The organism is Caballeronia sordidicola (assembly GCF_000729995.1).
GTDB classification, from domain to species: domain Bacteria; phylum Pseudomonadota; class Gammaproteobacteria; order Burkholderiales; family Burkholderiaceae; genus Caballeronia; species Caballeronia sordidicola_A.
The window spans coordinates 57,672-115,342 of record NZ_JNFG01000002.1 but is presented as its reverse complement, the minus strand read 5'-3'; the positions used below and the strand labels follow the sequence as shown (position 1 = coordinate 115,342).

Annotated in this window: 53 protein-coding genes (2 of these 53 cut by a window edge); 17 read left to right on the top strand and 36 right to left on the bottom strand. The window is 59.8% G+C overall.

All coding sequences use genetic code 11. The annotated features are described in order from the left end of the window. The 4 genes in view from FH08_RS0101480 to FH08_RS0101465 are tightly spaced (at most 15 nt apart) and all read right to left on the bottom strand, a layout consistent with a single transcriptional unit that may run on beyond the window. Positions 1-36: the 5' portion of an enoyl-CoA hydratase family protein gene (locus tag FH08_RS0101480; RefSeq protein WP_031356610.1), read on the bottom strand. The gene continues 813 nt to the left of window position 1, outside the view; the window shows 36 of its 849 coding nt (coding positions 1-36); its start codon is at positions 34-36; the stop codon falls past the left edge of the window. Positions 37-51: 15 nt separating this feature from the next. Then, positions 52-588: a MarR family winged helix-turn-helix transcriptional regulator gene (locus tag FH08_RS0101475; protein WP_031356609.1), complete on the bottom strand. Its 537-nt coding sequence runs from the start codon at positions 586-588 to the stop codon at positions 52-54. Continuing rightward, on the bottom strand, positions 585-1,367 hold the full coding sequence (locus FH08_RS0101470; protein ID WP_031356608.1) for an SDR family NAD(P)-dependent oxidoreductase: 783 nt from the start codon (positions 1,365-1,367) through the stop codon (positions 585-587). Before FH08_RS0101470 ends, FH08_RS0101475 begins: the two co-directional genes overlap by 4 nt. After that, positions 1,364-3,694: a bifunctional salicylyl-CoA 5-hydroxylase/oxidoreductase gene (locus FH08_RS0101465; protein ID WP_051887625.1), complete on the bottom strand. Its 2,331-nt coding sequence runs from the start codon at positions 3,692-3,694 to the stop codon at positions 1,364-1,366. The genes FH08_RS0101470 and FH08_RS0101465 overlap by 4 nt, the downstream gene beginning before the upstream one ends. 2,071 nt (positions 3,695-5,765) lie before the next feature. Between FH08_RS0101465 and FH08_RS0101450 the strand changes: the two genes are divergently transcribed. Further along, entirely contained in the window at positions 5,766-5,951 is a 186-nt protein-coding gene (locus tag FH08_RS0101450; protein WP_031356604.1) for a hypothetical protein, read from the top strand. A gap of 143 nt (positions 5,952-6,094) precedes the next feature. On the opposite strand, the gene FH08_RS0101445 is transcribed toward FH08_RS0101450, so the two are convergent. Beyond that, complete coding sequence (locus FH08_RS0101445) at positions 6,095-7,204, bottom strand: alkene reductase (RefSeq protein WP_031356603.1); 1,110 nt, start codon at positions 7,202-7,204, stop codon at positions 6,095-6,097. 151 nt (positions 7,205-7,355) lie between these two features. Here FH08_RS0101445 and FH08_RS0101440 point away from each other — a divergent pair, with 151 nt between their 5' ends. Further along, positions 7,356-8,240: a LysR substrate-binding domain-containing protein gene (locus FH08_RS0101440; protein ID WP_031356602.1), complete on the top strand. Its 885-nt coding sequence runs from the start codon at positions 7,356-7,358 to the stop codon at positions 8,238-8,240. A 183-nt stretch (positions 8,241-8,423) separates the two neighbouring features. Beyond that, on the top strand, positions 8,424-9,560 hold the full coding sequence (locus FH08_RS0101435) for a Gfo/Idh/MocA family protein (protein ID WP_235210258.1): 1,137 nt from the start codon (positions 8,424-8,426) through the stop codon (positions 9,558-9,560). A 169-nt stretch (positions 9,561-9,729) separates the two neighbouring features. Here FH08_RS0101435 and FH08_RS0101425 read toward each other — a convergent pair whose 3' ends face one another. Next, the gene (locus FH08_RS0101425) at positions 9,730-10,485 is read right to left on the bottom strand and encodes an SDR family oxidoreductase (protein ID WP_031356600.1); all 756 of its coding nucleotides are present in this window, start codon (positions 10,483-10,485) and stop codon (positions 9,730-9,732) included. 447 nt (positions 10,486-10,932) lie between these two features. On the opposite strand from FH08_RS0101425, the gene FH08_RS0101420 reads away from it, so the two are divergent. Then, positions 10,933-11,880 (top strand): GlxA family transcriptional regulator, encoded by a 948-nt coding sequence (locus FH08_RS0101420; protein WP_031356599.1) that lies wholly within the window; start codon positions 10,933-10,935, stop codon positions 11,878-11,880. A 90-nt stretch (positions 11,881-11,970) separates the two neighbouring features. On the opposite strand, the gene FH08_RS0101415 is transcribed toward FH08_RS0101420, so the two are convergent. Then, entirely contained in the window at positions 11,971-12,651 is a 681-nt protein-coding gene (locus FH08_RS0101415; RefSeq protein ID WP_031356598.1) for an alpha/beta hydrolase, read from the bottom strand. A 162-nt stretch (positions 12,652-12,813) separates the two neighbouring features. Beyond that, entirely contained in the window at positions 12,814-14,094 is a 1,281-nt protein-coding gene (locus tag FH08_RS0101410) for an MFS transporter (protein WP_031356597.1), read from the bottom strand. Positions 14,095-14,248: 154 nt separating this feature from the next. On the opposite strand from FH08_RS0101410, the gene FH08_RS53970 reads away from it, so the two are divergent. Both FH08_RS53970 and FH08_RS0101400 read left to right on the top strand, forming a co-directional pair. Further along, positions 14,249-14,383, top strand: coding sequence for a hypothetical protein (locus FH08_RS53970; protein ID WP_268810813.1), 135 nt, complete (start codon positions 14,249-14,251; stop codon positions 14,381-14,383). A gap of 97 nt (positions 14,384-14,480) precedes the next feature. Beyond that, positions 14,481-15,398 carry a LysR family transcriptional regulator gene (locus FH08_RS0101400; protein ID WP_031356596.1) on the top strand — a complete coding sequence of 306 codons (918 nt, stop codon included), beginning with the start codon at positions 14,481-14,483 and terminating at the stop codon, positions 15,396-15,398. 155 nt (positions 15,399-15,553) lie between these two features. Here FH08_RS0101400 and FH08_RS0101395 read toward each other — a convergent pair whose 3' ends face one another. Next, positions 15,554-15,751: a hypothetical protein gene (locus tag FH08_RS0101395; protein ID WP_031356595.1), complete on the bottom strand. Its 198-nt coding sequence runs from the start codon at positions 15,749-15,751 to the stop codon at positions 15,554-15,556. An 8-nt stretch (positions 15,752-15,759) separates the two neighbouring features. Between FH08_RS0101395 and FH08_RS0101390 the strand changes: the two genes are divergently transcribed. Both FH08_RS0101390 and FH08_RS0101385 read left to right on the top strand, forming a co-directional pair. Then, positions 15,760-17,577 (top strand): IlvD/Edd family dehydratase, encoded by a 1,818-nt coding sequence (locus tag FH08_RS0101390; protein ID WP_051887622.1) that lies wholly within the window; start codon positions 15,760-15,762, stop codon positions 17,575-17,577. Positions 17,578-17,631: 54 nt separating this feature from the next. Further along, positions 17,632-18,810: a fumarylacetoacetate hydrolase family protein gene (locus FH08_RS0101385; RefSeq protein ID WP_031356593.1), complete on the top strand. Its 1,179-nt coding sequence runs from the start codon at positions 17,632-17,634 to the stop codon at positions 18,808-18,810. 105 nt (positions 18,811-18,915) lie between these two features. Here FH08_RS0101385 and FH08_RS0101380 read toward each other — a convergent pair whose 3' ends face one another. Continuing rightward, positions 18,916-19,209: an HU family DNA-binding protein gene (locus FH08_RS0101380; RefSeq protein ID WP_256983027.1), complete on the bottom strand. Its 294-nt coding sequence runs from the start codon at positions 19,207-19,209 to the stop codon at positions 18,916-18,918. Between the two features lie 352 nt (positions 19,210-19,561). Here FH08_RS0101380 and FH08_RS0101375 point away from each other — a divergent pair, with 352 nt between their 5' ends. The 4 genes from FH08_RS0101375 to FH08_RS0101355 all read left to right on the top strand — a co-directional run bounded on the left by FH08_RS0101375 (position 19,562) and on the right by FH08_RS0101355 (position 23,901). Beyond that, positions 19,562-20,941 (top strand): LLM class flavin-dependent oxidoreductase, encoded by a 1,380-nt coding sequence (locus tag FH08_RS0101375; RefSeq protein ID WP_031356591.1) that lies wholly within the window; start codon positions 19,562-19,564, stop codon positions 20,939-20,941. A 307-nt stretch (positions 20,942-21,248) separates the two neighbouring features. Beyond that, complete coding sequence (locus tag FH08_RS0101365; RefSeq protein WP_031356590.1) at positions 21,249-21,596, top strand: type II toxin-antitoxin system prevent-host-death family antitoxin; 348 nt, start codon at positions 21,249-21,251, stop codon at positions 21,594-21,596. Positions 21,597-21,682: 86 nt separating this feature from the next. Further along, the gene (locus tag FH08_RS0101360) at positions 21,683-22,255 is read left to right on the top strand and encodes a hypothetical protein (RefSeq protein ID WP_235210257.1); all 573 of its coding nucleotides are present in this window, start codon (positions 21,683-21,685) and stop codon (positions 22,253-22,255) included. A gap of 239 nt (positions 22,256-22,494) precedes the next feature. Next, positions 22,495-23,901: an FAD/NAD(P)-binding protein gene (locus FH08_RS0101355; RefSeq protein WP_031356588.1), complete on the top strand. Its 1,407-nt coding sequence runs from the start codon at positions 22,495-22,497 to the stop codon at positions 23,899-23,901. A 33-nt stretch (positions 23,902-23,934) separates the two neighbouring features. Here FH08_RS0101355 and FH08_RS0101350 read toward each other — a convergent pair whose 3' ends face one another. Together FH08_RS0101350 and FH08_RS0101340 are read right to left on the bottom strand one after the other, a co-directional pair. Continuing rightward, entirely contained in the window at positions 23,935-24,723 is a 789-nt protein-coding gene (locus FH08_RS0101350; protein WP_200878697.1) for a protein-L-isoaspartate O-methyltransferase family protein, read from the bottom strand. A 540-nt stretch (positions 24,724-25,263) separates the two neighbouring features. Continuing rightward, on the bottom strand, positions 25,264-25,653 hold the full coding sequence (locus FH08_RS0101340; RefSeq protein ID WP_031356586.1) for a surface-adhesin E family protein: 390 nt from the start codon (positions 25,651-25,653) through the stop codon (positions 25,264-25,266). Positions 25,654-26,564: 911 nt separating this feature from the next. On the opposite strand from FH08_RS0101340, the gene FH08_RS0101330 reads away from it, so the two are divergent. Next, positions 26,565-26,768 (top strand): cold-shock protein, encoded by a 204-nt coding sequence (locus FH08_RS0101330; RefSeq protein WP_031356584.1) that lies wholly within the window; start codon positions 26,565-26,567, stop codon positions 26,766-26,768. Between the two features lie 155 nt (positions 26,769-26,923). Here the strand turns inward: FH08_RS0101330 and FH08_RS0101325 are convergent, their stop codons facing one another. Further along, the gene (locus FH08_RS0101325; protein ID WP_081889321.1) at positions 26,924-28,222 is read right to left on the bottom strand and encodes an acyl-CoA dehydrogenase family protein; all 1,299 of its coding nucleotides are present in this window, start codon (positions 28,220-28,222) and stop codon (positions 26,924-26,926) included. A gap of 267 nt (positions 28,223-28,489) precedes the next feature. On the opposite strand from FH08_RS0101325, the gene FH08_RS0101320 reads away from it, so the two are divergent. Continuing rightward, on the top strand, positions 28,490-29,842 hold the full coding sequence (locus FH08_RS0101320) for an LLM class flavin-dependent oxidoreductase (protein ID WP_031356582.1): 1,353 nt from the start codon (positions 28,490-28,492) through the stop codon (positions 29,840-29,842). A gap of 75 nt (positions 29,843-29,917) precedes the next feature. Beyond that, entirely contained in the window at positions 29,918-31,282 is a 1,365-nt protein-coding gene (locus FH08_RS0101315) for an LLM class flavin-dependent oxidoreductase (protein WP_031356581.1), read from the top strand. Positions 31,283-31,328: 46 nt separating this feature from the next. On the opposite strand, the gene FH08_RS0101310 is transcribed toward FH08_RS0101315, so the two are convergent. Genes FH08_RS0101310 through FH08_RS0101295 form a run of 4 tightly spaced genes read right to left on the bottom strand, consistent with a single transcriptional unit; the run spans position 31,329 to position 36,571 of the window. Beyond that, the gene (locus tag FH08_RS0101310; RefSeq protein WP_235210256.1) at positions 31,329-33,101 is read right to left on the bottom strand and encodes a dipeptide ABC transporter ATP-binding protein; all 1,773 of its coding nucleotides are present in this window, start codon (positions 33,099-33,101) and stop codon (positions 31,329-31,331) included. Between the two features lie 8 nt (positions 33,102-33,109). Then, entirely contained in the window at positions 33,110-33,979 is an 870-nt protein-coding gene (locus FH08_RS0101305; RefSeq protein WP_031356579.1) for an ABC transporter permease, read from the bottom strand. Beyond that, positions 33,976-34,905, bottom strand: coding sequence for an ABC transporter permease (locus FH08_RS0101300; RefSeq protein ID WP_031356578.1), 930 nt, complete (start codon positions 34,903-34,905; stop codon positions 33,976-33,978). The genes FH08_RS0101305 and FH08_RS0101300 overlap by 4 nt, the downstream gene beginning before the upstream one ends. 1 nt (position 34,906) lies before the next feature. Beyond that, positions 34,907-36,571 carry an ABC transporter substrate-binding protein gene (locus FH08_RS0101295; RefSeq protein ID WP_031356577.1) on the bottom strand — a complete coding sequence of 555 codons (1,665 nt, stop codon included), beginning with the start codon at positions 36,569-36,571 and terminating at the stop codon, positions 34,907-34,909. A gap of 284 nt (positions 36,572-36,855) precedes the next feature. On the opposite strand from FH08_RS0101295, the gene FH08_RS0101290 reads away from it, so the two are divergent. Further along, positions 36,856-39,222: a DNA polymerase II gene (locus FH08_RS0101290; RefSeq protein ID WP_031356576.1), complete on the top strand. Its 2,367-nt coding sequence runs from the start codon at positions 36,856-36,858 to the stop codon at positions 39,220-39,222. Between the two features lie 200 nt (positions 39,223-39,422). Here the strand turns inward: FH08_RS0101290 and FH08_RS0101285 are convergent, their stop codons facing one another. The 7 genes from FH08_RS0101285 to FH08_RS0101255 all read right to left on the bottom strand — a co-directional run bounded on the left by FH08_RS0101285 (position 39,423) and on the right by FH08_RS0101255 (position 45,396). Then, positions 39,423-39,731 (bottom strand): HigA family addiction module antitoxin, encoded by a 309-nt coding sequence (locus tag FH08_RS0101285; protein WP_031356575.1) that lies wholly within the window; start codon positions 39,729-39,731, stop codon positions 39,423-39,425. Positions 39,732-39,808: 77 nt separating this feature from the next. Further along, a complete protein-coding gene (locus tag FH08_RS0101280; RefSeq protein WP_031356574.1) occupies positions 39,809-40,087 on the bottom strand; it encodes a type II toxin-antitoxin system RelE/ParE family toxin in 279 nt (92 codons plus the stop codon). Between the two features lie 40 nt (positions 40,088-40,127). Next, positions 40,128-41,492 carry an amidase gene (locus tag FH08_RS0101275; RefSeq protein WP_031356573.1) on the bottom strand — a complete coding sequence of 455 codons (1,365 nt, stop codon included), beginning with the start codon at positions 41,490-41,492 and terminating at the stop codon, positions 40,128-40,130. Positions 41,493-41,511: 19 nt separating this feature from the next. Further along, entirely contained in the window at positions 41,512-42,213 is a 702-nt protein-coding gene (locus FH08_RS0101270) for a DUF2848 domain-containing protein (protein ID WP_031356572.1), read from the bottom strand. 60 nt (positions 42,214-42,273) lie between these two features. Then, positions 42,274-43,581 (bottom strand): MFS transporter, encoded by a 1,308-nt coding sequence (locus FH08_RS0101265; RefSeq protein ID WP_031356571.1) that lies wholly within the window; start codon positions 43,579-43,581, stop codon positions 42,274-42,276. 37 nt (positions 43,582-43,618) lie between these two features. After that, entirely contained in the window at positions 43,619-44,251 is a 633-nt protein-coding gene (locus FH08_RS0101260) for a DUF4286 family protein (RefSeq protein ID WP_031356570.1), read from the bottom strand. 101 nt (positions 44,252-44,352) lie between these two features. Continuing rightward, positions 44,353-45,396, bottom strand: coding sequence for a LysR family transcriptional regulator (locus FH08_RS0101255; RefSeq protein WP_031356569.1), 1,044 nt, complete (start codon positions 45,394-45,396; stop codon positions 44,353-44,355). A 622-nt stretch (positions 45,397-46,018) separates the two neighbouring features. Between FH08_RS0101255 and FH08_RS0101250 the strand changes: the two genes are divergently transcribed. Next, complete coding sequence (locus tag FH08_RS0101250; protein ID WP_031356568.1) at positions 46,019-46,582, top strand: YSC84-related protein; 564 nt, start codon at positions 46,019-46,021, stop codon at positions 46,580-46,582. 227 nt (positions 46,583-46,809) lie between these two features. On the opposite strand, the gene FH08_RS0101245 is transcribed toward FH08_RS0101250, so the two are convergent. The 12 genes from FH08_RS0101245 to FH08_RS0101190 all read right to left on the bottom strand — a co-directional run. Further along, on the bottom strand, positions 46,810-47,151 hold the full coding sequence (locus FH08_RS0101245) for a winged helix-turn-helix transcriptional regulator (protein ID WP_031356567.1): 342 nt from the start codon (positions 47,149-47,151) through the stop codon (positions 46,810-46,812). Between the two features lie 43 nt (positions 47,152-47,194). Then, positions 47,195-47,485 (bottom strand): nucleotidyltransferase family protein, encoded by a 291-nt coding sequence (locus FH08_RS0101240; protein WP_031356566.1) that lies wholly within the window; start codon positions 47,483-47,485, stop codon positions 47,195-47,197. A 110-nt stretch (positions 47,486-47,595) separates the two neighbouring features. Further along, on the bottom strand, positions 47,596-47,823 hold the full coding sequence (locus FH08_RS0101235; RefSeq protein ID WP_031356565.1) for an AbrB/MazE/SpoVT family DNA-binding domain-containing protein: 228 nt from the start codon (positions 47,821-47,823) through the stop codon (positions 47,596-47,598). Positions 47,824-48,013: 190 nt separating this feature from the next. Next, positions 48,014-48,286, bottom strand: coding sequence for a plasmid mobilization protein (locus FH08_RS0101230; protein ID WP_031356564.1), 273 nt, complete (start codon positions 48,284-48,286; stop codon positions 48,014-48,016). A 150-nt stretch (positions 48,287-48,436) separates the two neighbouring features. Next, a complete protein-coding gene (locus FH08_RS0101225; protein WP_031356563.1) occupies positions 48,437-49,654 on the bottom strand; it encodes an ABC transporter substrate-binding protein in 1,218 nt (405 codons plus the stop codon). 102 nt (positions 49,655-49,756) lie between these two features. Continuing rightward, positions 49,757-50,485, bottom strand: coding sequence for an ABC transporter ATP-binding protein (locus tag FH08_RS0101220; protein WP_031356562.1), 729 nt, complete (start codon positions 50,483-50,485; stop codon positions 49,757-49,759). Then, positions 50,485-51,270, bottom strand: a complete 786-nt coding sequence (locus tag FH08_RS0101215; protein WP_031356561.1) for an ABC transporter ATP-binding protein — start codon at positions 51,268-51,270, stop codon at positions 50,485-50,487. Before FH08_RS0101215 ends, FH08_RS0101220 begins: the two co-directional genes overlap by 1 nt. Continuing rightward, positions 51,267-53,189 carry an ABC transporter permease gene (locus FH08_RS0101210; RefSeq protein WP_031356560.1) on the bottom strand — a complete coding sequence of 641 codons (1,923 nt, stop codon included), beginning with the start codon at positions 53,187-53,189 and terminating at the stop codon, positions 51,267-51,269. The genes FH08_RS0101215 and FH08_RS0101210 overlap by 4 nt, the downstream gene beginning before the upstream one ends. A gap of 399 nt (positions 53,190-53,588) precedes the next feature. Further along, positions 53,589-54,071 carry a MarR family winged helix-turn-helix transcriptional regulator gene (locus FH08_RS0101205; protein ID WP_031356559.1) on the bottom strand — a complete coding sequence of 161 codons (483 nt, stop codon included), beginning with the start codon at positions 54,069-54,071 and terminating at the stop codon, positions 53,589-53,591. Positions 54,072-54,169: 98 nt separating this feature from the next. Further along, entirely contained in the window at positions 54,170-56,938 is a 2,769-nt protein-coding gene (locus FH08_RS48090; RefSeq protein ID WP_235210255.1) for a cytochrome c, read from the bottom strand. A gap of 47 nt (positions 56,939-56,985) precedes the next feature. Next, positions 56,986-57,495 carry a (2Fe-2S)-binding protein gene (locus FH08_RS0101195; RefSeq protein WP_031356557.1) on the bottom strand — a complete coding sequence of 170 codons (510 nt, stop codon included), beginning with the start codon at positions 57,493-57,495 and terminating at the stop codon, positions 56,986-56,988. Positions 57,496-57,567: 72 nt separating this feature from the next. Next, positions 57,568-57,671, bottom strand: partial view of an FAD-dependent monooxygenase gene (locus FH08_RS0101190; protein WP_031356556.1) — the end only. Its footprint extends 1,057 nt past the window's final position; 104 of the gene's 1,161 nt are visible here — the last part of the coding sequence; its start codon lies off the right edge, out of view — the gene reads right to left on this strand; its stop codon occupies positions 57,568-57,570.

The window sequence follows — 57,671 nt, the reverse complement described above, 5'->3', positions numbered from 1 at the left end:
GTTACCGGCAAAAAGCGCGGTGGTGTTGTCGTTCATCGACTGTCTCCGTATCTATTCCGTACGCTCGCGCAAGTGCTGCTTCAACTTGCCCAGCTTCTGATGCATGCGCGCCTTGTCAGCCAGCGGCAATCCGCCGAACAATTCGACGACCCATTGTTCATGCGCACGCGCCATGCGATCGAACGATTCGCGGCCATGCGCGGTGAGGCGCACGGCAAACGAACGGCGGTCGCTTGGATCGGTGTCGCGCACGACAAAACCTTCCTTCTCCAACTGGTCCGTGAGACCCGTCACGTTGCCGCCGGTGACCATCAGGCGTCGCGACAGCTCGTTCATCTTCAGGCCTTCGGGATGCCGCTCGAGTTGCGCCATCAGGTCGAAGCGCGGCAGCGTGGTGTCGAATTCGGCGCGAAGGCGGCGTCGCAGCTCGGCCTGCACAAGATTGGTGGTGGTGAGCATGCGCAGCCACAAGCGCAGTCCCATGTGACTGTCGACGCCCGTGCTCATCTCCAGGTCGACGACGTTGCCGGCGGCCTTGGCTTTCTCGGGCGCGGCGGTTTTAACCGTGCGGGCAGCGGGCTTGTTCACATTACTTCTCCACCTGAAATAGAAATGGTCTGACCGGTGATCGATCGCGACTCCGGCAAGCACAGCCATAACGCGGAACTGGCGACTTCGTCCGGCGTCACGAAGCGACGTTGCGGATTAGTTCGCAGCAGTGCTTCGCGTGCCTCGTCCTCGCTGCGTCCGGTCTGTGCAACGATCTTTTCGATCGACTGATCAAGCAGACCGGTTTCGGTATAACCGGGACAAACGGCGTTGACGGTCACGCCACGCGTGGCAACTTCGAGTGCGAGCGACCGTGTCATGCCGATCACGCCATGCTTGGCGGCGCAATACGCGGCCACATAGGCGTAACCCACTTGTCCCGCAGTGCTTGCGACGTTGACAATGCGCCCGCTGCGGCGGTCGAGCATCGCAGGCACTACCTCTTGCGTGCAGAGGAACACGCCCGTCAGATTCACGTCGAGCATGCGTTTCCACAGCGCCAGATCGGTCTTTGCAAACGGTGCGGCTTCGGCCTGCCCCGCGTTATTAACGAGGATGTCGATGAAACCGTTCTCGCGCGCAGCAGCAAACGCCGCAGCGACGGAATCGGCACACGTGACATCCACGCTCTGCACATGCACGGTTCCGGCTTCGCTCAGGACTCCGGCCTGATACGCGAGCCGCGCCGCATCCCGGCCCATCAACGTGACCTGCGCGCCGGCTGTCACCAGCGCGTGCGCGATAGCGGCACCGATACCGCTACCTCCGCCTGTGACCACCGCGTGCTGGCCTTTAAGTGGATGCGGGAGGGTGTTCATGCTTCGCCCTCCGCACGCTGGGCACGCTCACGTTCATAGCCGCGCTCGAGCTGCGACTTCGCGGCATAGTATTGCTTCGGCCAGGCGATATCGGCATAACCAAGCTTCGCGGCTTGATCGAGCGTCCACGACGGATTGGCAAGATGCGGGCGCGCTACGGCGCACAGGTCGGCGCGCCCCGCTGCAATGATGCTGTTCACGTGGTCGGCTTCCGAAATCGCCCCGACCGCTATGGTCGCAATGCCTGCTTCATTGCGCACGCGATCCGAGAAAGGCGTCTGGAACATGCGGCCATAAACCGGCTTCTCTTCCTTGCTCACCTGTCCCGACGATACGTCGATCATGTCCGCGCCCGCTTCCTTGAACGCACGCGCAATCAGCACAGCGTCGTCGGGCGTGATGCCGCCATCCACCCAGTCGTGCGCCGAGATGCGCACGGAAATGGGTTTGTCCTTGGGCCACGCTGCGCGGATCGCATTGAATACTTCGATCGGAAAACGCAGACGGTTCGCGGACGAACCGCCGTATTCATCGTCACGCTGATTCGTGAGCGGAGAGAGAAAGCCGGACAACAGATACCCATGCGCGCAATGCAGTTCAAGCCAATCGAAACCGGCCTCCACGGCAAGCTCGGTCGAACGCACGAACTGCGCCTTGATCTCGCGGAGATCGTCGGCGGTTGCTTCTCGCGACCATTGACTGATGCCTTTCAAATACTGCTGCCGCGACGCCGATACGATCGGCCAGTTGCTTTCTTCGAGCGGCTTGTCGGTCCCCTCCCAACTCACCCTCGTTGATGCCTTTGCGCCAGCATGACCCAGCTGGATGCCGATCTTTGCATCGCTCTCACGATGCACGAAGTCGACAATGCGTCGCCACGCGTCACGTTGCGTGTCGTTATAGAGACCGGGGCATCCGGGCGTGATGCGGCCTTCTGGAGAGACGCAGGTCATCTCGGTCATCACCAATGCAGCACCACCCATGGCGCGGGCGCCGAGGTGCATCAGGTGGTAGTCACCCGCGACGCCATCGACAGCCGAGTACTGGGCCATGGGAGAGACCACCACGCGGTTCTTCAGCGTCACGCCGCGCACGGTGAATGGTGTAAACATCGGCGGGACGGAGCGCTTGCTGCTGTCTATATCAAGCCCCGAGCGCTGTGCGATCCAGTTTTCAAACTCGGCGAGATACGCGGCGTCGCGCGAGCGCAGGTTTTCATGGGAGATACGCTGCGATCGCGTGAGCAACGAATAAGCGAATTGCTCCGGTTCGAAAGATGCGTAACGGTCCACGTTTTCGAACCACTCGGTGGAGTTGCGCGCGGCGTTCTGGATGCGCAGGACATCGACACTGCGTACTTCCGTGTAGTGATCGAGCGCGGCCAGCAGATCGCCCGGATGCGCCGCGATGCTGTTTGTCAGTTCGATCGCGTCTTCAAGCGCGAGCTTGGTGCCGGAGCCAATCGAGAAGTGCGCCGTGTGCGCGGCATCGCCCATCAGGACGATTGGCGTGACGCTGCCATCGCTATTCGCGCGGTTATGCACCCACGTTTCGTTCACGATGCGCGGGAAGCGGATCCATTGCGAGGAGCCGCGCAAATGCTGCGCGTTCGACTTGAGCGCGTGGCCGTCGAGATACTTGGCGAAGAGCCGCTCGCAGAATGCAATACCGTCTTCCTTGCTCATTTCATCCAGGCCGGCTGCACGCCAGACCCGCTCGGGCGCTTCCACGATAAACGTGGACATGTGATCGTCGAAACGATACGCATGCGCCTGGAACCAGCCGAATTCGGTCTTCTCGAACGCGAACGTAAACGCGTCGAACAGCTTGTCCGTGCCGAGCCAGACAAAGCGGCAGTCGCGCAGATCAATATCGGGCTTGTAGGTGGCCGCGTACTTCGTGCGCACGACGCTGTTGGCGCCATCGCACGCGATGATGAGGTCGGCGTCGTAGGTTTCGTCGCTGGTGACTTGTGTTTCGAACACTAGCTTCACGCCGAGCGCTTCGGCTCGCTCCTGGAGGATATTCAACAGGCGCTTGCGGCCAATGCCGCAGAAACCGTGTCCGGACGAGCGCTGCGTGCGGCCGTTGATATGGATGTCAATGTCGTCCCAGTGATTGAACGCATCGAGAATGGCTGCCGCACTCGCCTCGTCCGCACGACGCAGGTTGCCGAGCGTCTGGTCGGAGAAAACCACGCCCCAGCCGAAGGTGTCATAGGGACGATTCCGCTCCACCACCGTCACGTCGTGAGCGGGATTTTGCTTCTTCATCAGCAAGCCAAAGTACAGACCCGCGGGGCCGCCACCAATACATACGATGCGCATAGTGCGCTCCAGGCTGGAGAGTCAGGTTTAATTTAGGCCTCGATAGTTTAGGTGTCAAGTAAATTTATAAAGAGACCGATCGTTCGGCGGAAGACTTTGAGCTGAAGGAATAAAGTCGGTCATGCGCTTTTCACAATGTGAACTGCAATGAGCCGGTACGCGTCTGAGCTACTGTGGGCGGGCAAGGGACTGGGCGCTGGCCTCGATACGGCCGGTAGGATAAGTAACGCTTGAGTCTGCCGGTTTGAGCCTGATTCTTTCCGGCGGCGCAACGCTGCTCGCAGATGAGTCACGGAACTTGACGATCGGTCTTGTTATCGCCGGCTGGCGTAACGGTGTGGGCGGTAGTGTCCCACTCGGCATTTGCCGACATTCGGGTATTGAGGTTGGTGAGATGGCTACAGGTCGCTTTCCTGACATTCGCGCATCGATAGCCACGAATGTCCGGTTTCACTGGATAGCGTCAACTACGATGGCGGCCACAGAAATTGTCGGGGGCCACTGTCGGATGACACAGAAAGTGAAAACTGTGCCAGGCAAGTGAAAAACTACTGACACGGTTAGTGAAATGATCCGGGCGGCCGACACGTTAGTGCGAAGACTCGGCCTTCCGTGACGGTCGCAAAGCGACCCCTATGCTCAGGTCGCAACTATGCGCAGATGGTCATCGCGAGCGATACCAGCCCCTTGAAGGGTGCGGTTGAGGCTGGCGACACCTTCGCATAGTTACAGCGTCCGCAGGAATCGAATCAACGCGTCGGGTGCCCGAAGTGCGTCCATCGGGCGAAATGCATGATGCAGCGCAGGTAGGTAGCGACCGTCTTTGCAGCGTACCGGCGTTGGCCCAAGTCCCGTTTAAACGCATCAACGTATGGCCCGATCGACCCGTCGGGGAAACGGTCCGTATCAGTGGGGTGGGAGCGGCGAACGTTGTTCATGGTGATCTCCGAAAGTGGAACCACCACTGCATCCATAGATGAAAACTATGTCCAGATCTTCAATCGTTCGCCTTGCCAACGCTTTGCCACGCTTGGATCGACGTCATCAGCGACCGACCATCTGCACATAGTTGCGACCTGGGCATAGGGGTCGTCAAGACTCGTTCGCCGTTCCAGGAAGCCGACGTTCGACTGCGCCGCGTCGCGAATGACAGCGAAGCGGCGAGCTGCAGCCGCCCGGCGGATGAAGGGCGAGCGTCGGCTTTGGCCGACGCGCCAGCATTCGTCGTGAGGCAGGGCTCGGCCATGTTCAGCCGGTCGCCCGCTCACTCGGCCAGACATTGAAAATTCGCTTTCATGCTGAAAGCTGCCGCTCGCTTTGCTCCGTGACCCCGGAAGAGGCTTACCACTGAACTTCGACTATGGGTTGTGTGCGCTTCCGTCGACAACAATTAGTCCAGGCGGCTCGGCGAGTATTCGCATCGCTGCTGCAGCGAGCGTCTTCGATGACCTGCATGAGTGCCTTGCAAGAGAACGGCTTCTGCAGATAGACATCGAAGTGCCCGGCAATGTCTCCCTGACTGACAGCGTCTCCCTCGTCATTGAAACGAGGGAAGCCGCGAGCGAATCGGCGTTTCCCACAGCGACCGTGCGATAGCACTGTTTTTATGTCGGGCAGGTTCTCGTCAGGGAAAGTGATTTCAAAAGCGCCGGTACAAAGAAGCCTGAGCGCAGCTTCGCCGTCGTAGGCCACACCAGCATGGTGGCCATAGCAGTCCAGCACGAAAGCGAGACTGTCCGCGACAGACTATTGTCGTCAGGCTTCGATCGGATCCTAAGCCTCGAGGACATCGTAAAACAAGGGATACCTAGGCGGACCGCATGTGTCGCGATCTAACCAACAGTGCCAGACGGAGAGTTGGATCCGACCCACCGGCCGCAACGCGCACCCCTGTCTACCAATTTGCACTGGTCACCAATAAAAATCCAATATTTTCAACTAGTTGCGTGATCGCTTATCGGGGCGCCAGCGTTTGGCACGCACATTGCATTAAGTCTCATCGAGGAGTGGCGACGCCCTCAAAACAAGCTCTGATATTCCTGACTGACTAATTGACCCTTGGAGAATCGAAATGAACGCGCTCGTAATCAAAGACCTCCCCGTAGCCGTCGAGATGGATCGCACTGCAATGACCGCCGTCAGCGGCGGCAGGTTGCCGCAGCAGATCCTGAACATCATCCAGGCCGTTGGCGACTATGCATCTGACGCTCCTACCCAGCACAGTTTTACTGGCAGTGGGGCTTCTGTGACGTACTAACGGAAACACGGTGATTTCGTGGCTCAAGGCCCCTCCAACGAGGGGCCTCTTTGCATTCGCTTACGTTGACTTTATCTGCGCTGCCCCGATACCGAGCGTTCCGCCTCAACTCGACGGGTTGTTGTGAGCGTGAGCGCTCCCGCTTACGCTGCGACCGCGTCCTTACGATAAAACGGATAGTCCGTATAACCGACGTCCGTACCGCCAAAGAAGCTCGGACGGTCATACGGATTCAAGGGCAACTGGAGGCGCAGGCGTTCGGGCAGGTCTGGATTGGCGATGAAGTCACGGCCAAATGCGACCAAATCAGCGTCGCCCGCCTGCACGATGGCTTTGGCCGTGTCGCTCTTGAAGCCGCCAGCGGCAATGATAATGCCCTTGTAGTGCTTGCGAATCAGTTGCGCGGCAACCGGGTTCTGATCCTTGCTGTCGTCATCCACATTGCCGAGCACACGCGGCTCGATCAGATGCAGGTAAGCCAGATTCAGCTTGGCCAATTCCTCTGCTACGTAAGCGAAGAGACCTTCCGGGTTGCTGTCGGACATGTCGCCCCAGGTGCCGCTCGGGCCAAGGCGCACGGCCACGCGTTCGCTGCCCCAGACCGAGATGACGGCTTGAGTCGCTTCGATCAGGAAACGGGCACGATTTTCGAACGAGCCGCCGTAGATGTCAGTGCGCTTGTTGCTGCCGTCCTGCAAGAACTGATCGAACAAGTAGCCGTTGGCGGCGTGCAATTCAACGCCGTCAAAACCGGCCTGCTTGCCGCGAATGGCTGCCGTGCGGAAGCTCTCGACCAGATCGGCAATCTCAGGGATCGTCAGCGCGCGGCTCGGCGTGTTCGGGACCCAGCCCGCTTCGGTGTAAGCGACGCCGCCATGCGGCACGGCAGAAGGCGCCACGGGCTCAGCGCCGCCCGGCTGCAATTGGCTATTGGACTGGCGGCCTGCGTGATAGAGCTGCAGGAAGATGCGGCCACCTTTGGCATGCACGGCTTCGGTCACCTGCTTCCAGCCCGCAATCTGACTGTCGTCGTACAGGCCGGGTGCACCCAGGTAACCGTTGCCGTTGGGCGCAGCGATGGTCGCTTCGCCGATCAGGAAGCCGCCTTCTGAAGCGCGTTGCGCGTAGTACTCGGCCATTAACGGACCGGGCTTGGCGCCTTCTTCGGCGCGCATGCGTGTAAGCGGTGCCAGTACTACGCGATGGGCAAATTCGTAGGGACCGACTTTGATGCTGGAATGAAGTTTGGACATGATTTCCTCAGGATTCAGTGGCTGATGAAGCTCGATCAACAGCGGGTTTTGACCTTGAGGAGAGTGTATGGACCGACCGGCAAAAGAAAAATGGGCTAAGGTTCCGAATATATCGGACACATATGTCTTCAATTGATCCCGGGATCCGGCAATGGATAGCCTCAGCGGTATTTCGATGTTTGTGCAGGTGGCGGAGACTCGCAGCTTCACTGAGGCGGGGCGGCTGCTCGGTGTATCGTCGTCGGCGGTCGGCAAGAGCATTGCGCGTATAGAGGATCGCCTGGGTGTGCGACTCTTTCACCGCAGCACGCGCAGCATCACGTTGACGGCCGAAGGCACCTTGTTCCTGGAACGGTGCCGGCGCATCCTGGGTGAGCTCGAAGCGGCGGAAGCCGAACTGTCCGGCGCTGTCGGCAGCCCTCGCGGCAGATTGCGGATCAGCACACCACAACTGTCCGGCCTGATCATGCCGGCGCTGGACGGCTTCATGACGCAATACCCGGATATCGAAATCGATGTCGATTTTTCCGATCGCATGGTGGATATCATCGAAGAAGGCTTCGATGCAGTCATTCGCACGGGCGAGCAGCTTGACTCAAGGCTGGTATCGCGGCGCCTCGGTTCCTGCGGACAGGTACTGGTCGCCTCGCCCGGCTATCTCAAGCAACATGGCGTTCCTACCCACCCTTCCGAACTCGTTCGGCACGCCTGTTTGCTGCATAAGTTCCCCGTCACCGGCAAGCTGGAACGCTGGCCATTCCGGCTCGCTGCAGCAGAAGCAGAGCCGGAGTTACCGCAAACCTTCGTCAGCAACACCATTGAGGTCCTGGGCTATCTCGCGCTTCAGGACAAGGGCTTTGCCCTGCTGCCAACGTTCCTCGTGCGGGATGCGCTGGCGAGCGGTGCATTGCAAATCGTGCTGGGTGATTTCATCGACCAGACCGTCACCTTCTGGATCTTGTGGCCGGCAAGCCGCTACGCCTCGCCCAAGCTGCGTGTTTTTATCGACTATGTCAGCGAGAATCTGCGGATATAGGTCGAACACGGTGGTGTGCCGGGTGCGAGCCGGCGTCGTCGTCGCTGATCACGCCTGCCGTGGTAGCGGACTCAGATGTCCGGAATGATCGGAAGCCGAAGCCATTTATCTTCACCCCCCTGATCCCTATTATTCCCACGTCGCTGGGCAGAGTTCCGCTCGGCCTTACTTGGGAGAATTCTCTTGAACAGCATCACGACTCCGGGCAACGGCACCGGAAAAATCAGGGTGGGTGTCATCGGCCTAGGCCATTGGTCAGAGTACGGGCACCTTCCTTCGCTGAAGCTACTGCCGGACTATGAACTGACGGCCGTGTACAGCCGCAGCCAGGAAAAGGCAGCATCGCTGGTCGAGCGCCATGGGTTCAAATACGCGGCAGCCTCGCTGCAAGAACTGGTGTCGCATCCGGAAGTCGATCTTGTCCTCGTGTTGACGCCCGCGTTCCAGCACGAAGAGGGCATCCGCGCCGCCATCGCGGCGGGTAAGGATGTCTACTGCGAATGGCCTCTGACACCCAGCACTGCATTGTCCAGCGAGTTGCTCGCATTGGCCGACAAAGCAGGCGTGCGTACCATCGTCGGTTTGCAACGGCGGCTCAATCCAGGCTACCGATATATCCGCGATTTGCTGGACCAGGGCGAGATCGGTGAAGTACGTTCGGTGCGCCTGCACGTGAGCGTCGAGTACTTCCAGCGTGAACGGCCTGCATCGCTTTACTACACGATCCCCGAAGAGAATTTCTCCAGCCTTCTGTCAATCTATGGCGGCCATTTCCTGGACGCGTTGTTTTCGACGATGGTCGGCTATCCGCACAACTTGTCGGCGGTGACGGTCAATCAGTTCAAGGAAGTCACGCTGGTGGAAACCGGTGAAACGCTGCCCCACACGAGCCCGGACCAGGTCGTGCTCGCTGGCACTTTCGCCAATGGCGCCGTGCTGAGCGTCCATCTCGAGGCCGGCAAACGCAATAATTTCGGCGTGCAGATCGATATCACCGGCAGCAAGGGTGATCTGAAGATCTCAAACACCACCAGTTTCGGCGATACCTTTAACCGCATCGAGATTGCGCGGGGTGACGCACAGCCACTAACCACGCTCGCTATTCCGGCGGAATATGAATGGGTGCCGCAGGGAGAACTCGGGGCGAGCGTGGTTGAATTGGCAAACCTGTATTCGGCCTATGCACGTGACGTAAAGACGGGTTCAACGCTTGCGCCCACTTTCGCGGATGCACTCCGCATGCATGAACTGATCGAACAAATCGTGGAATCGAATCGTTCCGGCCAGCGTGTCCAGCTCTCCTTCAGCACGCCGGGTTAAGCCGGGCGTCCGGCTGAAGCATCGACGGCGCTGGTGAGATCAGCGTCGTTAGCAATCGTGATGCAGAGGCTCATGCTCATCACCAAACCGGACGACAAAGTCCGATCGCGACGACTACTCGTCGTCGCGATCGGACATGCTGCGTCCAGCTTCCCTTTGGTTGCGTGAATCAACCTCCAAACATTGCTTTCGCCTGCGTATTAAAACCATTGACCAAATCGTGCTCGCCCGGTCCCGGGTTCGCGCGCATCGGTTTGGCTGCTTCGACCAGAATCTCGTTCGCATCCGTGCCCAGGGCCTTGATCGTCTCATCGATAAACTGGTCAAGCGGCATCGCCATTTCAGCTTCCGTGCTGTTCATCAGTTCGGTACGGACCCATGGTGGCGCAATCTCCAGCACGCGAACTGTCGTGTCTTGCAGCATGAAGCGTTGTGACAGTGCGTAGGAGTGCAGCGCGGCCTTCGTCGATGAGTACACTGCCGTCACCGCCATTGGCACGAAGCCCAGGACGGAAGTGGTGTAGGCCACGACGGCGTCGCTCCGGGTCTTGAGATGGTCGATCAGCGCAGATGTCATCCGGATCGGGCCGATCAGGTTAGTCGTCACGTGCGAGACCATCAGCGCATCGTCGATCCTTCCGTCGACCGCATCGGGTTGCATGATGCCCGCGTTATTGATCAGCACGTTGAGTTCGGGATGATCGGCGACAAGCTTCGCAGCCACCCGGTCAATACTTGCGGGATCGGAGACGTCGAGTTCGACCGCTTCCATCCCGTGGTTGGCCGCGATTACCGCGTCGAGATGACTGCGCCGCCGGCCTGAAATGATGACCTTGTTGCCAAGCTTATGAAGTGCTTCGGCGAGGCCTCGGCCGATACCCGAGCCGCCGCCGGTGATGAAGATGGTATTACCTGAGAGTTTCATGGAATGCGTCCTCGATTGGATAAGTGATAGAGAGTTCAAGCGGAAAACCGGTCATCGACTTGAGGCTGGCCACTTACCAAACTGCCCCGGGTCGTTCCGGTTCGTGGAGCTAAAGATAGGCCTCCGCCACGCGCGGCGGTAGCCCCTGCATCCCACTATGTTTTATGTATTGCGCGCATTAATTGGCAGATTCGTAAACGATTCATAATGCGTGACCGTTTGAAGCTTTCTGAAGATCGGCGATGATCCATAAGGACCCTCCCAGGGCCAACCAGGAATAAGCGTGAACCGGCATTCCTCTTACCAATCCTGTGATCAATGTGAGAAATACATTTAATGAGCGAGGGACATGGTTCTGCGGAGGTCGCGCAACACAACGACGACATTCCGACCTGGTTCCGCTCGGGGAAACCTGGGCACCCTGTTTGACCCATTAAGGAGTGTGTGATGCAGCGGATTGGTTTCGTCATCCTACCTAATTTCCAGATGCTGTATTTCGCTGCCCTCTCGGTGTTCGAGTTCGCCAATATCAGCGCGGGAAAGCAGTTGTACAGTATCGAGTTGCTGTCCGAACATGGCGGCTTGGTACGCAGTTCCCTCGGAACGATGACCGACACCATGCCGTTCGGAGAACCCGCGTTTGATACCTTGCTGGTCGGCGGCGGAACTGCAAGCGTGACTGCATCGCCAGCCGTCGTGGATTTCGTGCAGCGTGGACATCGTGCGTCGCGCCGGGTTGCATCCATCTGCACCGGTGCGTTCGTCTTGGCTCAAGCCGGCATCCTCGACGGCAAGCGCGCGACGACTCATTGGATAGCCGCGAGCGAGCTCAAAGAACGCTTTCCCCTGGTCAAAATGCAGCCGGATCGCATCTTTATCATTGATGGATCGGTATGGACGTCGGCCGGCATGACGGCCTGTATCGACCTGGCGCTTGCCATGGTCGAAAAAGACCATGGTGCAGACCTCGCGCACTCGGTCGCGCAAAAACTGGTTGTCAATCATCGTCGCGGTGGTGGCCAATCGCAGCACTCCGAGTTGCTCAAGATCGACGCCAAATCTGACCGCATCCAGACCGCGCTCGAGTATGCACGTCGAAACCTGAAGTCCCAGCTCTCGGTTCAGGAACTTGCCGATGCGGCATGTTTGAGCCTGCGTCAGTTCAGCCGGGCATTTCGGGCGGAGACAGGTCAGTCTCCTGCGAAGGCGGTGGCAAATCTGAGGCTGGAGGCCGCGCGTCTCCTGTTAGAGCAAAGCCGTCATCCCGTCGACGTGGTCGCGACAGAGGCCGGCTTCGCGGACTCCGAGCGGATGCGCCGCGCGTTTGTGCGCGCCTTCGGTCATCCCCCACAGGTCATACGAAACAATGCGCGGGCGGAATTTGCTGTTGCTTGATCGCTGCTTGATCGGTGCCTGAGCGCATCCATGCGAAGGTGAAGTGGATGGCGGAAGCCTTCTCTGCCCCGTCATCCACGGCAATGCTATTCAGCCTGCAGCTTGCACGATCAGTTTCGCGACCGCGTCCGGCTGGGAAAGCATCGCCACATGACTTGCCGCGACGGTGACCGTCGTTGCTTCAATCCGCGCCGCCATTTTCTTTTGCAGCTCGGGATGAATGGTGTGATCTTCGCTGGCGAGTAAATACCAGCTGGGCTTTTCTTTCCAGGCTGGAGCCGTGACTTCACCGCCCAACGCAGCGCCCGCCAGCGGATTTTGCGTTGCAAAGATCAGCGTGCGCTCGGCTGCCGTCAAATCCTGGGCAAATACTTCATCGACGCCTTCGCGCGTGAGTTTGAAAAAATGCTGCTCGTCAGGGCGGACGACCTCGAGCAAGCGAGTGGGTGGGCCGCCGGCGCCAAGCGATGCGGCCGACTCACCGACATCCGGCGCGAATGCCGCGACATACACCAGACCCGCCACTTTCGGATCGGATCCAGCTTCGGTAATAACGGCGCCGCCGTAGGAATGACCCACCAGCAGCAGCGGACCGTCGATCAGCGCAATCGCCCGCTTCACTGTCGCCACGTCATCGGTGAGCGACGTCAGCGAAAGCGAAACCGCGGTACCTGTGAGACCGGCAGCGTCGATCAGCGGCAAGACCTTCTCCCAAGCCGAGGAATTGGCCCAGGCGCCGTGAACGAAAAGGACATTTGATACCTTCGCCATGATTGTGGTCCTGTCTCTAGCGACTGCTGTCGCGGTGTATGTCGGGATGACAAAGAGCGATTGTCGGTTTGACGGTCGTCACCATGAGGGCGAAGATCCCACCTTTTCGGCCATTCTGCCGCTGCGGGCCCGGGAAAAGCGAACCCTCGTGGCCCGCCCGGGTCACTTTTCGAGCACTTCCTTAAGCGTCGAGTTGGCGGTCTTGAACGTCATCATCACGACCACGCTGAGCGCGGCGAGCAAACCGCCAAAGCGCATTGTCGTTGCGATGCCCAGGTGGTCCACCACGGCGCCACCGGCAAGCGAGCCGAGTGCAATCGCGATCTGCACGGTACTAACGAACATCGACGAACCGGCTTCCGGGCGATCAGGTGAACTCAACTGCATCCAGACGCTCAAGCAGAGCGGAATCGCACCGTATGCAAGTCCCCACAACCCTACGGCGGCAATCACGCCTGCACGCGAAGCCTGCAGCATGGGCAATGCGATCAGGGCGACCAGCACGAGCGTGCCCAGCAACAGTAACGACACCTTCAGATGGCGCGTGACGATTGCGGAAACCGCGAAGTTCGCGACAAAGCCGACAACTCCGAAGCCAAGCAGAACGGCGGTGATCCATGAAGCGCCGAACGATGCATTGCGTTCAAGGAAGGGCGCGATATACGTATAGGCTGCAAAATGGGCGCCGAAGAGAAGGCCGACCATCAATAAACTGCGTCGGACGTTTGAGCGCGACAGCATCGCCCGGAAGTCCTCCGTGCGCATCGCGGCCTTCGGTGCGAGCGAAGGCAGGAACACGGCCTGCGCCGCCAACGCGACGGCGGCGAGCACTGCGGTTGCGACAAACGACATGCGCCATGACGCCAGGTTAGCGATCAGCGTGCCGAGCGGCACGCCGATCACGGTCGCCAGCGTGATGCCCATGAAAATGGTTGCGCTTGCACGGGCAGCCTGATCCTCGCGGATCAGTTGCCCGGATGCGCCAAGCGCGACGGTCCAGAAGCCGCCAAGGCTGGCGCCCAGCAGTGCACGACCGATAAGCATCACTGCAAAGCTTGGTGCAATGGCGGAAATGAGGTTCGATGCGAGCAGCAGGACGGCCAGCGTCAGCAGGATCAGGCGCCGGTTGATACGTCCAGCGGCGAGCAGCAGGACAGGCGCCGAAATGGCGGCGATGACGCCTGGCGTCGTCACCATGAGCCCGGCGGTACCAGGCGTGACACCGAGGTCCCGTGCGATCTGCGGCAACAGCCCGACGGGCATGTATTCCGTCGCGACGAAAGCGAATGAACCGACGGCTACCGACAAGACCGCAAGCCACGACGGACCGCGCGATGCGGGCTCAAGGGCGGGAATGGGCGCGGCGGAAAACGCGCTGTCGTCTGCGAGTGACGCGCTCCCTGAAGGGCTCCCCGAAGGGCAGATAAGTTGCTGGGCATTCATTGACGTTCTCCGGTTCGGCTAACAGGAAAGTGTCGGCGTCCGGTTGCACGGCGTGCGTACATGACAGCCAATCACTACTGCTTGGTGACACGAAGAATAGAAGCTTCGATGGGGAATGTGGCTCCCCATGAACGCGACGCGCGGGCAACGGGATATGATCGAAGCGCTTTGCTCCGGCACGATTCAACGAATGCTGATCGAAAAAACAGCGACCGCCTGTGCGCTGGTTTCAAGGATGGAGCGCTCGTTTGACGCCGTCGCAACCGACTGCATCGACGAAATGCTCTAAGTGACGCCAACGGTTGAGCGCAAGCGCGTAAGAGCAAATGCGTCCTGATGCCTGGGCTTACTCAGACTTCGCCAAACTCGCTTGAGAGGACATTGACTTGGCTCCAGGAAACTTCAACGATATCGCGACGTTTGTCTCTGTGGTCAGGGCCGGCAGCTTCACGTCGGCGGCGCAGCAACTCGGCATCACGCGCTCCGCAGTGGGCAAGATCATTGCGCGCCTGGAGACTCGCCTGCAGGTTCGCCTGCTCCACCGGACCCCGCAAAGCCTGGGGCTCACGGATGATGGAGCCGTCTACTTCGAGCGTTGCACGCAACTTCTGGAAGATCTCGAAGAGACCGAGACGGCGATGGCGGTACGGAGTGCGACGCCCACGGGCACGCTGCGCATCAGCGTGCCGATTGCGCTTGGCCATCGGCAAGTGCTCCCCGTCATAGAGTCGTTTCTCGAGAGCTGGCCCGCGGTGACGGCCGAGGTCAGTTTCACCGACAGATTTATCGACCTGGTCGACGAGGGATTCGATATCGCGGTCCGGGTCGGCGAGCCCAAACCGGACTCCCGCCTGATCGCGCGCACGGTAGCGACACAGAAGCTGCTGACCTGCGCTTCGCCGGACTACCTCGCCAAGCGTGGCGTGCCGGCCGCGCCGTCTGACCTGGCAAATCATGAATGTCTTCAGTTCGTGAGTGCCGGACGCCCGCAATCCTGGTTGTTCGCCAATGCCGCGCAAGAGACCGTGAGCATGAACGGCCGCTTGAGAATGGACAGTGCTGAAGCGCTCGTCAACGCGGCGGTCAGTGGCGCAGGCATTGTCAACATGCCCTCCTACCTGCTCGCGGCTGACATCTCGCAAGGACGATTGCGGCCTATCCTGCAGGCGTTTGCAGTCGAAGCGCTGCCCATTCGGGCGATCTATCCATCCCGGCGACATCTCGCGCCTAAAGTTCGCCGCTTTATCGATTTCTTGTTTGAGGCATGGCAACCGCTGCCGCCGTGGGAGCGAGAAATCGTATAGGGTCGGCTGGGATTGGGTCCAATGGGAAATGGTGTCCGCCTTGTCGTACCCCTTTTGCTCTGGACATCCCGCGACGCGTTTGATACCGTTACCGGTAACATATTCACGACCATCGCCTCTGCGGCGCGACACTCGATGTATTCTGGAATGAACCGTCAGCCGATCCGGGCTTCGCCGAACTCGACAACGGCGTGCTGCAACTGCACAGATCCAGCGCGACAGTAGAAACCCGTACGGCGACGGCCGGCCTCGTTCGAGACAACGACCAAGCGTTCTTCAACGGCGAACCGCTGCTCACCGAATACACGTGCTAACCCGCCCAGCTGTGCCCCTACAAAACGAACTTGAGACATTCACGCTTATGAACTCATCCAACCCCACCAATACACACGACACCGACGACTCTGCAACGCCGCGTCTGCGCAGCCGTCGCTGGTTCGACGATCCCTCCAACCCCGGCATGACCGCGCTTTATCTCGAGCGCTACATGAACTACGGCATCACGCGCGAAGAACTGCAGTCGGGCAAGCCGATCATCGGCATCGCGCAGACAGGCTCGGATCTCGCGCCGTGCAACCGCCATCATCTCGAACTCGCGAGCCGCGTACGCGACGGCATCCGCGACGCAGGCGGCATTCCGCTCGAATTCCCCGTTCACCCGATCCAGGAAACCGGCAAGCGCCCCACCGCCGCGCTCGATCGCAACCTCGCTTATCTCGGTCTCGTTGAAATCCTGCACGGCTATCCCATCGACGGCGTCGTGCTCACCACCGGCTGCGACAAGACCACGCCTGCATGCCTGATGGCTGCCGCCACGGTCAACATTCCTGCCATCGTGTTGTCGGGCGGACCGATGCTCGACGGCTGGTATCACGGCAAGCTTGCCGGCTCCGGCACGGTGATCTGGGATGCGCGCAAACGCTTGTCCGCCGGCGATATCGACTACCCTGGTTTCATGGACATGGTGGCTGCTTCCGCACCGTCGGTCGGGCATTGCAACACGATGGGTACGGCCCTCTCCATGAACTCGCTTGCTGAAGCACTCGGCATGTCATTGCCCGGTTGCGCGGCGATTCCCGGGCCGCATCGCGAGCGTGGATGGATGGCGTATGCGACCGGCAAGCGTATCGTCGGCATGGTGGCGGAGAATTTGCGCCCATCGGACATCATGACCAAGGGCGCATTCGAAAACGCCGTGGTCGCGGCGGCGGCGCTCGGTGCTTCATCGAATTGTCCGATTCACATGATCGCAATTGCGCGGCACATGGGTGTGGATCACACGCTGGAAGACTGGCAGCGGCTTGGCCCCGAGGTCCCGTTACTGGTGGACTGCCAGCCCGCCGGACGTTTCCTCGGCGAAGCGTTTCATCGTGCAGGCGGCGTGCCGGCCGTGATGAAGGAACTGCTGGATGCAGGCAGGCTCAACAGCGCGGTGCGCACGGTGACGGGGCGCACGCTGGCCGACGATCTCGCCGCCGTGCCAACGCCCGATCGCGAAGTGATTCGCGCGTACGCAAACCCGCTGAAAGAGTCGGCCGGATACGTTGTGCTGTCGGGCAACCTCTTTGACAGCGCGGTCATGAAGGTCAGCGTGATCGATGAGGCGTTCCGCAAGCGCTTCCTCGCCGACCCGGATCATCCCGATGTGTTCGAGGGCAAGGTGGTCGTATTCGAGGGCCCCGAGGACTATCACGAGCGGATTGAAGACCCGGCAACCGGCGTCGACGAACGCTCGATTCTCGTTATCCGCAATTGCGGTCCGGTAGGCTTTCCAGGCGGCGCGGAAGTGGTCAACATGCAGCCGCCGGCGGCGCTGCTCAAGCGCGGTATCGACACCTTGCCTACGATCGGCGACGGCCGTCAGAGCGGTACGTCGGCGAGTCCGTCCATTCTCAACGTGTCGCCGGAAGCGGCCGTTGGCGGCGGGATCGCGCTGCTCGTATCGGGCGACAAGATCCGCATCGACCTGAAGTCGCGCAAGGTCGACCTGATGATCCCTGAGGCTGAACTTGCCCAACGTCGCGCAGCATGGAAGCCGCCTGTGCTGAAAAACCTGACACCGTGGGAAGAGATTTATCGCAGCATGGTCGGACAGCACGGCAGCGGCGCGTGCCTCGAACCGGCGACGCTGTATCTCAACATCGTCGAGACGCGCGGCGAATCGCGGCACAACCACTGAGGCGCACGGGCGCCTGTCCATCATCCTTCTGGAAACCTTCTGGAGACGCACAACATGCCTCACGCTTACCTCCCCTCCGACCTAAACGACGCGCTGCTGATCGGCCGCGTCTGGCGGCCCGCGCCTGTCAGCGGTCCGTCGGTGATCGTGGTGCGGCGTGGCGAAGTCGTCGACATCACATCGACCGTCGCCACCACCGCCGATCTTTTCGATCGCGACGATGCCGTTGAGATCGCGCGCCATGCACCGGGCGAATCGCTAGGCTCAGTCGATGCGCTGATCAGCGCGTCGCTTAATGCATCCACACAGACCACGCATTTGCTCGCACCGTGCGACGTGCAAGCGGTGAAGGCATGCGGCGTGACGTTCGCGGTGAGCCTGCTCGAACGCGTGATCGAAGAACACGCGGGCGGCGATGCAAGCAAGGCGCAGGAAACCCGTTCGATGATCAACGAGTTGATCGGTGCGGATCTGTCGAAGATAAAACCCGGTTCCGAAGCGGCGGCAAAGTTGAAAGCCGAACTCGAGCGGCGCGGCGCGTGGTCGCAATACATGGAAGTCGGAATTGGTCCGGATGCCGAAGTATTTTCAAAATCACAACCCATGTCATCGGTTGGATTCGGTGCGGATGTGGGTTTGTATCCGACTTCGAAGTGGAATAATCCCGAGCCGGAAATCGTGCTGGCGGTGAACAGCGCGGGCGCAATCGTGGGTGCGACGCTCGGCAACGACGTGAACCTGCGCGACATTGAAGGCCGCTCCGCGTTGCTGCTCGGCAAGGCAAAGGACAACAACGGTTCATGCTCGATCGGTCCGTTCGTGCGACTGTTCGATGGAACGTTCACGCTCGACACCGTGCGCGAGGCGAGCGTGTCGCTGCGCATTGAAGGTGCGGACGATGGTTTTGTACTGGACGGCGTCAGCCACATGCGCGAGATCAGCCGCGATCCGGCCGACCTGGTGGCGCAGACGCATGGTGCGCATCATCAGTATCCGGACGGCTTCATGTTGTTTCTCGGCACCATGTTCTCGCCGATCAAGGATCGCGATACGCCCGGTGGCGGCTTCACGCATCATCTGGGCGACGTGGTGACCATCTCTACGCCATCGCTGGGCGCGATCGTGAACACCGTGCGGTTATCGACGGAAATTACGCCCTGGACGTTCGGAGTACGTGCGCTTTATGGCAACCTGGCGGCGCGCGGCATGCTTGGGAGCACGCACACTTCCTGAAGCTGAATCGATACGGCGCATTCGTCTGATAAAGATCGGACGAAGTTTAAGCGCCGCTCGACTGCGTCCTTGCCCGCACATGCTGCAAGGACGCGTTCGTCATTCTTACTGATTGACGAGATCTTTGAACGCTTTACCGGCGGTAAACTTGACCGTCTTTGCGGCAGCGATCTGGATGGTGTCGCCAGTCTTCGGATTGCGGCCCGTACGCGCGGCGCGTGCGCCGGTGCTGAAGGTGCCGAAGCCGACGAACTGAACGCTGTCGCCGCTGACAACGGCTTGCGTGACGGTGGAGATAAATGCATCGATAGCTTCAGCCGCCGCGGCTTTGCTCGTGCCAGTGGCGGACGCCACGGCGTCAACGAGTTCTTGCTTGTTCATTTCTGTTTTCTCAAAGATGGGTACGACGCACTGCCCATGCGGTTTGCATGGCGGAAGCGTCACCTTACCGGACACGCACGCTAGAGGCAAATCCGTTTTCTTGCGGATAGGCAGCGGGCTTGTTCCGGGTTTGCTCCGGGTTTGCTCTTCTCACCGCCGGCGATTTCGTTCTTCTGCGCGCCACGCACCGCGACAAACTCGGGTGTCATGGAATGCAAATGCGAATTCAATAGTTTGCGACACGCTGAAACTGTGTAAGCATTCCTGCTGCCTTTATCGTTGAAACGCGGCTAAAAGTGCTTTATGTAAGCGGTTTTCGTTGGCTTCGTTCGCTCCCCTTCTTCAGCCCCACCCCTCGCGCACCACTCCCATGAGCAAGAAAAAGATCCTCCTGAACGCGTTCAATATGAACTGTGTCGGCCACATCAATCATGGTCTGTGGACGCATCCGCGAGACCAGTCAGAAGATTACCGAAAGCTTTCATACTGGACGGATCTCGCGAAATTACTTGAACGCGGACTGTTCGACGGACTTTTCATTGCGGACATAGTGGGGACGTATGACGTTTATCAGGCGTCGGTCGACCTGACGCTGAAGGAATCCATACAGTTACCCGTCAATGATCCCCTGATGCTGGTTTCCGCCATGGCGGCGGTCACGCAACATCTTGGTTTCGGCGTCACGGTGAACCTGACTTACGAAGCGCCCTATCTTCTGGCCCGACGTTTTTCCACGCTCGATCATCTTACCGAGGGGCGGATCGGCTGGAATATTGTGACCGGTTATCTCGACAGCGCCGCGCGCGCGATGGGCCTCACCGAGCAGATTGCACACGACGAACGCTACGACCGTGCAGACGAATATCTCGACGTCACGTACAAGCTCTGGGAAGGCAGTTGGGAAGACGACGCCGTCGTGCGTGACCGCAGCGCACGCGTATTCGCGGACCCGCAGAAGATCCACAAGGTCAATCATCACGGCCGCTACTACGACGTGGAGGGCTATCACTTGTCCGAGCCCTCGCCGCAACGCACGCCTGTGTTATTCCAGGCGGGTTCGTCGGGTCGGGGTCAGGCGTTTGCGATCCGTCATGCCGAGTGCGTGTTCGTATCGAGCCAGAGCAAGGCAGGCACGCGCAAGCTCGTCGATGCATTACGCAAGCAAGCGGCTGAGGCAGGCCGGGACCCTGAGGGTCTCAAGGTTTTCATGGGCGTCACTGTGGTGGTGGGACGCACGACGGCCGAGGCCGAGGAGAAGTTCGCCGAGTACGCGAGCCATGCGAGCGCCGAAGCGGGACTTGCTCACTTTGCGGCGGGCAGTGGTATCGATTATTCGAAGTTCGGTCTCGACGATGAACTCGAACCGCCGGGTGGTCACAAGAGCCGCGGCATAGAGTCGTCGGTGCAGCGCGTGACGGACGGACAATCCGGCTGGACCGTGCGGCGCCTGCTCGATCAGTTGAAACTCGGCGGGCGGTTTACGACCATCGTCGGCGATCCGGTGCAAGTGGCTGACGCGCTGGAATCCTGGATGGATGAAGCCGGCGTCGATGGTTTTAATCTGACGCGTACCGTGACGCCCGAAAGTTACGAGGACTTCATCGACCTCGTGATTCCGGAGTTGCAGGCGCGCGGTGTGTACAAGACCGCTTACGCCGACGGAACCCTGCGCGAGAAGTTATTCAACCGCGGCGCGAAGTTGCCGGATGAGCATACGGGTGCATCGTTTCGACGGGACCCTGTGAAGTAAGGGCGTTGTCACGCGAGCGCCAGTCCTGTCTCGAACTCGGCAAGATAACCGTCGAGCCGGCTATAGGCGTTGTCTTGCTGAACCTTGCCTTGAAGCATGTTCACGATCAACCGGTCGCGTATTACGGGCGTCGCAGATAGATCACCCGGTTGTTCAAGTATTTGGTCTGTTCATTTTTTATGAACACTCGCAAAAACTGAACAATTTTCCGCTTGCTCCGAGTGCCGTGGTCAAATAAGTCCAAATTTGACAAATTGGCTATTATTGCCATAATGAGGCTATTGAGCCATTTGCAGGCAATAACATCATGCTTACCGAACTGCCGAACATTCAGGAACTGCCGCGCCAGAACGCCTCCCAGGTTAAAAACAAGTGGGCGGATATGGTGCGCCTGGTACGTCAGTCAGGCAGTGTGGCCGTCACGAATCACTCGGCGGTCGAAATGGTGTTGGTCGACGCAAAAACTTACCAGCAGCTCACTGAAGAGATTCAGGCGATGAAGGCGCGCGAGCAAACCGCGCTGGATGAACTGACACACCGATTTAATGCGCGCCTCGCGGTGCTGCAGCAACCCGACGCCTCCCGGAAACTCGATGCGCTGCTCGACGCGAAGGGTGTATTGAAGAAACGGCCCAAGGCCGGTGCGTCTTATTGATGCCCGCAAGCAGTACAGCAGCGCGACCTTTCATCTTCGTCCTTGCCGGCGTCAATGGCGCCGGCAAAAGCTCAGTCGGCGGCGCCATGCTGGCCGACCATGGCCTCACCTGGTTCAACCCCGATAGCCTTGCGCGCGAGCTGACCGCTCAATTCAACATGACTCCCGCCGAAGCAAACAGCCGTGCATGGGAAACTGGCCGTGCCCAGCTTGAAGCGGCCATCGCCGACGGCAAAAACTACGCGTTCGAAACTACCTTGGGTGGCAGAACTATTCCTGGCATGCTGGCCAGCGCAACGCTTACTCATGATGTCGTCATACTGTTCTGCGGACTTTCGTCGATTGAACAACATTTAGAGCGCGTGCGGTTGCGCGTCGCCAACAAAGGTCACGCAATCCCTGAGAACAAGATTCGCGAGCGCTGGGTCACCTCCCGCGCAAACCTGATCAAGCTGTTGCCCTCTCTCAGTCGTCTGCAGGTCTTCGACAATAGCGTCGACGCCGCTCCGGGGCAGGACATTCCCGATCCCGTGCTGTTGCTTGAGATGGCTAGCGCTCAGGTGATGTTTCCCGATCAGGATGATGCGGCCGCGTTAAGCGCCACGCCGCAATGGGCGCGGCCGATCGTACAAGCCGCCCTGGAATTCCAGCACGGATAGCGTTGCCAAATGTGGTTGAATTTTTTCTCACCATTAGTTAGCATTCCGATATAAACAACCACGCTTCTTGCAACCAGTTTTCGTGTAGGCATGACGACGTCATCGCACCCGCGTCACTAACGTGCCCTCGGTTCAATCCCACCAATTCTCACAAGCTTAGCGAATTTCATGCTTTGCGCGACATTCACCCGGCGTATTGGCTGAGGTATCCTCGACGCTCCAGCATCATGAGCACTCTCTTGAATACTTCCGAACATACCCCGTTGAACATCGTCGTGATCGGTGGCGGCTTCACTGGCGTCGCATTCGTTATTCATGCCATTCGTGCCTGCCCGGCTGGTGTCGATCTCGACTTCACCATTGTGGAGCCGTCGGCGGAACTCGGCCGGGGTATCGCCTATGGAACGTCGGACCCGCTGCATCGGATCAACGTACCGAGCGACCGGATGAGCCTGTTCGCCGGCGACTCCGCGCATGCCACGCGCTGGCTCAAGGCGCACGACGCAATCGATGCCGGCAGCAGCGATGGCCAGGGCAGCTACTACGTGTCGCGCGCGCGATACGGCGAGTATGTCGCGGCGACCCTTGACGATGTCGTCGCTGACGCGGCCTCGCAGGTGCGTGTGCAGCATCGGCGAGCAAGCGCCACCGGTGTGCGCAAGATCGAATCAGGTTTTGTGGTCACGCTGGACGACGGTTCATATCTCGATGCACATCGCGTTGCGCTATGTTTCGGCCATACGCCTTCGAAACCGCCCGGGGTCATCGACGAACAGGCTTTGCATGATCCGCGACTGATCACGCATCCGTGGGCAACGGACGCGTTGCAGGCAATCCCGCCGGACGCGTCGGTGCTGCTGGTCGGCACCGGCCTGACGATGGCGGACGTCGCGGTAACGCTGATTGAGCGCGCGCATACCGGCCGCATCACGGCGATTTCTCGACGAGGTTTGCGCGCCCAGCCACACGGCGTTTTCTCCGATGCCGCCGATTTCCTCGATAACGCCGGCCCATCCGCCAGCGCCCGTGAACTCGTGCGCAAGCTCAGGCAGAGGATCGCGCGCGACGGGGCGCGCATCGGCTGGCAACCCGCCGCCGACGCCCTGCGTTTCGATCTTCCCCGGATCTGGAACGCGTTGCCAGCCCGCGAACAAAACCGTGTGGTGAAGAGGCTGCTGCCGTTCTGGGACGTGCATCGCTTTCGCATCGCGCCGCAAATTCATGCGGCTATCGAGCGGGCCATCGAGAGCGGTCAGATGAGCGTTGCCACGGCGGGTATTGTGGGGATCAGCCCCATGGCGGGGCGCTTGAGCGCCAGCCTGCGGCGTCCGGGCGGCGCGCACGAAACGCAGGCTTTCGATGCGGTGGTTTTCTGTACCGGACCGGCCCGCGATATAGACCGGAATCCGCTCGTGAAGTCACTGCTGGAGGCAGGACTCGCGCGGCTGGATGCGGTGCGGATCGGACTCGATACCGACCTGCGGAGCCAGCTCAGGAATGCGGACGGCGAGGTGTCGCCGGGCTTGCTGGCCTTCGGTCCGATGACACGCGGAAGCTTCGGCGAAATGACCGGCGCACCCGACATCGCGCGGCATCTCGAGCGGGTGCTTCAGGACGGCAGCCTGCTTGCTTATACATCGCGTTGACATCGCATTGATGCGTGCCACCAGGTAAGCTCATCACCGCAAAGCCGATGAAGAAAACCAGACGTGCTCGTAAGCGACCACCGCTGTCTTGTCCGGTGCACGCTCTGAGCTCAGCCACGCCGACCTGACGGACCATGCCGTGGCGAGATCCGGCGGATTCACGAATCCATCCGCAGTCGATGCTCCGCCAACGCAAGGAATAAACCACGAGCGCATGAGTGGTTTCGCTTCAAAACCCGTGTCCGTTCGCGTGATCAGCAGGGTTAGTCCGACATCATCAGACGGGCGCCACGGAAAAATCAGGCGCCCGCCCGGACGCAACGCCTGAAGCCACGAACGCGGCGGGGCCAGGACCCCTGCGTTCACATAAATCAGATCCGACGCGGGCAAAGGCAGCTTGGTTGCGTCGCCTAGCGTCAGGGTTATGCCCTCGAACGCTTGCAAGTTCTTGCGCGCCGCCTCGAACAATCCCGGTTCGATTTCGAACGCCTCCACGCGACCGCCAGGTAGAGCTAGCACGGAAAGAATAGCCGTGTAATAACCCGAACCGGCGCCAATATGGCAAACCACGTCGCCGCGTTGCGGCGCGGCGGCGCCGAGCCATGCTGCGTGAAGGAACGGCTCGCCATTGTTGATTCCCTTGGTTGCATCGAGCGCAACCAGGGCGTTCTGGTAGAGATGGACAGGGTCCGCGCTTGGGGTTTCGAAGTACTCGTTGTCCACCATGATCTTCCACGGACCAGGCGGCAGGAACGCCTCGCGAGGCACGAGCTCGAAAACACGCTCAAGCCTTGGATCGTCGGACTTGCTTGCGGCAGCCATGAGCCTGGCGTAGGACCTTCTGGCTTTCGCGATATTGGCATTTTCCTTCATGACAACCTACCTGATCGTGCGGTCCGAAGCGGCTCGCTTTCGTCTGCCGGTGCTGCCGATGGTGCGCTTACTGACGCGGCGCGGCAAGCCTGCATCCGCACCCACTTCGCGCGATAAGAAACGGCTTACGGACAGATCCACTCCGTGAAACCCATCATCTCAATGCGTTCACGACTTGTTTAACAGGTATCAGCCACGAAAGTGTTTCGTATCGAAGCGTATAGATCGGCGATGTCCGGGGTATTGGGATTCGTAAGATGGCCGCGACCCGCAAGGACCCAATTTTCAAGCACTTTGGGCTCGCATAATTCGCTTCGTAACCACTGACAAGCAGACCAAAATCGATAAAGAAAGTCAGCATGAAAACAAAACAGCTTGCCGGGTGTTTAGTCTTGAGTGCTGCGAGTATGACGGGATGTGCACCAGCATCTCAGGCGCAATTTTGGTTGTGGGTAAGGGAAAAGCGACCGGCCAACCACACATCTATCCTCAACCCTTATTGCACACTGCACGCAGAATGAACTCTCCGCCCGTACCCGGGACGACAACCGCCGGCGCGTCTTGCTCCGGTGGCAGAGAAGCAAGGATATTGCCTTGCGCATCGTAAAAAATCAGCGCATTCACGAGCAGTGTTCTACCCTTACAGTCCGCGATGTATTGCGTCTTGACCGCCTTCGCGGGACGTCCGAGCTGCACGTCCGTCTCTACCGCCAGGACCGTCTGAGTCCACGCGTTGACACTGTCACCGCTCCGAGTAATGGAGTCTGAATCAACGCTTATGGCCTCCGCCGGGTTCGCAAAGACCTGGACCCAGTCAGAGGCTATTGCCAAGGTCGACGAGAAAAACAAAACTGCGCCGGTCATAAGCATTCTTTTCATGTTTCTTCTTTCAATTTTAAAGTTCTCGCCGGTTGGCGGCAGAGGTATCCGTGCGCTGACTCACATCACAACACCACTACGCTGCTCGCAGCGCTTACGCGATCCGCAACACATGAGTGGGGGAATTGTCCGCAGGTTTTAGACGATATCGTCTTGTTCTAGTACCCGCGCAGCGCATTCTGCCAGTGGAGCGCTCCGCATCCAACTTTTCGCTCGTACGAGCCGCGACAACCCCTTTCCCATGGCATTCATGAACCGCAATACCTGCTGCGCACGAGCATTGCCGCCTTCACTGACGCGATCTGCCGTGGCAACGCGTTAGTCTGGCCACAAGAGGCCTCACGATCCCGCAAGCCGCTTGGAAAAGCCGTGCAATAGCGATTCTCGTTGCAGTAAAAGCGCCAATCCCAGTTAATTTAGAATTGATCCGGTAAAGTCGGCCAGGCATGGCGCCGGAAGCGAAATCCTGGCGGATAAAATTACTTCCAAACCAGCGACACTCCATTATCAACACGCTATAGGACGTTCATAAAGCGATCGCCCAGCGCATTTCCGCCCCTATTCAGCGACCGCTCGTTCGGCCAATCAGGGAAATCCCTTTGTCCAGACAACACTGGATAGGCGCCACGAAGCCTTTCATGGCCCATTATTTGGGCGCTTCGCGCGCCCATAAGTGACTGAATTTCGTAATCCGCAAGCAATGCAGCTTTTCCGGTTTGGAAAGCTTCAATAATTATTGGCGCGGCGTACAATTGATTCGCCATAATTCCAAAAGCGCATATCGCCGCAGCGACTGTTTGTTACGGACGCGCTCATGGACTTAGAGAAGTCTTGTCACAACAATGCAATGCGACGCGGCTCGGCGCTCTGGTTTTATTCTCACTCGTTAGCTCTAAATTTTGGATACGCTCATGGCAACCGGTACGGTCAAATGGTTCAACGATGCAAAAGGCTTCGGCTTCATCACACCCGATGACGGCGGCGAAGATCTGTTCGCTCACTTTTCGGAAATCAAGGCAGAAGGCTTCAAAAGCCTTCAGGAAAATCAGAAGGTAACGTTTGAGGTAAAACAGGGGCCGAAGGGCAAGCAGGCATCGAACATCGTGCCGGCCTGAGTTTGATCCGGCCGTCACGGCGGCTGGTTTTTATCCGTCATACGGATGACGCCGGGGCGTGGCCATCACTGGCCACGCCCCGCAGTAACTTTTTGCGTGCCAACACACGGTAGCGCGACAGCGACGATCGAGGCCCTTAGACCCCGACCTGCGCTTTACCTGCCAGTCCTGGCAAATGCATCGTCCTGAATGACCGCCTCCCCTCCCTGCACCGCGCCTTGTTTGAAGGCGGTCGCAGCCGTATCCGCAGCGGAATGAGAAAGACTGAACCGTTCCTCGGGCCCCGTCCCATTCAGATGATAATTGCCGACCGCAGCCTCACGCTGGATCGCCGGATTGTGCGAAGCAATGACGCGTGCATTGCGCCAGTGGCGATCAAGCCGGCGTGCTTCGCTCGTCGCCGACGCGCCGCCTACTTCGAATAGCAGCGTGGCCGCCTCGAGCACCTGCTCGAGCACGATCTGCTGCGCCTGGTAAGCCTGGATATCGACGTCAATGTAGTCCGCTGTCGTCGCCTCGCCCGCGTTGCGCGCCTGATGCACCCGGTCGAGCGCTGCGGCTACCGACTCGACCAGCGCCTCAGCCGAGTACGCGAGACTCGCGAGGCGCCCCACTACGCGATGCACCAGCGGGTTGTCACGCGGACTCGACTGCCCCGCCACGCCAAACGTGCGGGTACGGCCCTGAACGAACGCCACGCCATCGCGCAATACCGCGCGTGCAATACCGGCGAGCGTCGCCAGGTGCACGGTCTGGTAGAACGCGGTCAGGAAGGAATTACGGCGCGGCTCCGACGCCTTGTAGCGCGACAGGATCTGATCGACAGGCACGCGCACGTTATCGAAACGTGTTGTACCGCTAGCGGTCAGACGCTGGCCGAAACCGTCCCAGTCGTCAGTGCGCGCCGCGCCCGGTGCATCGCTTCGAACCAGCACGTGGAGATCGGTCTGCGCATCGTGGGCGGCCACGTTGATCCATTCCGAATAGAGCGTGCCCGTGCTGTAGTACTTCTCGCCGTTCAGCAGAACAAAGCCCGTGTCCGCGTCGGGCGTGACGGTCACGCTATTGTGCGTGGAACCGGTGCGCTCCGAGGTAGCCGCTCCAATCGTCTCACCTTTCGCAATACGACCCAGCCAGCGCTCGCGTGTTGCGTCATCGCCGGTTTCCAGTTGTTGCTCGATGAAACCGGAATGCGCGCGAATGATCTGCGGCAGGTTCGAATCGGCTTCGCCCAGACGCGTCAGGAGACGGAAATACTGCGGTAAGGAGACTCCACTGCCGCCATATTCGCGCGGTACCCGCAAGGCGGTAAAGCCGCTGTCTTTCAAACTCTGGACGGCATCGCGAGCGAGTTCACGGCCCTGCTCACGTTCTATGGTCCCTTCGCCGATATGCTCGAATATCTCCGCGAAACGCGCGTAAAGCGCAGCGTCCGCCGGTGCTGACGTCGTCATTCACTTCTCCACAATTTGAACAGGTGCGAGCCTATGAGGATAAGTGCCACGCCAAGCCACCGGCAACGAACGATAGGTGCTAACCATATGCGCACGCCGGGTTTCCTGAGCCTTGTTCTTCACGCCGTGAAGCGAATGCGGTTTAGTTCTTTAGTGCTCTGACGTATATCGATCGGCAGATTTATTCGTCGCTTTGCGCGGCTGTCCGATCAAGAATTCAAAGTCAGCCAATGTCAGCTGATTTCAGCTATTAAGCGCTAGAGCAAGATGACCCAACCTCCCAACACGCCGCCCCGACAACTTCATCTCAACGTCAATATCCTGCATTCGGGTTTCGTTCCCTCTGCATGGCGCCTGGCCGATGCCGATCCTCAAGCGTTCATCGACGTTCGTCACTACGTGCGGGTCGCGCAGATTGCGGAAGCGGCCGGCTTCGACGCCGTGTTCCTCGCCGATAACGCCTCGATCGCCGACCAGATCGACTTTCGCCCGATCACCGCGCTCGAGCCGACCATCCTGCTTGCCAGCATCGCGGCAGCGACTTCGCATATTGGAGTGATCGGCACTGCTTCCACGAGTTACAACGAGCCGTACAACATCGCGCGCCGTTTCGCCACGCTCGACCATGTCAGCGGCGGCCGTGCAGGCTGGAACGTCGTGACCACGGCGGACCTGGGCTCGGCGCGCAATTTCGGGCGCGATGCGGTGCCCGATCACGCCGAGCGCTACGCACGTGCGGCGGAATTTACCAGCGTCGTCAAGGCGCTCTGGGACAGCTGGGAGGACGGTGCGGTTATCGGCGATAAAACGAACGGACTATTCGTCGATACGTCCAAGGTTCATCCCGTCTCGCATCGAGGCACACATTTCTCGGTGCAGGGTCCGTTGAATGTGCCACGTTCCCCGCAAGGACATCCGGTGCTGGTGCAAGCCGGCGCTTCGGGCGATGGCCGCGAGCTGGCCGCACGGCATGCCGAAGCAGTGTTCTCGGCCTCGCAATCGTTCGATGAGTCGCTAGCGTATGGACGCGATCTGAAAGCCCGGGCAGCGGCCTTTGGACGTGGTCCCGACGCTGTGAAGGTGCTGGCGGGATTGACCACGATCATCGGCGCAACGGAAGCCGAAGCCTTGCGTCGCCGCGATGAACTGGTGGACCTGATTCCGTGGAGCTATAGCGTCACCCGGCTGGCCGGCACCCTCGGCGTGACACCGGATCGTCTGAAGCTGGACGAACAACTGCCGGACAACTTGACCTTACCCGGCCAGGGCAACGGCAACCATACGTTCTTTCACGCTACGCTGGCACAAGCCCGGCAGCACGGCTATACCGTGCGTCAACTCATCCGGGCGCTTGCCGGAGGCGGGGGTCATCGCGTCATCGTGGGTACGCCCGAACAGATAGCCGATGACATCGAACGCTGGTTCAAGGCCGGGGCCGCCGATGGCTTCAACCTCATGCCCGATACCTTGCCGGGTGGATTGCAGGACTTCGTTGATGGCGTCGTTCCAATCCTTCGCCGGCGCGGCATCTTTCGCACCGGCTACGAAGGCACGACGCTGCGCGAGCATCTCGGTCTGGCGCGTCCCGAGAACCAGAGCTTATGGCGCAAAAGCGCCTGAACGTGCACCTGCACCAAGCGCACTCACGCATGCCGGTGTCCCCTTTCACGCAGCATCCCGACGATCCCACACACCATGGCCAAGCGAACTGGACAACTGCGCCTAGGCGCCTTTCTTTATCCTGCAGGACATCACATTGCCGCGTGGCGGCATCCGGATGCACAGGCGGACGCGGGAATCAATTTTCGGCACTACGTGCAACTCGCCCAGGCGGCGCAAGCGGCTAAATTCGACCTGCTGTTTCTCGCCGATGGCGTGGGCACCCGAGGCGATAACCTGGACTTCCTGAGCCGCACCGCGCACAGCTATATCGCTCAGTTCGAGCCGATCACGCTGCTGTCCGCACTGGCTGCCGTGACGGAAGACATCGGCCTGGTCGGCACGGCGTCGACCAGCTTCAACGAGCCGTATCACATCGCGCGCAAGTTCGCGTCGCTCGACCATATCAGCGGCGGTCGCGCGGGATGGAACCTCGTTACATCGTCGAATGAGCATGAGGCGAAGAACTTTAATCGGGACCGGCATTTCGAGCATGGAGAACGCTATGAGCGGGCGACCGAGTTTGCGGATGTTGTCGACCGGCTTTGGGATAGTTGGGAGGACGATGCATTCTTGCGCGACAAAGAGCAAGGCCGCTTCTTCGATCCCGCCAAGCGTCATGTCCTCGATCACAAGGGACGCTTTTTCCAGGTCAAGGGGCCTTTGAACGTAGCGCGCTCGCCTCAAGGTCAACCGGTGGTCGTCCAGGCGGGTTCATCGGAAGCCGGCCGGGCGCTGGCTGCCCGTACCGCAGAGGTCATCTTCACGGCGCAGCAAACCCTTCAGGACGCGATCGATTTTTATGCCGATGTCAAAGGCCGCCTCGAACAGCATGGGCGTCATCCCGATGACCTGAAGATAATGCCCGGCGTCATGCCCATCGTCGGACGCACCGAAAGCGAGGCGCGCGAGAAGTTCGAGCATTTGCAATCGCTGATCGACCCGGCGGTGGGACTCGCGTTGGTATCGGGCCTGACTGGTGGTTTCGACTTGTCGGCTTACCCGCTCGACGGTCCTATCCCTGAACTGCCTGAAACGAATGCGAGCAAGAGCCGTCAATTGCTCACGCTCGAATTGGCGCGGCGCGAGAACCTGACGATTCGACAGCTGTATCTACGCGTGGCGGGCGCACGCGGACATTGGCAGGTGGTCGGAACACCTGAGCAGATCGCGGATCAACTGGAAGAACGCTTCGTGCACTATGGAGCCGACGGCTATAACGTCATGCCCGCGGTTCTGCCGGGCAGCCTGACGGATTTCATCGAACTGGTGCTGCCGGAGTTGCGTCGCCGTGGACTGTTTCGCACGGAGTATGAGGGCCACACGCTGCGTGCGAATCTTGGCCTCACGCGGCCTGTTAACCGATACTCGGCGGAGAAGGCCAATACAGTTGCAGCCTGAGCGGACGGGTCAGGCGGGTTCAATATGAACACACGCCCGATCGCTATCAGGACAGTTCGCGCTCTGTTACCGGACCTTCGGTTCTGACCTTGTCATCAGGATATGAACGCCGAAGTGCCGGCGTCGACAGCATCAAGAGCTTCGTGTACGGATGCTCCGGCGATGCGAACACGCGTTCAGCCTCACCTTCTTCAACAATACGGCCGTCCTTGAAAACCAGCACCCGATCGCTGAGATGACGCACGACGTCAAGATCGTGCGAGATGAACAGCAACGACGTATGCAACCGTCCCTGCAACTCTGCCAGCAAATCGAGCACCTGTGCCTGGACATAGACATCGAGCGCAGACACAGGCTCATCGCAGACGATCAGCGCGGGCTCCGGAGCGAGCGCGCGTGCGATTGCAATGCGCTGCCGCTGGCCACCCGATAGCGACGTGGGACGGCGGTCGAGAAACGCAGCATCGAGTCCGACCTGTTCAAGCAGTCCGACGCTTTTCTCCAGTAGCTCCGACCTGGATAATCGCTTCGACCACAACGCTTCTTCGAGCAACTGGCGCACTGAATGACGTGGGTCGAAGGAACTGAGCGGGTCTTGCGGAATGTATTGGAGACGCGGCCGCAAGTCGCGGCGCGAGCGCTCGGAGACTCCCTTGCCGTTCCAACGCGTATCGAGAAACTCAACGTTGCCGGCATCCGGCTCGACCAGGCCCAGGACAATGTTCGCGCAGGTGCTTTTGCCAGAACCGGACTCACCGACAATACCTAGCACCTCCCCTTCGTGCACGGTGAACGAGATGTCCTGCAGCGCAGTAAAAGTTTCACCGCGGTGTGCACCACGACGCGAATAGTGCTTGCCGATGCCATCGACGCGCAGTACGACCTTTTGTGAGCGAGCACGTCGCGGCGGCAGCGGCTCGCGCACGATCAGCGGCGCGTTAGCGGCTGTATTGTCATCATCGGCTTGGATATGAGCAGCCACCGTCGTCACGAATCGCGCGGAACTCAGCCGATGCCCTCGCGACTGCGCCGACGGTTGTGCAGCCAGCAACTGCCGCGTGTACGGATGCGAGGGGTTGTTCAGCACGCTCTCTGCAGTGCCACTGTCGACCACTTCACCGTTATGCATCACGAGCACACGATCAGCAATGCCGGCTACCACCGCTAAATCGTGGCTGATCAGAAGCACACCCACGCCCTGTTCAAGACGTGCCGCAAGAACGGCCAATACCTGCGCCTGCACCGTTACATCGAGTGCCGTGGTAGGCTCGTCCGCGATTACGAGCGCCGGTCCCGCCGCTATGGCCGAGGCGATCAACGCACGCTGCCGCAAACCTCCGGACAATTCGTGCGCATACTGAGTCCCGCGATGTTCCGGCTCGGCAATACCAACGTCCTGCATCACTGCGTGAACCCGCCCCCGGCGTTCACGCCGCGACCGCACGAGCCGATGATGCACCAGCACCTCGCCTATCTCCGCACCCACCGTGCGCAGAGGATCAAGCGACACGAGCGCGTCCTGCATCACCAATCCCGCGAAGGTCCCACGCAGCGAGCGCCAATCATGTTCGTTGAAGTTCAGCGCTTGTCGTCCATCGATATCAAACTGGCTGGCATCGATCACTGCATGCGGTCCGGCCAGGCCGAGCAGCGAGCGCGCCGTCAAACTCTTGCCCGACCCCGACTCGCCCACCAGCGCAACACACTCGCCGGCATGGATGGAAAGATCGACACCGCGCACCAGCGGCTCGCCGCCGTTAGCGCCTGGAAAGCGAATGGTCAGGCCGCGGATATCGACTAGTGTTTTTGGGTCTTGCACGGTGCCTGTCATCGCGTTCGTCCCTCGACCTTGCGTTGCAAAAACTTGCCGATCACCGAAAACGCGATGACAGTCAGCGTAATCGCGAGCCCGGGGAATACGCTCGGCCACCACGCGACCCGTAGCACGTCGCGGCCTTCGGCGAGCATGACGCCCCATTCGGGCGTCGGCGGCTGCGGCCCTAGCCCAAGGAAACTCAAGCCCGATACCGCTATGATCGCGCTCCCAATGTCGATAGTCGCTATCACCGGCACGACGACAAGCACATTGGGCAGCACATGCCGCAGGAAGACGCGGCTGCGCGAGAGCCCATAGCTCACCGCGTGCGCGACATAGTCGGCGCGCCGCACCACCAGTGTCTGGCTGCGTAGCACCCGCCCGAATTTCGGAATGCCTGCGATGCCCACCGCGATCGCGATATTGACGATGCCTTGACCAAGAAACGTGACGACGAACAACGACAACAAGATGGGAGGAAACGCCGAGAGGACGTCGAACACGCGTGAGGCTGATTCATCGGTCAGACGTTTTCCCAGGCCCGCCGTCATGCCGATCACGAGACCGATTGCTAGACTAACAAGCATGCTGGCAAGGCCGATCAGCAGCGAATAACGCGCCCCGTAGATCACTCGCGAGAAAACATCGCGGCCAATACGGTCGGTGCCAAACCAGTGCTGCGCGCCGGGCGGCTGTAACGTCTGCGCGATGTCGCTTGTGAGCGGATCGAAGTGCGTGACGAGAGGCGGATAAGCGATGGCAACGGCCAGCACCACCAGGAAGACCCCTGCAAGCAATACGCTTGGGGGAATGGCTTGTATCGACCACTCTGAAGACCGCTTGGCGGCCGGGGCCCGGGCCGGAGAAATGATCTCGCTCATTGGCTGCGCAACCTTGGATCGATGAACAGATAGGCGACGTCGAGCAGCGTCGAAATCACCACGTGGACGAAGGCCGCAAGCAGTACCACGGCAAGTACGACCGGCACGTCCTGCGCGGTGACCGCATTGAGCGTCACGCTGCCGATGCCGGGCCGCCCGAACATTTTTTCGGTGATCACCGCGCCGCCAAGCAAGCTGCCGATGAGCCAGCCGCCCAGTGTCACGACCGGCAGCAATGCATGCCGGAGAACGTGTCGAAAGCGTAGTGCGAGTTCGCCTACGCCTCGCGAACGGATCGTGGTGACGAAGGGCTTTTCCAGCGCCGCCTCGAGCGCCTCGCGCATCACTTGCGACAGGATCCCCGCCGTCGGCAACGCCAGCGTGACTGCGGGCAGCACTAGCGAACGCCAACTGCTTGCACCCGACACCGGGAAGATATGCAACTGGAACGAGAAGACGATCAGCAACAACATGCCCAGCCAGAACACCGGTGTGGAAGTGAACGTGAGTTCAAGCACCGACGCAATACGAGTGCCCCACGCACCCTGTCTCGATGCCGACCCGGCAGTCAGCGTGGCGATCAGGATCGCCAATACGATTGCTAGCAGGCCGGCCGATCCCGCCAGCTCCGCTGTGGGCAAAAGCTGGCTACCCAGAACGGCGCCCACAGGTTGTTGCATCACGAACGACGTACCCAGGTCTGCATGGGCCAGCCGCAACAGGAATTGCCCGTACTGCCATGGAAGACTGCGATCGAGTCCCCATTGCGCTGCGATCGCTTCGCGTAAGCCGGGATAGGCCAGATCCCCTGCAAGCACATCTTCGATACGTCCCGGCAGTGCGTGAATAGCCACGAACGCCGCCGTGGCCGCAAGCCACAGCACGAGCACGCCGGTCAGCAAGCGCGTGACGATCTTTTGAAGCATGTCAGCCTCCCTGCTTTGCTTGTGCCTCGACCCAAAGGTCGTAAGAACTCGCCGGGCCATCCAGTTGCGGTTCGAAGCCGATGCCATGCACGTTCGACTTCGCGGCCAGGTGATATGCCGGCGCGAAGAGCGGCACGATAAACGCCTGATCCACCGCGCGCGTCTGGATCTTGGCAAGCAGCTTGCGGCGCTCTTCGCCTACCGGCAGGAGGCGGCTATGGTTGATATCGTCGACTATGGTTGCGTCGGGATTCTTGATGGCGTTGTAGAGGAAGCCCTGGTCACCCAGCATGTCCCATAGCTCCATGGCGACGTCCGACGGGTTGTCGGTGTTCGGATAGATGGTCCAGTTGCCGGTCGCTTTCTGGTTGGTGAAGTCGCCCGCCGTGGTGATGCGCAAGCCGAGATCGAGCCCGATGTTCTGACGCAGCGCGGACTGCACCGCGCGAATCAGCACGTCTCGGCTGTCGCGAACGTAGGGCTGCGGATAGCCGACTTCAATGGAGAGCCGCTTGCCCTCGCGTGTACGAAAGCCGTCACTGTCACGCTGGGTCCAGCCGGCATCGTCGAGCAGCTTGTTAGCCTCGGCGATCTTGTTGCCCCACGATCCCTTGAGACTAGCGTCATAGTCCGCGTTGTCCGGTCCAATGTTCGAATACGCGCGCCGCACCGTGCCCAGATAGACGCTCTTCACGATCCCATCGAGATCGAAGCCGTCGCGCAACGCGCGCCGCACGCGTACGTCGTTAGCCGGGGCGACGGTGTAGTTGACGTTGAGCGAGAACGAGGTCGTCGCCGACGGGCCGGTCAGGTACTGAAATCCATCGACCTTATCGAATACGGTGATATCCGTAGGTTGTACGCCTTCGATCAAGTCGACTTGTCCTGAACTAAGTGCGCCCGTGCGTACGGCCGCTTCCGGAAGGAAGCGGTAGGTAACGCGATCAAGATAAGCCGGGCCCTGATGCTGTGCGTTGCCGGGTCCCCACTGGTAGTCCGGGTTGCGTTCGAAAACCGCCGCCTGGCCACGCTGATATGACTTGAATACGAAGGGTCCGGTCCCGACTAGGCCGGGTCCGCCGCCGCACAGATCCTTGTTTTCAGCCAACGCCTTCGGCGAGATAAAACCGAGCTTCACGCTCGACAGCGATTCGAGTGTCGTTGAATCGGCCTGCTTCATGACGAGCTTGACCACCGTCGGCGACACAACCTCCGCGTGGTCAAAATGAACCAGTAGCGACGCCGATGCCGAAGTCGTGCTGACATTGCTCAGGATGTAATCGAAGTTGGCCTTGACCGCTGCCGCGTTGAACGGTGTGCCATCGGTGAATTTCACGTCGTCGCGCAGCGTGAACGTGTAGCTTTTGCCGTCATCGGCGACCGTCCAGGACTTGGCCAGCCACGGTGCGTAGGTGCCGTCGGTTTTCTTGCTGATCAATGAATCGATGAAATTGCGGATCACCCAGAACGCGTTTTGTTGCGATGAACGGTGAGGATCGAAGCACGCCGGTTCTGTCGTTACACCCCACGTAAGCGCGCCGCCCGAAACCGGCTTGGCTGAGGTCTGTTGCTGAGGCGAAGCTGAGTCGGATTTGCTGCAGCCACTCAGTACGAAACTGGCACTAAGGGCCGTCGCGCCCACGAGCGCGAGAAGTCTTGCGTTCATCTAACCGGATTCCTGTCGAAGGTCGAGCGGCCCGTAGAAGGGTCCGCTCTTGCTGCGCGGTCGCTTGAGGCGACCACGTGAAAATTGACCTTGCATGGTAGGCGGCGAGACAGGCATCGCAAACGCAGCAATTATTCTATGGATAGAGGATGCGATTTCATATCGATCGGAAGGATTGGCTTACGCTGGGATGCTGAGACCGAGCGTGGGAAACGGCAAATCGAACAGGAAAGTCGCGCACCCACTAAAATCCATACTGGACACACGTTTTCCAAGGTGGGCATCTGGCCGGGCATCAACAAGGTTTTATTTTGACGCGTCATTGGCGGGACACCGCCGATGGGACGGAGGTCGAATTCTGGCTGGCGACGGACGACGGTCCCTGCCACCTGCGTTTGCGCCCGCAGGACTCGGTGGCGTTCATTCCAGCCGAACACCGCGAGCGCGCTGAAACCGTCTTGCAGCGCGAGAAGCAGGTGGAATTGCGCCCGCTGGATCTCGTTGATTTCAACCATCGGCCGGTGTTGGGCCTGTATTGTCAGCAGTATCGGCAATTGACGGGGCTGGAGAGGCGCTTGAAGCAAGGCGGCGTCGATGTGTACGAAGCTGATGTCTTTCCGCCGGACCGCTACATGATGGAGCGCTTTATCACAGCGCCAGTTGTGTTCAACGGCGAGTCTCATGGAGACGGTCCGCTGCTGAACAGCGAGTTGAAACCCGTGTCGGGTTATCGGCCGAGGTTGAAACTGGTGTCGCTCGATATAGAAACCAGCGCGAAAACGGAGTTGTATTCCATCGCCCTCGAAGGCTGCGGCGAACGCCAGGTTTATATGCTGGGACCGCCCAACGGAGATAGCAGTGGCATCGACTTCAAGCTTGAATACTGCGAAAGCCGCGCTCTCCTGCTGGAAAAACTCAACGAGTGGCTTGAGAAGCATGATCCCGATGCGATCATCGGCTGGAACCTGGTTCAGTTCGATTTACGCGTATTGCAGGAGCACTCGCAGCTGTATCAGATTCCACTGCGGCTAGGTCGCGGCGGGAGCGTAATGGAATGGCGGCAGCATGGTCTTACTCAAAACCATTTCTTCGCGGGCGCAGCGGGACGATTGCTGATCGATGGCATTGAAGCGCTTCGGTCGGCAACATGGAGCTTCCCTTCGTTCAGCCTCGAGTATGTCGCGCAGAGCGTGCTCGGCGAAGGCAAGGCCATCGATAATCCGTACCAGCGAATGGACGAAATCCAGCGTCGCTTCGATGAAGACAAGCCCGCTCTCGCACGCTACAACCTGAAGGATTGCGAGCTGGTCACGCGGGTCTTTGCGAAGACGGAACTGCTGCCGTTCCTCCTCGAGCGCGCGACGGTCACGGGTCTTCCCGCGGACCGCAGCGGTGGATCCGTGGCCGCTTTTACGCACTTGTATATGCCGCGGATGCATCGGCAAGGTTTCGTCGCGCCCAATCTTGGCGATGTCGCCGGTGCGGCAAGTCCCGGCGGATTCGTAATGAATTCGCGGCCGGGTCTTTACGATTCCGTTCTGGTTCTCGACTATAAAAGCCTGTACCCATCGATCATTCGCACCTTCCTTATCGATCCCGTTGGATTGGTCGATGGTCTGCGGCATCCCGATGACGAGCACTCGGTGCCGGGTTTTCTCGGCGCACGTTTCTCACGCACGCGGCATAGTCTGCCGGCCATTGTCGATCAGGTCTGGAAAGGACGCGAGGAAGCCAAGCGCGAGCATAACAAGCCGCTCTCGCAAGCGTTGAAGATCATCATGAACGCGTTTTATGGCGTGCTGGGTTCAACGGGATGCCGCTTCTTCGACCCTCGCCTGGCGTCGTCGATCACCATGCGCGGTCATGAAATCATGCGCAAGACGCGTGAGTTGATTGAAGCCGAAGGCTACGAAGTGATTTACGGCGATACGGATTCCACGTTCGTGTGGCTCAAGCACGCTCGCAGCGAGGAAGAAGCGGCGCGTATTGGCGGCGCGCTTGTCGAGCACGTGAACGCGTGGTGGCAGGATGATGTGCGAGAACGCTTTGCGCTGGAGAGCGCGCTGGAGTTGCAATTCGAACGACACTATCGGCGGTTTTTCATGCCGACCATTCGCGGCGCGGAAGAAGGCAGCAAGAAACGTTATGCGGGTCTTAGCCTTTTGCCCGACGGTAGCGAAGAGGTGGTCTATAAGGGACTCGAAACCGTTCGCAGTGACTGGACTCCGCTCGCACAGCGGTTCCAGCGAGAACTCTATTTGCGAATCTTCAAGGGTGAACCGTACCAGGATTATGTACGCGACTACGTGCGGCGCACGCTGAGCGGCGAATTCGACGAGTTGCTCGTGTATAGGAAGCGCCTGCGCCGGCCACTGGATGCGTATGAGCGCAACGTGCCGCCGCATGTCCGCGCGGCTCGCATGGCTGATGAGTTCAACCGCGAGCGCGGCCGGCCGTTGCAGTATCAACGCGGCGGCTGGATCAGCTATGTGATGACGAGTGCGGGACCGGAGCCGCTTGAAACCTTGCAGTCGGCCATTGACTACGATCACTATCTGATGCGGCAATTGCAGCCTATTGCCGATGCAATCTTGCCGCTTCTGCAAAGCGACTTTCAGACGCTGGTGTCTGGTCAGCACGAGTTGTTTTAGCCCACGAAGATATCCACAGAAATTGTTGGCAAGGCTGTGGACAAGTCGCGGGGAGGTGAGGCAACGTGTTGATTTGGTTGGGGCTTGCTTCCCTGCTTCGCTACGAACGACGCGAAGCAGTCTGGCAAGAGTTGTTCAACAGAATGCCTGGATTTTTCCGCGCCATAGTCAACTTTCCCCCTGTGATCGCTAGATCCTGGTTAGGCGGATACCACTGCCGGCGCCGGTTTTATCCGCTTCGGCGCGTGCTTGCGCGCCTGCCAGAGATCGTAGTCGAGCTGCATACCAAGCCAAAGATCAGCTCGCCCACCGCGCTCCACACCCAGCCACTGTTCAATGCGTAGCGCCATTTCGGGAGTAATCCCGCCACGTTCGTTGAGCAGACGAGACAAGGTCACACGGGACACACCAAGTTGCTCAGCAGCCTCGGTAACCGTCAGGTTCAGTGCAGGCAGCACATCTTCCCGGAGGATTGCCGCAGGGTGTGGCGGATTGAACATGTTAGACATAGCTTTCGTCAATATGAATACTTCAGTGTAATGCCCGATGCAACCGGGCTAAGCGAATTGAGCGTTCAGACAATCTTTTAATGGTAGTCCCTGTAGTCAACGAGGATTGCATCCTCACCGTCAAACATGAACGTCAACCTCCAGTTGCCGTTCACCGTTACAGACCAGACTCCAGCCTCCTCACCCTTAAGTGGATGCAAACCCCAGCCCGGCTGATTCATATCTTGCTGTGATTTGGCCCTGTGTAGCGCTGTCAACTGACGGGTCAACCGCGGCTTATGTGCTGCCTGAACCCCTGCTGCTGAACCGGTTTCAAACAAGCGTTGCACACTTTTATGTTTCGACGATTTGATCATGGCGCGCAATTTAGTGACTACCAGATCAGTGCATCATGCATTAATACACTTTACAAACCCCAAGCGCGTTTTCCACCGCACCCGCCAGCTCCAGGATCCCCTCATCCTGTCCATGAAATCCACCGATGCTGAACCCCACCGGCACATCCCCCTCCCGATGGCAAGGCACTGAAACCGCACAGCCATCTAAAAAATTCACTACGCTCGGATTGCGAAGCACCAGCGCATTGGCTGCGGCGAAGGCGGCGTCGTCAGCTTCGAGCGCGGCAATCGTAGGCGGAGCGATAGGAACAGTAGGCATGACGAACGCATCGAAACCGGCGAAGAACTGCCGAGCCGCCGCGATGGTCGTGCGCCGCGCCGCGAGCAGATCGAGGTAGTCCGCCGCCGATGCCGCCTCGCCGCGCCTGATCCGCGCCAGCACGCGCCGATCGTACATATCGGCCTGCGTCGCCAGCCGCGAGCGATGAGCGGCAAACGCTTCTATCGGCGAAAAGCCGAACGTGTTGATCGCAGGAAGTGGATCGAGCGGCGCGAAACGAACTTCCGTGAGCAACGCCCCGGCATGAGCGAGCCTATCCAACGCCGCTTCATAGGTTCGCGCGACTTCCGGCTCGATACCGTCCATCACATAGTTGCGCAGCACCGCAAACCGCGCGCCCGCAAGCGTCCTTCTTGCATCGAACGAGGCACCTGAAAGCACGCCATCCATCATCGCGCAGCAGGCGACACTCGGCGCAATGGCGCCGACTACATCGAGCGTCGGCGACAGCGGCACAACGCCTTCAGTCGGCACACGTCCCGCGCTCGGTTTGAAACCCGTGAGCCCACAAAACGCGGCAGGAATCCGCAGCGACCCGCCCGTGTCGCTGCCCAGGCCCGCTGCCGCCAAACCATCGGCTACGGAAGCCGCCGCCCCCGACGATGACCCGCCCGCAACATGCCGTTCACTCCGGCGCCACGGCGACGCCGGCGTGCCGTAGTGCGGATTGAGGCCCAGCCCCGAGAACGCGAACTCGCTCATGTTCGTGCGCCCGATCAGCACCGCACCGGCTCGCCTCAGCCGGGCAATCGCGGGCGCGTCGGCGCGAGCAGGCGGAGCGTCGGCGAGGACGCGAGAACCGGCGCGGGTCGGCTGACCTTTTACATCGAAGAGATCCTTGACCGATACCGGCACACCTGCCAGCGGCGAGAGACGCGTGCCGGCGCTGCGTAGGGCATCTAGGGCATCGGCCTGGCGGCGGGCGCCGTCAGCGTCCACGAAACAAAACGCGGCGCCGCCATTGCCGCCATCGGCAGCGATGCGTTCCAGCGCGGTTTCAGTCAGTTCGCGCGAGGTCGTCGTGCCTGCGTCAAGCATGGCGGCGAGGTCGGCGAGTGGAGTCTTGAGAGCGAAGAGCGTCATGGAAATGATCCAGTAAAAGTCAGGCGACGACCGGCAGCGAAGCCACCGAATATCGATGTTTCAAAGTGCGGCCGAGCACTGGATCGTGGAGCTCGAGTTCGAAGACATCGCCCGAGGACATCGCCGCGATCGCGCCGTGCACAGAAAGCGTACCGCCGAACATTGCGCTCTTCGCAGGCAGCGTTGGCGCACCTGCGAACCTGCGCCATAAATCAGATGGGTCCAGCAGTCCGTTGACCGTGCCCGATTGATAAAGACGGCGTTCACCGTCGGCGGTGCTCAGCCACGAACGCATCGTCAACTGATCCCAATGCCCGGCGACATCGGCATAAAGCCAGGCATCGCGGCCGAGCGGCTTTGCGCAAACCTGTTTCGATACCGCCACCCCATACGCCTCTACTTCGCGGTCCGTATGATCTGAGCCGATAGCGACCAGCGTGCCAAGCGGGCTATCGAGCAGCACGCATTCGACTTCGCCGCCCGAGTGCGCACCGAGCACGGCAATGCTGTCGTCCTGCGTGAGCAGGCCAGCGGCCAAGCGATAGAAACAAGGCGTGGTTGATGGCGGCGCTACACCAAGCGCCGCGAGTTCATCGATATGCGCTTGGATCGCGGCAGGGTCTCGCCCTGCCCAGCCTGCGATCACGAGGTCGTCTATGTTGGCAGTGGTCGACACAGGCGCTGAGCCGAAGGGAAATACATTGAAGGAAAGCGTAGTCATTGGGGAGCTTAAGTAGATGAGCGCGGCGCGGCAACGCGCGCCGGGACGACAGGTAGCGCCTTAGTTTTCCAGTGGCCGTCGCGCAGTCTCACGCGCGACGATCAGCGAGATGCCGGTGACAATCACTGCAATCGCCACATACACCGAGACCGCCAGCGTGCTGTTGTAGTGCTTGAACAGGCTCACGATGATGAGTGGCGCGAAGCCACCGCCGAGAATGCCGGCCAGCGTATAAGCAAGCGACGATCCGGCATAACGCACGCGGGTTGGAAACTGCTCGGTCACGAATGCGGCTTGCGGCCCGTACATCACGGCATGGATCACAAGCCCCACTACGACAGCGAGCACGATCTGCCACGGTTGTGCGCTATCCACGAGCAAGAAGAAAACAAACGCCCACACCAGCGCGGCAAATGCACCCGCTAGATAGACCGGCCGACGCCCGAACCGATCCGACAGCGCGCCGAAGAACGGCACGCTCAACGCATTGCACGCGGTGCCGATCAGCACGGCGGTCAACGCTGTCGTACGCGAGAGATGCAGGACGGTCGTGACATAAGTCAGCGTGAACACGACCAGCAACGCGTACAGCACGTCCGATCCGATCCGCGAACCGCCCGCAATCAACAGACGCCGCCAGTGCAGCGTGAGTACTTCAACGACGGGCACCTTAGCCGTTGCATGGGCGTGGCTCAGCTGTTCGAACTGCGGCGTTTCATCGACACCGCGCCGTACCCACAGGCCGAAGACCACCAGCAGCATGCTGGCGATAAAGGGCAAACGCCAGCCCCAGGCGAGGAAGTCGTCGGGGGAGACCACGAGCGTGAGAAGCGCGATGAGACCCGTCCCGAGCAACGTGCCGAACGATGGCCCGACCTGCGTCCACGACGCGCTCAGGCCGCGCTTGTCCTGATCGCCATGTTCAATCGATAGCAGCACGGCCCCTGCCCACTCGCCGCCGAGCGCGATGCCCTGCACGAAGCGCAGCGCAACGAGCAGGATCGGACTATAGATCCCGATGGCGGCGTATGTCGGCAGGAAGCCCATCAGCGCTGTGGTGATGCCCATCAGCACGAGCGTGAGCATCAGGACGGCACGACGGCCGATACGGTCGCCAAGGTTGCCGAAGATCACGCCGCCGAGCGGCCGCGAGATATACCCGACCGCGTAGGTCGAGAACGCGAGAATGGTGCCCGCGAGCGGGTCGACCGAGGGGAAGAACAGGTGATTGAAAACAAGCGCTGCAAGCGTGTTGTAGATCGTGAAGTCGTACCACTCGAGCGACGTGCCGACCATGCTCGCCGTGGCGAGACGGCCGCGTCCGACGTGCGGTGAACCGATATCAGACTGCTGGGCAAGCGTATTCATCGAGAACCTCGGATGATGAAAGCGGGATCACGTTGGGTCAGGCCGACATGCGCCAGAGCATCTGGAACGTACGGACTTCGGCACCGTCCGCGAGTGTTTCGGCAAGCGCGCGGGTGGCCTCGGGGTCGCTGCCTTCGATCAATACGAGTGCATCGGCAGCGGGCAAAGCTGGTTTCTTCGATGCCGTCAGCGAAACAGACAACGCAGGGGCAGTGCAAAAAAGCCGTGCGGCATGAACGCCGGCCTGACGCACACCCGCTTCGAAGCGTGGTTTCAACAACGCCGCTTCAACGCGTTCCTGCGGCAGCACAAATAGCGCGAGAAACACGCCTTCACCGTCGCCCGTTTCAAGTGTCAGTTCGCCCACGCGGCGTTGCGTGTCGGTCATTCGAGCAAAGTTGGCGAGAGACCATGGAGTTTGTTCAGTGAAGGCGCGTTGATAAGCGTCGCTGCGAAAGACATCGAGCGACTCAGTCACATAGAGCGCGAGATAGCGGCGCGGGCCGCCATCGGTGGCCTTGAAACGGCGTGCGTAGCGAAAGCCGGGAATCGCGACGCGTTCCTGCATGTGCTCACGGTCGTACCACGCGTTGAAATCGGCTTCCTGCACCGGATCGGGATCGGTGTCCGTCCAGATGCAAAGCTGGCCCTGCGGTTGTGATGTGCTCATCGATCGTTCCCTGGCGAAAGTGGATTCGTAGTGGGAACAGTGTCGCGAGCAACGGGTGCTTCGGTCCAACAAGAAAACAAATACGGCGTGAACAAATTTCCTTATGACTTGCTTTCCGGTGACTTGCTCGTGCGGCGCGGTTTGCGAGCGTTGACCGCCGGCGACAACGTCCGCGCGCTGTCAGTCTTGCGGGCGCCGCGTTTTGGCGATGCCGCTCGCTTGGTCTGTGTCTTCGCCACCGGTGCCGACTCAGCGAGGAGCGCTGTTTCGAACTCGCTCGCGGCTTGCCGTGCCAGATCGGCGATACGCGCGGCGAGCGGATGACTCTGTGCCCTGCAGGTCACCACCAGCGGCAGCGATGGAAACTCGGCGCTCACATCGAGGACCTCAAGCGTCCCTTCGCGCAACTCGCGCTGGATGATCGCGGGTGGCAGCGCGGCCACGCCGAACCCGTCGGCGACCAGCCGGATCATTGCCGCCACCGACGTGATGCAGTTGATCCGCGCGGGCCGCTCGACTGCCAGCGCAAACAGTTGCTCGAGCGTCGCGTGCGGGCCGGAATGGCGCGAGAAGCTGACGATCGGAAAGTCCGCCAGTTGCGCAAGATCGAGGGTCCGGCCTGAGAGCCCGAGCTTGGGACTGGCCACCCAACGCACCGGGAACTCGCACAGCGGCAGATTCGTGAAGTCGGGGCCGGCGATTGCATCGGTCTGCAGGATCAACTCGATCTCACCGCCACGCAGCAGGTTCGCGAGGTGAATCGTGGTGTCGCTGGTGACTTCTATTTCGAGCCGGGGATAACGCTCGCGCACGAGCGCCATCAGCGCGGGAAACCAGCTATGCACGATTGATTCGATCACCCCGATGCGGATCAGGCCTGCATCGGCGTCGGCGTCGTCGACTTCCCGGCGCATTTCCTCGCCAAGGCGCACGATGCGCTCCGCATAGGCCAGCATCTTGCGACCGGCTGGCGTGAGCGTGGCCGAGCGCGAGTTGCGATCGAACAGGCGGACGTCGAAGCTCTCCTCCAGCGACGCGATCCTGCTTGAGACCGCCGCTTGCGTGGTGTGCAGTTTTTCGGCCGTCAGGCGGAAATTCTGGAGTTTGGCGAGCCAGACGAAGGTTTCGAGGAAGCGGATGTTCACGGCAAGGGTCGCAAGTCATGACGAACAGGCATGGTAACGCGTCGTGATGGCGGGGCAGATCGGGTGTCTAAGGTTGCTTTGAGACTGCGGACGGATCGGCGCACTTGAACATATTTTTGGTGGATATGTTCGCTGTATAAAAAATTGCAACAACGAAACGAATTTCGAGATTAATTCTATTGCTTATTCAATCCGTGATGTTTTGCCAAATTAGAATGCTTGATATAACCTCCTACCGTATTAAAATTTCCGTTTAAAGCAAGAGCGACGAGGCCTGCTCGCGGAGTCCCGACGGTTTAAATTTGTCGCTCACCGAGCGCCCGCTATGCACGTTACAACGCGGCCTTGGGCGGTCTTGGCGTTAAACACACTTATCGTTTCTAAACGTGTTATCAATCGCCTTCAATTGAAATTTTTATTGAATACGCCGAATAATATTATTGACCACTCAATCATTTCAGATAACAGCTGCTGGTCAAGGCTATTTGACTCAAGCTATTAATCCGTGCGCTGGGACGTATTCCAAATTAAAAACGCCAACCGTCATTACCACCGATAAAGCGCATCTACCCCAAAGTTGTATTCAACCGGATATGACCGATCTGCAAGCGGAGTTGACCTCATGACCCAATGCATCAGACTGATCCTCGTTAACCTGCTCCTGCTGTTTGCGACCTCCTGTTCGACTTCGCAAATACCCCCGACCAACGGGGTCGACCCGGATCTGGAAGCAAAGGCGCGCGCAGCGCTCCAGCAGTTGTACAGCACTACACCCAATGCGAAGTTGCTCCAGTCCCGAGCGAAGGCGGTGCTCGTGTTTCCGGAGATACTCAAGGCGGGCTTGATCGTCGGAGCCGAGGAAGGAAACGGCGTGATGTTTGGCGCGGATGGGAAAGTGATGGGCTACTACAATGCGACGTCCGTTTCGTATGGGCTGCAAGCCGGCGCGCAATCGTTTCAGGAAGCCATGTTCCTCACGACCGATTCCGCCATCAAGTATCTGCAGACTAGCGGCGGCTGGTCGATTGGCGCGGGGCCAAGCGTGGTTGTCGTGGATTCCGGCACGGCCCGGTCGTTGACATCGACCACGCTGCAGTCTGACGTCTATGCGTTCATTTATGGTCAGCAAGGGCTGATGGCCGGGGTAGGTATTCAGGGTCAGAAAATCTCGAAGCTTAGTCCGTGAGCGGTTGGGTGTGCGGGTGATCTGCACGTGAACCTTTTAGTTCATCGGGCGCGTGCCCGGCACCATGCCGGTATGCGCCCGTATACATCTGCATGTCGCAGGTGCCGAACCTCAGCGCTTTCCTTTCGGCGGTCGAGTGCACGAACACCGTGTCGGGAACCTCCTTCGTTATCTTCGATTCGACCAGTCCGAGCAGTTGAAGTTTGTGCCGAGACGACCTTGTCTTTCTATGCTGCTTGCAGCATGAAATCGACGTGGACGGCCTCGTAAGGGAACACTATCGCACCCTCTGCGTTACGCTCGATGACTCCGGCATCAAGCAACGCATGCACGTCTCTATGTACGGCCTTTACGTCTCGCCCCACGCGACGAGCAATCTCGCGAATAGACAGCGGCCCCGTCGCCGTGATGGCTTTGATGATGTTCCAACGCATTTGCGTAAGCGTCTGGAACAGCAGTTCCGGCGATTCGAACGTGATGTATGCGCCTTGCGCCTTGCCTTCGAACGCTGCCAAAAACCGCTTGTTGACGGTTTCGCGCGAGGCGACGCCTAGAGTAACGGTTTTCATGATGGGCTCCAGTTATCTACGTCAGTCCAAAAATCCGCGAATCTTATATCGGCACCGCCTCAGCAACCGCAGCTCCACGAAATTTTTCGGGAAGTGCATTCGGGGTCAGGACGTCTACCGAGACGCCAAGCAACTGTGCCAGTTGGCGCCGGATCGAACCGATATTCAACAGGGTCATCCCCGGTTCCGGGTCAACCAGGATATCCAGATCACTGTCCTCCGTATCTTCCCCGCGCAGGACAGAACCAAATACGCGCGCATTGATGGCGCGGTTTGCCTCGACAATAAGCCTGATCTCAGCGCGGTGCGAATCAAGTGCAATGGACGGCTTCATCGAACGAACTCCTCAGCTGTTTAAAATCCGTCGGGCTCCAAGGCCAAGATCATGTGCAAAACAGCGAACCAACACATGCATATCGAGGCCGATCATCGAGCCGATGCTCCCTACTCGTCGATTGCCGAGTTGATTTCCTCAATCGACACTGGTTTCGCAGGTTTGCGGATGATTCGCTTCAGCGCGGTCACGGAGCGATTAGCAGGTAAGATTTCGTACCACCCCGTTTCGTCGTTGAGGATGAACTCGATGCGGTCCCCTGCACCCAACCCGAGTTGGTTGCGAACGTCCAGCGGAATCGTCACCTGCCCTTTAGATGTCACAGTTGCGGATGCCATCATTCCTCATATTCGACATTCCTTAATTTGCTTCCCGTTAGCGCGGCATCCTCTTCGTGCCGCTGCGGGCGGATCACGAGTTCGAGAGTCGCACCGAGACAAAACACACGCTCGGGCAGTCCCTCGACCCTCAGCTGTCGCTCTTTCACCGTACCGGCCAGTTGTACTACCTAGTCGGTCACACGCACTACTACTTACCTTCCATCCTTGCCGCGATGCGCTTGTTCGATTCCGCAACAAATGACAGCGCATCATCGAGTGCGGCGCTCGCTTCCTGCGTGGACACATTCACGTGCCGGATCAGCGCGTTGATATTCTCTTCATCGTCCGACGGCTTGAAGCCCTGCGCCGCTTGGCGCATCAGTTCGCTCACGTTGAGCCCGAGACGCTTCGCGGCGCTCGCAATCGCACGTTTTTGAACCGGCGTCACCCGGACGACATTTCGTTTTGTTGCAGCAGCCATCCCTACACTCCATGCACGTCAAACCTGGTGCGTACATATCGGCCCGTTTACAGCATCGGTCAAGCGCTTTTTTACCGCATCACCACCCCACCAACGCAAACGGCCCGCTTCCGCGGGCCGTTCTCACATCATCACACACCCCGCACCAACTTAATCCGCCGCCCTCAGCTTCGCCACTTCCGCATCCGAAGGCTGGACACTCGCGCCATCGATATACCGAAAGTTCGTCATGATGCCCTTGCCGTCCTTCACTGCCGTCGTCCCGACATACGCGCCCATCGTCGATTGATTGTCCTGAGCACGGTACGTGATAGGACCAAACGGCGTCTCAACCTTCAAGCCCTTGAACGCTGCCGCAAGCTTGTCCGGATCGGTCGACTTGGCTTTCTTCAAACCATCCGCAATCGACATCAACGCCGAATAACCCACCACCGATCCGACCCGCGGATAGTCGTGATACTTCGTCTCGTAGGCGGCGACGAATTTACGGTTGGCAGGTGTATCGATCGAGTACCACGGATACCCCGTCACGATCCAACCGACCGGCGCCTCAGCCCCGAGCGGATCGAGGTACTCAGGCTCACCCGTCAGCAGCGACACCACCGAAACGTCCTTGAACAAGCCACGCGTATTGCCCTCACGCACGAACTTGCCAAGATCGGCAGCGAACTCGACGTTAAAGATTGCATCGGGCTTCGCGTCCGCGAGCGCTTGCGTGACCGCGCCGGCATCCAGCTTGCCAAGCGGGGCCGCCTGGTCCGCAACGAACTCAACGTCAGGCTGCGCCGCTTTCAGCAAACGCTTGAACGTAGCCACTGCCGACTGTCCATATTCATAGTTCGGATAGACAACCGCCCAGCGTTTCTTGTGCAGCTTGGCGGCTTCAGGCACGAGCATCGCGACCTGCATGTACGTCGACGGGCGCAACCGGTACGTGTACTTGTTGCCGTCCTGCCAGACGATCTTGTCGGTCAGCGGTTCGGCAGCCAGGAAGAAAACCTTGCGCTGCTTGGCATAGTCGGCAAGTGCCAAACCGGTATTCGACAGGAACCCGCCGAACAACAACGAGACCTGCTCGCCCGTGACCAATTCCTGCGCGACCCGAACCGTATCCCCCGGATTGCCGTTGTCGTCGCGCGAGATGACTTCGAGCTTCTTGCCATCGATACCGCCCGCCGCGTTGACCTCGTCGAGCGCCATGTTCCAGCCGTTCTTATACGGGCCTAGGAACGCAGGCTGCGCTTTATAACTGTTGATCTCGCCAATCTTGATGGTCTGGGCGGCAGCGCCGACCGACACCAGAGCGGTGGCCAGGGGCGCAACCATGAAGGCGGTTAAGCGCAGCAACGATCCAACACGCGTGGTCATAGTTTTTCTCTCCGGATGAAGCGGCTAGGTTGAATGCTAAGTGACATGGCTAAGGTTGCTTGAAGGATACCCTTGGTCGATCTTTACTTGAATTGAACACGCTTAAACACTCAGGTAGGCCCGCCGAACCCCTTCGTCGCGGGCGAGCTCGTCTATCGTGCCGCTAAACCGTATCTGCCCTTTTTCGAGCACATACGCACGGTCGCTGACAAGCTCGGCGAAATGCATGTTCTGCTCGGACAGCAAGATAGACAGCCCTTCGCGCTTCAACTCGAGAATCATGTTCGCCATCTGTTCAACGATGATCGGCGCCACGCCTTCCGACGGTTCATCGAGCAGGACCAGCGTCGGATTGCCCATCAGCGTACGCGATACGGTCAGCATTTGCTGCTCGCCGCCGCTCATCTGGCTGCCCGGCCGATTCGGCATCTCGCCAAGATTCGGGAACAGGCGGAACAGTTTTTCAGGCGTCCAGCGGGGCGCGTCGTCGCGCGGCGGCTGGCGGCCGGTATCGAGATTTTCCATCACAGAGAGATCGCCAAACACGCGCCGGTCTTCCGGCACGAAACCCATGCCGAGACGTGCAATACGGTACGGCGGCAACTTCGCGATGTCGTGCCCGCAGAAATTGATCGCTCCCTGCCGCGACGGCAGCATGCCCATCAGCGCTTTCATCGTGGTCGACTTGCCCGCGCCGTTGCGGCCCATCAGCGCGACCACTTCACCACGGCCGACTTCGAGCTCAACGTCGTACAGGATCTGCGCGCGGCCATAGAACGCGTTCAGGCCGGAGACTTTCAACATGGTCTTGTCTTGAGTGGCGGTGGTCATTACGCGACTCCGTCTGCAGCGAGCGACGCACGCGGCGTGAAAGATTTTCCCGTGCCGAAATACACCTCGCGCACACGCGGATCGTTGCGGACGGTCTCCGCATCCCCCTCGCCAATCAGCTTGCCGCGAGCGAGCACGATCAGCTTGTCGGCGTAGGCGAACACCACGTCCATGCTGTGCTCGGTGAAGAGCACGCCGAGCTTGTGGTCGATCACCAGTTGCTTGGTCAGCGCCATCAGGTCGTTGCGTTCCTTGGGCGCCATGCCCGCCGTCGGTTCGTCCATCAGCAGGAGCTTGGGCTTGTTAGCGAGTGCAATGGCCAGTTCGACGCGCTTTACATCGCCGTATGCGAGCACACCGCAAGCGCGCTTCGCATGCGCTGCCATGCCGACCTGTTCAAGCAGCGCGATCGCTTCATCGGCGTGAATGGATGAGGTCGGTTTCCACAGGTTGAATAGCTGGCGGTCCCGCGAAACGAGCGCCATCTGAACGTTTTCAATCACCGTCATCGAATTGAAGGTCGCGGCAATCTGGAAGGTACGGCCAACGCCGAGACGCCAGATATCGCGCGGACGTTTGCCGGCGATCTCGTGGTCGTCGAACAGGATCGAGCCTGAACTCGGTCTCAACTGCCCGTTGAGCATGTTGAAGCAGGTCGACTTGCCCGCACCGTTCGGTCCAATCAGCGCAAGCAACTGCCCCGCGTGCAAGTCGAAGGAAACGTCGTCGACCGCTTTGACGCCGCCGAACGACCGTGCAAGATGAGAGACGCGCAGAAGAGTCACAGGGCCTCCTTGGCGGGTTGCGCGGCCACGCTGTTGTCGGAATTCTTGTGCGACCCAAGCTTGTCCCGCACGAACCCCACGATCCCCTGCGGGAACGCAATGACCAACACCAGGATCGCAGCGCCCAGCAGCGCCTCCCAGTAGTCCGTCTGACGGGCGACCGTATCTTGAAGCCAGGTGAACACTGCCGCGCCGACAATCGGGCCGGTAAGCGTCTGCAAGCCACCTAGCAGCACCATGACGAGGCCATCGACCGAGCGCCCGACGCTGATCACTTCCGGCGAGATCGACCCCTTGGAGAACGCATACAGCGATCCCGCGAGACCACAGAACAATGACGCGATGATGAAAGCAACCCACTGCACGCGCTTCACATCAATACCAATTGCTTCGGCGCGAAGGGTTGAATCGCGTGAGGCGCGCATGGCATAACCGAGTGGCGAGAACAACATTCGCCGCAAGAGCCACACACCCAGCACCGCGAACACCAGAGTCACGTAGTAGTACGCCACCGTCGAGCTGAGCCAGGTCGACGGCCACAGGTTGAGAATACCGTTGCTGCCGCCGGTCACCGCGTCCCACTGGAACACGATCGACCAGACGATCTGCGCGAAGGCCAGCGTCAGCATCGCGAGATAGACGCCCGACAAGCGCACGCAGAACCATCCGAACACCAGTGCCCCGATACCGGCAAGCAATGGCCCGAGCACGAGCGCGGCTTCCATCGGTAGGTTCAGGACCTTCAGGAACAACGCTGCGCCATAGGCGCCGAGGCCGAAATACGCGGCATGCCCGAAGGAATGCATGCCGCCCGGACCCATGATGAAATGCAGGCTCGTTGCAAACAAAACCGCGATCAGGATCTCGACCAGCAACACGGGCATGTAGGGAAATACGCCTGAAAGCAGCGGCGCCAAAACAAGCACCGCGAGCACGACACCAGCGAATATCTTCAGGCGGGTATCGGCTGGACGCAGAGGTGTTTCAGCGGCAGCCATGGTGCGAACCGCGGCCTGCGCGCGACCGAGCAGCCCCCACGGCCGCACGACGAGTACGATCGCCATCACCACGAACTCAGCCACCAGCGTGAACTTGCTTAGCGAAAACACCACGCCGCCAATGGTCACGTCACCTATTCCAATGCATAGCGCCTTGATCTCAGCAATCAGCAATGCGGCCACGAACGCGCCCGGAATCGAGCCCATTCCGCCGACCACCACGACGACGAACGCATTGCCGATTGTATCGATATCAAGCGACAGGTTCGCCGACATCCGCGGCACCTGAAGCGCACCGCCAAGACCCGCGAGGAATGCGCCGATGAAAAACACGCCCGTGAATAGCCAGGCCTGGTTGATACCGAGCGCACCGAGCATTTCCCGGTCACCGGTCGCCGCGCGCACGAGCGTGCCCCAGCGCGTTTTAGTCAGACCGAACCAGAGGATAGCCAGTACCACGGGACCAATCACGATCAGCGCAATGTCATAGGTGGGCAATGCGTGGCCGAGCAGGTTGACCGCGCCGCCAAGAAGCGGAGCGCGCGGTCCGAACAGGTCTTCCGGGCCCCAGATATACAGCGCCGCGTCGCGAAAGATCAGCACCAGCGCAAAGGTTGCCAGCAGATGAAATAACTCGGGCGCCTGATAAATGCGCCGGAGCACAATCACTTCGACCAGCGCACCAAGCACGGCAACCACAAGTGCTGCCGCAAGCATCGAAAGCCAGAATCCCGCTACGGTCGAACCAAAGCGGCTGGCGATGCTGTAGGCCACATACACGCCAAGCATGTAGAACGAGCCGTGCGCGAAGTTGACGATTCGCGTCACGCCAAAGATCAACGACAAACCGGACGCGACAAGAAACATGGCGCACGCGTCCGCTAGTCCGTTGATGAGTTGTATAGCCAGATTCGAAAGCATCGATGCCTCTATTGCTCGGATTTCATCAAGGTGTTCGTGTCGGCAAGCGTGCTTTTTAAAGCGATGCCCTTGCCCGCCGATACAAATGTACACACTTTAATTCTAGTCTTCTATGCAATGACCATGCCCACTTTATATCTAGTGACTTGTACTAGGTACAGTGACTTTCCACCCTTGTTTCAAAGGGCCTTTCCGCTAACGTTAAGCTGACATTCAGGTAATCGTGCGGGTCGTGCTGCACCTTATAAAACCAGCGTACACACCATAATCGCTTTTCCGGTGCGAAGGTCCCGCTATTGGTGCAACGCGATTGCGGTGGCGTTTGCCGGTGCACCAGACGAAGCGGCTAATTAATAAGCGTGAGCTTAGCCACAAAAACGCACGACAGACGGATTGCGCTTAGTCGGAATCCGGCGCGCTTAGCTTGCGCAGCAAATACAGCACGGCCACTCGCTCCGCTTCGTTCAGCTCACCCATGGTCAACTCACTAATGCGAAAGGCGGTTGGCGTGATCTGTTCGACCAGGCTTTCACCTGCCCGCGTCAGTTGCACCGTCACCTTCCTGCGGTCGTCGGGATTTGTCTGCAACTCGATCAGCTCGCGTGCCCTCAGACGTTCAATTATTCCACGTACCGTTGCCGCATCTATCGCGGTCGCCTTGCCCAGGTCGCTCATCGAAGACGGTCCAAGCCTTCGGTTGGCGCTCAATACTGCAAACTGCACTGCCGTCAGTTGAGGGTCGTCGATGGTCTGGCTGAAGATAGCCAGATGGCGCTGATAAGCCTTGCGAAGAAGATGCCCGATCTGCTCCGACACCTCATAGCGGGACACAGCGTCCTGTGCAGATTGCGATGAACCGGAAGGAAGCTTCGAAGGCGCCATGATAGTTCGTATGTCGGAAAGGTGGATTGGGGGCCGGCACGTGCCAGCAGCGGGCCGCGCCATTCATCAAAGGAGCCGGAGCAACATCCTGCCTGTCGCTAATGCACGTGCTTTCGAATCCGCGCCGATGCCTGCGCCAGGTCTTTCCATGGCGCTTCATTCGGTGCGAATGTAGCGCGGATATACGTCACGAGATCGGCGATCTGACGGTCATCGAACGAATCCTTGAAGCCCGGCATGTAACCGAGCGCGTCGGTAGCGGGAGCATCAATACCATTCTGGATGACGTTCAGGAGATTGTCCGGCGTGCCTTCGCTTACGCTGGTGTTCAGCGAGAGAAGCGGACGCACCCCGAAGTTGCCGACACCGCCGGTCGCAGCATGACAAACCGCGCACGCGCCTTCGAAGATCCGCCGGCCGCTGTCGAGTCCCTGCAGGGTCACTTTGCTTATCGCGAGATCGTGTGCAGGCTGGGACAAGGGAACAGCAACCGGCTGCGGCGACAGCGACGCCACGTAATGCGCCATTGCGCGCACGTCCTCTTCCGGCAGCGTCGACAAGCTTGCGACGACCGGCGCCATTGGCCCCGCCGCAACGCCATGCTCATGCGAGAAACCGGTCTTGAGATAGTCGTACAGCGCCTGCTCGGTCCATCGCACGGGCGCTTTCGAATTGGCCACGAGCGACGGCGCCACCCAGCCTTCAGCGCTGCCGCCGGTCAGGTACAAACGCCCGCCCTTCTCCGCTCCGAATGCATTGCGCGGCGAATGGCACGCGCTGCAATGTCCGACGCCATCTACGAGATAGGCTCCACGATTCCATATCGCCGAACGCGTCGGGTCGGGCTTGAACTCGCCCTGTTTCAGGTACAGCGCGTTCCATCCGGCGACCAATGCGCGCTGATTCAGCGGAAATGGCAGGCGTGTGACAGGCGGCGCATTTTCGACCGCCGGCTGCGACATCAAATACGCGTACAGCGCGGTCATGTCGGCCTCGGTCATCTTCGTGAACGCGGTATAGGGAAACGCGGGATATAGATGATGGCCGTCGCGTGAAATGCCTTGGCGCATGGCCCGGTCGAATGCGGCAAACGACCAGTTCCCGATGCCCGTCTTCGGATCAGGTGTCAGGTTGGTCGTGTAGACCATGCCAAAAGGCGTTTCAAGGCCAAGGCCACCGGCATTGATCACGCCGCCGGGCGCCGTATGGCAGACCGCGCAATCTCCGAACTCGGCAATCTGGCGACCGCGGGCGATGGTAGCGTCAGACCACGTCGATGCAGCCGGCCGGGCGATCGCTTCAATCGGGGCACGCAAGGGCCACGCCGTGCAGGCCAGCCCGATCAGGCTGCCCACGCCGCCGGCAGCGAGCGCGGTCCAGAGCGAGCGTTTTGCGCGCCTCAGTTTATCGCCGAGCGAGTCCATGGCAGGGGGTCCGCCCAGCGCCGCCAACACACGCTCCGGCGTGAACGGGGGCGCACGAAAGCGCACACCTGTCGCGTCGTAAAGCGCATTCGCAATAGCCGCCGCGGCTGGCGAGACATCGATATCCAGACGATCGCCGGCAGCGCTCTGCGTTGCGACTTCGCCGGATGTCAACGATGCGGGAGCAAGTTCATGCGATACAGCTTGCACGCCCGGCGTCTCATCGTGCGAGGGCCGCGCAGTGAGTTGCAGACCCAAAGCGCGCGAAGCCGCAGCAGCGATCTGCCGGGCCGGAACGCCATTCATGCGGCCAATCCTGCGGCGTCCGCTTGCCCGCCCTGCCACCACCCGCTTGAGCGCCACGTCACCCGTCAGGCGGTTTACATCAAGATCAACGATCCACGCTGAGTAGTCGGGCGTGGGGTTATCGCCGGATGATGCATCGTGTTTGTCGAACGCGAAACCGCGGCCATGCGCAACGTTGCTGTCAGCGCGGTGATTCTTGCGAGCTTGTTTATCCGCGTTCCACGCTGCCCGCTGCGCCACCGTGTCAATCAGTTCCCGCGCGCCACCATACTCCACCGGATCGAGGTGATCGAGACGAAACGAAACCGGATCGCGATGATGATCGCGAGCGATTTCATCGACGAAAGACTCGCGTGCAAAGGTATGCGCCGAGCCGGGAATCAGCGCGGCGGGATCATCGACAAACGACGTGGCACGAGATGCAGCATAAGGACCCGGGTCCTGCGCGACTGCTTCGCCGCTGGTTAAGCCCGGCGTTCGCGCCATGTAACGCCAGTCGAGCAGCGCGCCTTCGCCGTCCAGCGATGCGGCGACAGAAACTGTCGCTTCCTTGACCTGAGACGCCGCCATATAACCGCCAACGCATATCGTCCGGCTGGTCTCCGCCATCAAGACAACCGCAGCGAGTGCGGCGTGCGTTGCAATCAGCGGATCGGCGCGGCCATTGTGTGCATCGAGCGAATGCAACGAAAATCGGTCGGACGGCAGGCCGGTGATAGCAACAAGCTTCGCCCGCAAATCCGCTGTCTCGGGAGCACCGCTCCAGACCTTGATACTACCGGCATCGTTACATGCAATAGCCTCGCACGGCACCATCCTGTCCGCCGGAATCGGCCATGTGTAATGCGCTTCCTGCTGCAAGCCGGAATGTTGCACGGGCAAAGAAGGGCTATCACCGGCATGCTGCGCACGGGCCGATAACACCAGCAGGCAAGCAGCGTCGCGTGCCTGCTCGAAACGCTCGGCCACGAACGCCGCGACGTTTCCCGCGACCACCCAACGCACGCCTGCTTCCACATTCAACTGCCGCGCAGACGCGAGCAGCGCGGCGTCGGCTTCGCCCAGCACGCACGCGTGAAGCATCGACTCGGGCATCAGCACGGGTCCGCCAGAACTTCCTTCGTGCACGGCGTCCATTACATCGGGTCCATTACAGGGCGTCCATTACATGATGGTCCAATGAATCAGTTTTTTGGTTCGCGTTTCAGGTACTCGGCCGCGCGATGCACTGCCTTCATGATTTCGATGTGCGTGCCGCAACGGCACAGGTTGAAGCGCAGCGCGTCACGGATATCGTCGTCATCAGGCGTAGGATTGCGATCGAGCAACGCCTTCGTGCTCATGATCATGCCGTTGAGGCAGTAGCCGCATTGCGCTGCTTGTTCATCGATAAAAGCCCGCTGGATCGGGTGCAGCGCGTCCAGCGTTCCAAGCCCTTCCAGCGTGAGCGTCTCGCGTCCTACGGCCGCCGCGACCGGTACAACGCATGAGCGCGCAGGACCGCCGTCCAGCAGCACCGTGCAGGCACCGCATTGGCCGAGACCGCAGCCGTACTTCGGCCCGTTTAGTTCGAAGTCGTTGCGCAACACATACAGCAAGGGCGTGTCGCGGGTCACGTCGACCGTGCGAGTGCTGCCATTGACGGTCAGCGTCAATGGCCCTGAAACCGGTGTGGCGGAAGCAGACACGCTCATCTTCTAGTCATCGAATCAAGACCGCGGGCGGCAGCGCATCCAGACACCGCCGCGCGCGGCCGGGTCGAAATATCAAGCGGCAGCAGTCGTTGCCTGCTTGGCCGACGGCGACTTCAAGGGCTCGTTGAACACGTCGTAAGCGAACACCCATGCCGGATCTTCGTTAGTGCGCAGCC

What these genes read in the sequence shown, in the direction of transcription:
- FH08_RS0101470 (WP_031356608.1), bottom strand. Translation starts at nt 1,367, where the DNA reads ATGAACACCCTCCCGCATCCACTTAAAGGCCAGCACGCGGTGGTCACA.
- FH08_RS0101465 (WP_051887625.1), bottom strand. Translation starts at nt 3,694, where the DNA reads ATGCGCATCGTATGTATTGGTGGCGGCCCCGCGGGTCTGTACTTTGGC.
- FH08_RS0101450 (WP_031356604.1), top strand. Translation starts at nt 5,766, where the DNA reads ATGAACGCGCTCGTAATCAAAGACCTCCCCGTAGCCGTCGAGATGGAT.
- FH08_RS0101445 (WP_031356603.1), bottom strand. Translation starts at nt 7,204, where the DNA reads ATGTCCAAACTTCATTCCAGCATCAAAGTCGGTCCCTACGAATTTGCC.
- FH08_RS0101440 (WP_031356602.1), top strand. Translation starts at nt 7,356, where the DNA reads ATGGATAGCCTCAGCGGTATTTCGATGTTTGTGCAGGTGGCGGAGACT.
- FH08_RS0101425 (WP_031356600.1), bottom strand. Translation starts at nt 10,485, where the DNA reads ATGAAACTCTCAGGTAATACCATCTTCATCACCGGCGGCGGCTCGGGT.
- FH08_RS0101420 (WP_031356599.1), top strand. Translation starts at nt 10,933, where the DNA reads ATGCAGCGGATTGGTTTCGTCATCCTACCTAATTTCCAGATGCTGTAT.
- FH08_RS0101415 (WP_031356598.1), bottom strand. Translation starts at nt 12,651, where the DNA reads ATGGCGAAGGTATCAAATGTCCTTTTCGTTCACGGCGCCTGGGCCAAT.
- FH08_RS0101410 (WP_031356597.1), bottom strand. Translation starts at nt 14,094, where the DNA reads ATGAATGCCCAGCAACTTATCTGCCCTTCGGGGAGCCCTTCAGGGAGC.
- FH08_RS53970 (WP_268810813.1), top strand. Translation starts at nt 14,249, where the DNA reads ATGATCGAAGCGCTTTGCTCCGGCACGATTCAACGAATGCTGATCGAA.
- FH08_RS0101395 (WP_031356595.1), bottom strand. Translation starts at nt 15,751, where the DNA reads ATGTCTCAAGTTCGTTTTGTAGGGGCACAGCTGGGCGGGTTAGCACGT.
- FH08_RS0101390 (WP_051887622.1), top strand. Translation starts at nt 15,760, where the DNA reads ATGAACTCATCCAACCCCACCAATACACACGACACCGACGACTCTGCA.
- FH08_RS0101385 (WP_031356593.1), top strand. Translation starts at nt 17,632, where the DNA reads ATGCCTCACGCTTACCTCCCCTCCGACCTAAACGACGCGCTGCTGATC.
- FH08_RS0101375 (WP_031356591.1), top strand. Translation starts at nt 19,562, where the DNA reads ATGAGCAAGAAAAAGATCCTCCTGAACGCGTTCAATATGAACTGTGTC.
- FH08_RS0101365 (WP_031356590.1), top strand. Translation starts at nt 21,249, where the DNA reads ATGCTTACCGAACTGCCGAACATTCAGGAACTGCCGCGCCAGAACGCC.
- FH08_RS0101360 (WP_235210257.1), top strand. Translation starts at nt 21,683, where the DNA reads ATGCTGGCCGACCATGGCCTCACCTGGTTCAACCCCGATAGCCTTGCG.
- FH08_RS0101350 (WP_200878697.1), bottom strand. Translation starts at nt 24,723, where the DNA reads ATGGCTGCCGCAAGCAAGTCCGACGATCCAAGGCTTGAGCGTGTTTTC.
- FH08_RS0101340 (WP_031356586.1), bottom strand. Translation starts at nt 25,653, where the DNA reads ATGAAAAGAATGCTTATGACCGGCGCAGTTTTGTTTTTCTCGTCGACC.
- FH08_RS0101330 (WP_031356584.1), top strand. Translation starts at nt 26,565, where the DNA reads ATGGCAACCGGTACGGTCAAATGGTTCAACGATGCAAAAGGCTTCGGC.
- FH08_RS0101325 (WP_081889321.1), bottom strand. Translation starts at nt 28,222, where the DNA reads ATGACGACGTCAGCACCGGCGGACGCTGCGCTTTACGCGCGTTTCGCG.
- FH08_RS0101320 (WP_031356582.1), top strand. Translation starts at nt 28,490, where the DNA reads ATGACCCAACCTCCCAACACGCCGCCCCGACAACTTCATCTCAACGTC.
- FH08_RS0101315 (WP_031356581.1), top strand. Translation starts at nt 29,918, where the DNA reads ATGGCCAAGCGAACTGGACAACTGCGCCTAGGCGCCTTTCTTTATCCT.
- FH08_RS0101305 (WP_031356579.1), bottom strand. Translation starts at nt 33,979, where the DNA reads ATGAGCGAGATCATTTCTCCGGCCCGGGCCCCGGCCGCCAAGCGGTCT.
- FH08_RS0101300 (WP_031356578.1), bottom strand. Translation starts at nt 34,905, where the DNA reads ATGCTTCAAAAGATCGTCACGCGCTTGCTGACCGGCGTGCTCGTGCTG.
- FH08_RS0101295 (WP_031356577.1), bottom strand. Translation starts at nt 36,571, where the DNA reads ATGAACGCAAGACTTCTCGCGCTCGTGGGCGCGACGGCCCTTAGTGCC.
- FH08_RS0101285 (WP_031356575.1), bottom strand. Translation starts at nt 39,731, where the DNA reads ATGTCTAACATGTTCAATCCGCCACACCCTGCGGCAATCCTCCGGGAA.
- FH08_RS0101280 (WP_031356574.1), bottom strand. Translation starts at nt 40,087, where the DNA reads ATGATCAAATCGTCGAAACATAAAAGTGTGCAACGCTTGTTTGAAACC.
- FH08_RS0101275 (WP_031356573.1), bottom strand. Translation starts at nt 41,492, where the DNA reads ATGACGCTCTTCGCTCTCAAGACTCCACTCGCCGACCTCGCCGCCATG.
- FH08_RS0101270 (WP_031356572.1), bottom strand. Translation starts at nt 42,213, where the DNA reads ATGACTACGCTTTCCTTCAATGTATTTCCCTTCGGCTCAGCGCCTGTG.
- FH08_RS0101265 (WP_031356571.1), bottom strand. Translation starts at nt 43,581, where the DNA reads ATGAATACGCTTGCCCAGCAGTCTGATATCGGTTCACCGCACGTCGGA.
- FH08_RS0101260 (WP_031356570.1), bottom strand. Translation starts at nt 44,251, where the DNA reads ATGAGCACATCACAACCGCAGGGCCAGCTTTGCATCTGGACGGACACC.
- FH08_RS0101250 (WP_031356568.1), top strand. Translation starts at nt 46,019, where the DNA reads ATGACCCAATGCATCAGACTGATCCTCGTTAACCTGCTCCTGCTGTTT.
- FH08_RS0101245 (WP_031356567.1), bottom strand. Translation starts at nt 47,151, where the DNA reads ATGAAAACCGTTACTCTAGGCGTCGCCTCGCGCGAAACCGTCAACAAG.
- FH08_RS0101240 (WP_031356566.1), bottom strand. Translation starts at nt 47,485, where the DNA reads ATGAAGCCGTCCATTGCACTTGATTCGCACCGCGCTGAGATCAGGCTT.
- FH08_RS0101235 (WP_031356565.1), bottom strand. Translation starts at nt 47,823, where the DNA reads ATGGCATCCGCAACTGTGACATCTAAAGGGCAGGTGACGATTCCGCTG.
- FH08_RS0101230 (WP_031356564.1), bottom strand. Translation starts at nt 48,286, where the DNA reads ATGGCTGCTGCAACAAAACGAAATGTCGTCCGGGTGACGCCGGTTCAA.
- FH08_RS0101225 (WP_031356563.1), bottom strand. Translation starts at nt 49,654, where the DNA reads ATGACCACGCGTGTTGGATCGTTGCTGCGCTTAACCGCCTTCATGGTT.
- FH08_RS0101220 (WP_031356562.1), bottom strand. Translation starts at nt 50,485, where the DNA reads ATGACCACCGCCACTCAAGACAAGACCATGTTGAAAGTCTCCGGCCTG.
- FH08_RS0101210 (WP_031356560.1), bottom strand. Translation starts at nt 53,189, where the DNA reads ATGCTTTCGAATCTGGCTATACAACTCATCAACGGACTAGCGGACGCG.
- FH08_RS0101205 (WP_031356559.1), bottom strand. Translation starts at nt 54,071, where the DNA reads ATGGCGCCTTCGAAGCTTCCTTCCGGTTCATCGCAATCTGCACAGGAC.
- FH08_RS48090 (WP_235210255.1), bottom strand. Translation starts at nt 56,938, where the DNA reads ATGGACGCCGTGCACGAAGGAAGTTCTGGCGGACCCGTGCTGATGCCC.
- FH08_RS0101195 (WP_031356557.1), bottom strand. Translation starts at nt 57,495, where the DNA reads ATGAGCGTGTCTGCTTCCGCCACACCGGTTTCAGGGCCATTGACGCTG.